The 57,671-nt window shown below is 38.3% G+C and carries 37 protein-coding genes (2 of these 37 only partly in view); 2 read left to right on the top strand and 35 right to left on the bottom strand.

Annotated features, from left to right (window positions below; translation table 11 throughout):
• From FOL89_RS00970 to FOL89_RS00935, 8 genes are all read right to left on the bottom strand, one after another.
• On the bottom strand, positions 1 to 746 hold the 5' portion of the coding sequence (locus FOL89_RS00970; protein ID WP_144280981.1) for a Cof-type HAD-IIB family hydrolase. 52 nt of this gene lie to the left of the window's left edge; only the first 746 of its 798 coding nucleotides appear in the window; the start codon lies at positions 744 to 746; the stop codon falls past the left edge of the window.
• A gap of 73 nt (positions 747 to 819) precedes the next feature.
• Positions 820 to 1,893, bottom strand: a complete 1,074-nt coding sequence (locus FOL89_RS00965) for a UDP-glucose--hexose-1-phosphate uridylyltransferase (protein WP_144280980.1) — start codon at positions 1,891 to 1,893, stop codon at positions 820 to 822.
• Positions 1,853 to 3,040, bottom strand: coding sequence for a galactokinase (galK, locus tag FOL89_RS00960; protein ID WP_144280979.1), 1,188 nt, complete (start codon positions 3,038 to 3,040; stop codon positions 1,853 to 1,855). Before galK ends, FOL89_RS00965 begins: the two co-directional genes overlap by 41 nt.
• 51 nt (positions 3,041 to 3,091) lie before the next feature.
• A complete protein-coding gene (locus FOL89_RS00955; protein WP_144280978.1) occupies positions 3,092 to 4,102 on the bottom strand; it encodes a Gfo/Idh/MocA family protein in 1,011 nt (336 codons plus the stop codon).
• A gap of 198 nt (positions 4,103 to 4,300) precedes the next feature.
• On the bottom strand, positions 4,301 to 5,257 hold the full coding sequence (locus FOL89_RS00950) for a transketolase family protein (RefSeq protein ID WP_144280977.1): 957 nt from the start codon (positions 5,255 to 5,257) through the stop codon (positions 4,301 to 4,303).
• 485 nt (positions 5,258 to 5,742) lie between these two features.
• On the bottom strand, positions 5,743 to 6,591 hold the full coding sequence (locus tag FOL89_RS00945) for a transketolase (RefSeq protein WP_144280976.1): 849 nt from the start codon (positions 6,589 to 6,591) through the stop codon (positions 5,743 to 5,745).
• 3 nt (positions 6,592 to 6,594) lie between these two features.
• Entirely contained in the window at positions 6,595 to 7,248 is a 654-nt protein-coding gene (gene fsa / locus FOL89_RS00940) for a fructose-6-phosphate aldolase (protein WP_144280975.1), read from the bottom strand.
• Between the two features lie 88 nt (positions 7,249 to 7,336).
• Complete coding sequence (locus FOL89_RS00935; protein WP_144280974.1) at positions 7,337 to 8,209, bottom strand: AraC family transcriptional regulator; 873 nt, start codon at positions 8,207 to 8,209, stop codon at positions 7,337 to 7,339.
• A gap of 176 nt (positions 8,210 to 8,385) precedes the next feature.
• Between FOL89_RS00935 and FOL89_RS00930 the strand changes: the two genes are divergently transcribed.
• Positions 8,386 to 8,979 carry a hypothetical protein gene (locus FOL89_RS00930; RefSeq protein WP_144280973.1) on the top strand — a complete coding sequence of 198 codons (594 nt, stop codon included), beginning with the start codon at positions 8,386 to 8,388 and terminating at the stop codon, positions 8,977 to 8,979.
• A gap of 54 nt (positions 8,980 to 9,033) precedes the next feature.
• Here the strand turns inward: FOL89_RS00930 and FOL89_RS00925 are convergent, their stop codons facing one another.
• The 6 genes from FOL89_RS00925 to FOL89_RS00900 form a co-directional block, all read right to left on the bottom strand.
• Positions 9,034 to 11,031 carry an alpha-glucuronidase gene (locus FOL89_RS00925; protein ID WP_394344710.1) on the bottom strand — a complete coding sequence of 666 codons (1,998 nt, stop codon included), beginning with the start codon at positions 11,029 to 11,031 and terminating at the stop codon, positions 9,034 to 9,036.
• 184 nt (positions 11,032 to 11,215) lie between these two features.
• Positions 11,216 to 12,184: a glycoside hydrolase family 43 protein gene (locus FOL89_RS00920; RefSeq protein WP_144280971.1), complete on the bottom strand. Its 969-nt coding sequence runs from the start codon at positions 12,182 to 12,184 to the stop codon at positions 11,216 to 11,218.
• Between the two features lie 95 nt (positions 12,185 to 12,279).
• On the bottom strand, positions 12,280 to 13,401 hold the full coding sequence (locus FOL89_RS00915) for an endo-1,4-beta-xylanase (protein WP_144280970.1): 1,122 nt from the start codon (positions 13,399 to 13,401) through the stop codon (positions 12,280 to 12,282).
• A gap of 278 nt (positions 13,402 to 13,679) precedes the next feature.
• Positions 13,680 to 15,134, bottom strand: a complete 1,455-nt coding sequence (locus tag FOL89_RS00910; RefSeq protein ID WP_144280969.1) for an MFS transporter — start codon at positions 15,132 to 15,134, stop codon at positions 13,680 to 13,682.
• An 82-nt stretch (positions 15,135 to 15,216) separates the two neighbouring features.
• Positions 15,217 to 17,130 (bottom strand): sialate O-acetylesterase, encoded by a 1,914-nt coding sequence (locus tag FOL89_RS00905; RefSeq protein WP_144280968.1) that lies wholly within the window; start codon positions 17,128 to 17,130, stop codon positions 15,217 to 15,219.
• A 26-nt stretch (positions 17,131 to 17,156) separates the two neighbouring features.
• A complete protein-coding gene (locus FOL89_RS00900) occupies positions 17,157 to 19,532 on the bottom strand; it encodes a glycoside hydrolase family 127 protein (protein ID WP_144280967.1) in 2,376 nt (791 codons plus the stop codon).
• Positions 19,533 to 20,073: 541 nt separating this feature from the next.
• Here FOL89_RS00900 and FOL89_RS00895 point away from each other — a divergent pair.
• Complete coding sequence (locus FOL89_RS00895) at positions 20,074 to 20,760, top strand: NUDIX hydrolase (protein ID WP_144280966.1); 687 nt, start codon at positions 20,074 to 20,076, stop codon at positions 20,758 to 20,760.
• Between the two features lie 175 nt (positions 20,761 to 20,935).
• On the opposite strand, the gene FOL89_RS00890 is transcribed toward FOL89_RS00895, so the two are convergent.
• From FOL89_RS00890 to FOL89_RS00790, 21 genes are all read right to left on the bottom strand, one after another.
• A complete protein-coding gene (locus FOL89_RS00890) occupies positions 20,936 to 22,663 on the bottom strand; it encodes a sodium:solute symporter family transporter (RefSeq protein WP_144280965.1) in 1,728 nt (575 codons plus the stop codon).
• A gap of 3 nt (positions 22,664 to 22,666) precedes the next feature.
• Positions 22,667 to 23,824, bottom strand: coding sequence for an aldose epimerase family protein (locus FOL89_RS00885; RefSeq protein ID WP_144280964.1), 1,158 nt, complete (start codon positions 23,822 to 23,824; stop codon positions 22,667 to 22,669).
• A gap of 105 nt (positions 23,825 to 23,929) precedes the next feature.
• The gene (araA, locus tag FOL89_RS00880; protein WP_144280963.1) at positions 23,930 to 25,426 is read right to left on the bottom strand and encodes an L-arabinose isomerase; all 1,497 of its coding nucleotides are present in this window, start codon (positions 25,424 to 25,426) and stop codon (positions 23,930 to 23,932) included.
• 76 nt (positions 25,427 to 25,502) lie between these two features.
• Entirely contained in the window at positions 25,503 to 26,201 is a 699-nt protein-coding gene (locus tag FOL89_RS00875; RefSeq protein WP_144280962.1) for an L-ribulose-5-phosphate 4-epimerase, read from the bottom strand.
• A gap of 324 nt (positions 26,202 to 26,525) precedes the next feature.
• The gene (locus FOL89_RS00870) at positions 26,526 to 28,223 is read right to left on the bottom strand and encodes a ribulokinase (protein ID WP_144280961.1); all 1,698 of its coding nucleotides are present in this window, start codon (positions 28,221 to 28,223) and stop codon (positions 26,526 to 26,528) included.
• 137 nt (positions 28,224 to 28,360) lie between these two features.
• The gene (locus tag FOL89_RS00865; protein ID WP_144280960.1) at positions 28,361 to 30,343 is read right to left on the bottom strand and encodes an alpha-L-arabinofuranosidase C-terminal domain-containing protein; all 1,983 of its coding nucleotides are present in this window, start codon (positions 30,341 to 30,343) and stop codon (positions 28,361 to 28,363) included.
• A gap of 80 nt (positions 30,344 to 30,423) precedes the next feature.
• The gene (locus FOL89_RS00860; protein ID WP_144280959.1) at positions 30,424 to 33,051 is read right to left on the bottom strand and encodes a beta-glucosidase; all 2,628 of its coding nucleotides are present in this window, start codon (positions 33,049 to 33,051) and stop codon (positions 30,424 to 30,426) included.
• 290 nt (positions 33,052 to 33,341) lie between these two features.
• Positions 33,342 to 35,867 carry a glycosyl hydrolase 115 family protein gene (locus FOL89_RS00855; RefSeq protein WP_144280958.1) on the bottom strand — a complete coding sequence of 842 codons (2,526 nt, stop codon included), beginning with the start codon at positions 35,865 to 35,867 and terminating at the stop codon, positions 33,342 to 33,344.
• 240 nt (positions 35,868 to 36,107) lie between these two features.
• Positions 36,108 to 38,051 carry a glycoside hydrolase family 97 protein gene (locus FOL89_RS00850; protein ID WP_228444833.1) on the bottom strand — a complete coding sequence of 648 codons (1,944 nt, stop codon included), beginning with the start codon at positions 38,049 to 38,051 and terminating at the stop codon, positions 36,108 to 36,110.
• Positions 38,052 to 38,053: 2 nt separating this feature from the next.
• Entirely contained in the window at positions 38,054 to 39,430 is a 1,377-nt protein-coding gene (locus FOL89_RS00845) for a glycoside hydrolase family 43 protein (RefSeq protein WP_144280957.1), read from the bottom strand.
• A 112-nt stretch (positions 39,431 to 39,542) separates the two neighbouring features.
• Positions 39,543 to 40,946 (bottom strand): glycoside hydrolase family 43 protein, encoded by a 1,404-nt coding sequence (locus FOL89_RS00840; RefSeq protein WP_144280956.1) that lies wholly within the window; start codon positions 40,944 to 40,946, stop codon positions 39,543 to 39,545.
• Positions 40,947 to 40,982: 36 nt separating this feature from the next.
• Positions 40,983 to 42,941, bottom strand: coding sequence for a glycoside hydrolase family 97 protein (locus tag FOL89_RS00835; RefSeq protein ID WP_144280955.1), 1,959 nt, complete (start codon positions 42,939 to 42,941; stop codon positions 40,983 to 40,985).
• Between the two features lie 27 nt (positions 42,942 to 42,968).
• On the bottom strand, positions 42,969 to 44,993 hold the full coding sequence (locus FOL89_RS00830) for an NPCBM/NEW2 domain-containing protein (protein ID WP_144280954.1): 2,025 nt from the start codon (positions 44,991 to 44,993) through the stop codon (positions 42,969 to 42,971).
• A gap of 16 nt (positions 44,994 to 45,009) precedes the next feature.
• Positions 45,010 to 46,725 carry a family 43 glycosylhydrolase gene (locus FOL89_RS00825; RefSeq protein ID WP_144280953.1) on the bottom strand — a complete coding sequence of 572 codons (1,716 nt, stop codon included), beginning with the start codon at positions 46,723 to 46,725 and terminating at the stop codon, positions 45,010 to 45,012.
• A gap of 18 nt (positions 46,726 to 46,743) precedes the next feature.
• Positions 46,744 to 48,669 (bottom strand): alpha/beta hydrolase-fold protein, encoded by a 1,926-nt coding sequence (locus FOL89_RS00820; protein ID WP_144280952.1) that lies wholly within the window; start codon positions 48,667 to 48,669, stop codon positions 46,744 to 46,746.
• Positions 48,670 to 48,979: 310 nt separating this feature from the next.
• Positions 48,980 to 50,593, bottom strand: a complete 1,614-nt coding sequence (locus FOL89_RS00815) for a glycoside hydrolase family 43 protein (protein ID WP_144280951.1) — start codon at positions 50,591 to 50,593, stop codon at positions 48,980 to 48,982.
• Positions 50,594 to 50,805: 212 nt separating this feature from the next.
• Positions 50,806 to 52,524, bottom strand: a complete 1,719-nt coding sequence (locus FOL89_RS00810; protein ID WP_144280950.1) for a glycoside hydrolase family 43 protein — start codon at positions 52,522 to 52,524, stop codon at positions 50,806 to 50,808.
• Positions 52,525 to 52,703: 179 nt separating this feature from the next.
• On the bottom strand, positions 52,704 to 55,169 hold the full coding sequence (locus FOL89_RS00805) for a glycoside hydrolase family 95 protein (protein ID WP_144280949.1): 2,466 nt from the start codon (positions 55,167 to 55,169) through the stop codon (positions 52,704 to 52,706).
• A gap of 7 nt (positions 55,170 to 55,176) precedes the next feature.
• Entirely contained in the window at positions 55,177 to 56,460 is a 1,284-nt protein-coding gene (locus FOL89_RS00800) for an MFS transporter (protein ID WP_144280948.1), read from the bottom strand.
• 1 nt (position 56,461) lies between these two features.
• Positions 56,462 to 57,100 carry a bifunctional 4-hydroxy-2-oxoglutarate aldolase/2-dehydro-3-deoxy-phosphogluconate aldolase gene (locus tag FOL89_RS00795; RefSeq protein ID WP_144280947.1) on the bottom strand — a complete coding sequence of 213 codons (639 nt, stop codon included), beginning with the start codon at positions 57,098 to 57,100 and terminating at the stop codon, positions 56,462 to 56,464.
• A protein-coding gene (locus FOL89_RS00790) for a PfkB family carbohydrate kinase (protein WP_144280946.1) crosses the window boundary here: on the bottom strand, positions 57,097 to 57,671 show its 3' portion. 433 nt of this gene lie beyond the right edge of the window; 575 of the gene's 1,008 nt are visible here — the last part of the coding sequence; its start codon lies off the right edge, out of view — the gene reads right to left on this strand; the stop codon is at positions 57,097 to 57,099. Before FOL89_RS00790 ends, FOL89_RS00795 begins: the two co-directional genes overlap by 4 nt.

Below are 57,671 nucleotides of genomic sequence, written 5' to 3'. Positions count from 1 at the left end.
GAAAGAGCAGAAAATGAAGCCGCCTCTTTCACAGAAGAATGGGCATTTTCCATAGCATAAGAATACTTTGATTTTTCCAGCATCGTGATATCATTCATGTAGTCTCCAAACGCCATCGTTTCCGAGGGTAAAATATTCAGTTTTTTCTGGAGAATCTCTAATGCTTTTCCTTTGCTGATGTTTCGGTTCATAATATCAACCCAATATTTTCCTGAAACCACGACTTCAAGATTTTTATTTTCAAACTGTTTAAGATAAGGATAAAGATTTTTTTCAGAACCTTCCGGATGATAAACTGCAATTTTAAATGTGTTATCCTCTAATTCGTTTGTCAAGTCATCTACTTTTTGATTTTCCGTATAATATCTGGTAAAATAATTGACAAATTTTTCATCTTCACTTTCATAATAGGCTTTTTTCTGTGCCGATAATACCGCTCTTGCGCCAGGAATTTCGCGAATGGTTTCGATGATTTCTTTTATAAATGAATTTTCTAATCTGTCTGCAAAAAGTTCTTCATTTTTATAAATGACATAACCTCCGTTTTCAGCAATAAAGCCAATTTCGTTTTCTATTTCTTTAAAATATTGCGTAATTCCGGGCATTTGTCTGCCACTCGCAGGAACGAAAAGGATATTTCTTTTTTTGAGTTCTTTATATATTGCAGGAAAATCCGGACTTACTTCATAATTTGAGTTAAGAAAAGTGCCATCCATATCGGTGACAATCAGTTTAATGTCGTTCATAAATTTTATTTTATAGAAAAATCGTCTGATTTTCTATGATTAATAAGAGCTACGCAAAGATAAAACTATCTTTTTACTTACTTTTATAATGAATTGTCGAAAGATTTTTCAAAATTTCAGCACTTTGTTCCGGCGTGATGTCACGCTGTGGTTCTGCCAGCATTTCGTAGCCAACCATAAATTTTTTGACTTCTGCATTTCTCAACAACGGTGGATAAAAATGCATATGGAAATGCCATTCAGAATGCGGTTTTCCATCTGTTGGTGATTGATGAATCCCTGCTGAATATGGAAAAGAAATCTCAAAAAGATTGTCGTATTTTGTAGTTAAATCTTTTATTATTGAAGCTAAAGAAAGCTTTTCTGAATCAGAAAACTGCAAAATATTTTCCGTCTTTCTTTTGCTGATAATCATTGTTTCGTAAGGCCAGACTGCCCAAAATGGAACTAAAGCCACAAAATCTTCATTTTCCAGAATAATTCTTTCTCCGGCTTCCAATTCTTTTTTAACGTAGTCTTCCAGAAGTGATGTTCCGTTTTTCTCGAAATACTTTTTCAAATTTTCCTGCGTTCTCAAAACTGTCGACGGAATCGAAGACTGCGCCCAGATTTGTCCGTGAGGATGAGGGTTGCTGCACCCCATCACGCTTCCCTTGTTCTCAAAAATCTGAATATGGTTGATATAATCTTCATCTCCCAACTCTTTATATTGCTCTTGCCAAACATCTACCACTTTTTTTATATCATCGACTTCCATTTCCGGCAAAGTAAGACTATGATTTTCCGAAAAACAAATCACTCTGTTAATCCCACGTTCCGGCTTTAATGAAAAAAAATCAGATTGTTCTTCAGAAAATTCAACATCATCTTTCATCAAAGAACCAAAGTCATTGTCAAAAACAAAAACACCTTTATAGTAAGGATTTTTATCACCATTCACACGCACATTTCCCGAACATAAGTAACAATTCGGGTCGTGAGCTGGAAGTTTTTCTTCAGCTACTTTTTCGGTTTGTCCCTGCCAAGGTCGATTGGCTCGTTGCGGAGATACCAGAATCCACTCATTCAAAAGCGGATTGTATCTTCTGTGAGGGTGCTGCTTTTGATTAAATGACGACTTCATTTCTTTTGTATTCTCTGATTCCATCTGATATTTTTACACGGTACACTATCATTTCGATGTCAAAATCTGCTTTGTATTTTTCGCTGATGTTTTTAATCACATCATCCACATTTTCATCTTTAATAAGATTGATGCTGCATCCGCCAAAGCCGCCACCCATTATTCTTGCACCCAAAACACCATTTTCCTTTAAAGTTTCTTCCACTATAAAATTGAGTTCTTCACAACTCACTTCAAATTCAGTAGAAAGTCCGGAATGCGTTTCGATTAGAAGCTGTCCTAAATATTTCACATCTCCCTCTGATAAAGCTTTAGCAGCTTTTTCAACCCTTTTGATTTCCTTGAGAAGATACAGACATCTTTTGTATGACGTCTCCCCTATTTCCATTCTTACTTCATCCAGCATTGAAAAGCTGAAATCTCTGAATTTTTCTATTTCAGGAAATTTTTCCCACAAAACTTTCTTTCCGTTGTCAACATCTCTTCGTCTGTCGTTATAGCCGGAAGTCAGATGCGTATGTTTTACGCAACTGTCGAAAAGCACCAGACTGTAACCTTCAATATTAGCTTCAAAATACTGATGCTCGAGAGAATTGCAGTCGAGCATAATTACTTGATGTTTTTTGCCGAAAACGGATGCGAACTGGTCCATAATTCCGCACTTTACCCCAACAAAGGTATGTTCGGATTTCTGACCAATCAGCGCCAAATCTTTTTTAGATAAATTCAAATCAAAAATCTGATTGAGAATATAGGCAAATCCACATTCCAAAGCTGCCGACGAAGATAAGCCCGAACCCATCGGAATCGTACTGCTGAAAGCGATTTGCAACCCCCCAATCTTTTTTCCGATTTCCTGAATGGCATTGAAAACCCCCAGCAAATAATTAACCCAAGTCTGCGAAACCGGAACTTGTTTCTGATGAATATTAAAACTAAAAGATTCATTAAAATCTTTGGCAAAAAAAGTACAGATTTTGGAGTCCTCCATCTTTTTTACGGCAAAACAAATATGTTTGTCAATAGCGGCAGGAAGTACGAAGCCATCGCTGTAATCAACATGTTCGCCGATAATATTAATTCTTCCTGGAGCCAGAAAAAAGCTTTCAGGTTCAGATTGAAAGAAAGTCTGGAATGCTTCTTTTGTGTAATTGATTAAATTCTCCTGCATAAAATCTGCAAATTATATTTTTATAAGGTTTAAAGTTAATAGTGATTAAAGTTACGCTTTTCTGTTTAAGTTACTGTCCTGCTCAGTCGGAAAAACTATTCCGGAAAGACTCCTGATTCTGTCTAAAGTCTGCATCAGCAAAATACTGTCGGAGTGCGGAACAATTTCACTTTCTTTTATTCCATTCATAAGACAATTCGTGGCGTGACGGGCTTCGTATTGATAACCAAGACCTTCTTCTTTTTCAGTTTCGATGAGCGTTTTTTTTCCATCTGTGTAATATTCTAAACAAGAAGTTGAATCGTAAAATGGTGATGTTAATTTTAATCGGCCAAGCGTTCCGCAAATTTCGACTTCAGTTCCTAAATTCGCTGAAATTGAAGAAAAAAGACTTGCCATTGCTCCGTTATTGTATTTAAAAACAACCGCACATTGCTCATCAATTCCCTGTTCTGTGGAATTGACGTTAACATTAATTTCATCTGGTTTTCCTAAAATATCCAGCGTTGTAAAGATATTGTAAATCCCGATATCCATCAACGAACCGCCACCTAATTCCGGATTGAACAGACGTGAATTTGGTTCTGCGTTGGCTTTAAAACCAAAATTTGCCAAAACAACTTTGATGTCTCCTAAACTTCCGCTTTTGACGATTTCTATCATTTTTTGATAATGAGGAAGAAATTTCGTCCACAAAGCATCCATCAGAAATAAATTTTTCTGACGTGCTAACTCTATCATTTCTGAAGCCTGTTTTTCATTCAGCGCAAATGGTTTTTCACAGAGAACGGCTTTAGCATTATTCAGACAGAGTAATGTATTTGGATAATGGAGATTATTGGGTGTTGCAATATAAACGATGTCAACATCAATACATTTTGCAAGTTCTTCATAGCTTCCAAAACTTAATGGAAGGTCAAATTCTTTGGCAAAACTTTTAGCATTTTCCAATGAACGGGAACCGACTGCGACCAGTTCGGCATTTTCCACAAACTTTAGGTCTGCTGCAAACTTATGTGCAATTGTTCCTGTTCCAAGAATTCCCCAACGTATTTTTTTCATATTGATTTTCAGTTAGCTTAAATCCAAATTGTTTTTATCTTTTGTGAGTATCTGATGTCGTTTTAAAACCGTATTAATTTAACCACTAAGAACACAAAGAGATTCACAATGAGCACAAAACTTGTGACCTTCGTGAGAAACCTTGTGTATATTGTGATTTAAAATAACCGCATTTTTAGCAATAGAATATTACAGACTTTATGATTTTCTTTTCATTACTTTTTTTGCGGCTTCAACAATGTCATTGGCGGTCAATCCGTATTTTTCCATCAGTTGGTCAGGTGTTCCGCTTTCTCCAAAACTGTCGTTTACCGCAACATATTCCTGAGGTGCAAGATATTCTGTAATCAGAAGCTGTGCAACGCTGTCGCCCAATCCGCCTAATCGGTTGTGTTCTTCCGCAGTTACCACGCAACCCGTTTTCTTCACTGATTTTAAAATTGCTTCAGCATCCAAAGGTTTAATCGTGTGAATATTGATAATTTCCGCATCAATTCCTTGTTCTTCGAGAATTTCGCCAGCTTTTATCGCTTCCCAAACCAAATGTCCCGTTGCAATGATCGTTACATCTTTTCCTTCATTGACCATCCAGGCTTTTCCGATTTCAAATGTTTGATTTTCATCGGTAAAAACAGGCATAACAGGTCTTCCGAAACGCAGATAGACCGGACCTTCATAATCTGCAATGGCAATCGTTGCTGCTTTGGTCTGATTGTAGTCGCAAGTGTTGATGACTGTCATTCCGGGAAGCATTTTCATTAATCCGATGTCTTCCAGAATCTGGTGTGTTGCACCATCTTCACCTAAAGTCAATCCGGCGTGAGAAGCACAGATTTTTACATTTTTATCAGAATAGGCAACCGACTGACGAATCTGGTCATACACTCTTCCTGTCGAAAAGTTGGCGAAAGTTCCTGTGAAAGGAATTTTTCCTTCGATGGCTAAACCAGCCGCAATTCCTATCATATTGGCTTCTGCAATTCCAATCTGGAAAAAACGTTCCGGTGCTTTTTCGATGAATTTTTCCATTTTCAGGGAACCTATAAGGTCGGCGCAAAGTGCTACGACATCAGGATTTTTGTCTGCCAGTTCTGCAAGACCGGCTCCGAAACCGCTTCGGGTATCTTTTTTTTCTGTGTAGGTATATTTTTTCATTTGATTTAATTTGTTGATGGTTTTACAAAATATTTTTTTTTGAATACTAAAAGCTTTACAGGTCACCTCTACGAGGTTTTGCGATGCCAAATTATTTTGATCTATTATCAGTTCGCTCCTACGGAGCATTTATTATTCTAAAACGTATTTAGATTGAGCCACAGCGTGGCGAACTGTTAATAGCAAAATTAAGTTTAGAGCATCAAGCTCCGTAGGAGCGACCTGTAATTTAACATCACAATAAATTCCATTGTTCTTCCCGAAAACTTTTTCTCTTGAATGTTTTGTTCGTTGATTGATTGGAACGGCGAATCTATCTCCACTTTATTATTTTTATTTTGAATCGATGAATCTCGTTCCTCGATTTCTCGCAGCCCGGCTTGAGTGGAGCTCTTTTTGCAAATTTCGATGCTGGAAAAAGGATTGGCAAATTTGCAAAAAAGCGGGAACGGAAGACGGATAAAGCTGCCCAAATAAATCATAAATTAATAATCGCCCAAAGTTTCTTCCAACTGGTCTAAAGCTTTTGCCAGTTGCTCATCGTTAGGTGCTTTTCCGTGCCACGCGTGACTTCCCATCATATAATCGACACCATGACCCATCCCGGTTTTCAGGAGAATACAAATCGGCTGTCCTTTTCCGGTCAATGATTTTGCTTCGTCCAGAACGTTCAGAATTTCCTGCATATCGTTTCCGTTTTCTACTTCCAGAACTTTCCAGTCGAAGGCTTCGAATTTGGTTTTAAGATTACCCAAAGAAAGGACTTTGGAAGTCGGACCGTCAATCTGCTGACCGTTGTAATCTATGGTTGCAATCAGATTATCAACTTTGTTGTGAGAGGCATACATTATGGCTTCCCAGTTCTGCCCTTCCTGCAATTCGCCATCGCCATGAAGTGTGAAAACGAGATTTTCATCTTTGTCCAGCTTTTTACCGACTGCGTGACCGATTGCCACCGACAAACCTTGTCCTAGAGAACCGGAAGCAATACGAACGCCAGGAAGATGCTCGTGCGTTGTTGGATGTCCCTGTAATCTTGAATTCAGTTTTCTGAAAGTTGCCAATTCGCTTTTATCGAAATAGCCTGCGTGCGCCAAAACACTATAAAAAACAGGCGAAATATGACCGTTGGACAGGTAAAAAACGTCTTCATCTTTACCCTTCATATCAAATCCTTCTTTTCTTTTCATCGCATCAAAATAAAGAGCGACCAGAAAGTCTGTGCAACCCAGCGAACCGCCGGGATGACCGGATTGACAAGCATGAACCATTCTTACAATATCCCTTCTTACCTGCGAAGCAATATTTTTGAGTTTTGAAATATCGTGCTGCATAAATTATTGCATTTTTTGTGAATCTTTTACGAACTGCTCTAAACCTGAATCTGTCAACGGATGTTTCAACAACGAAAGTATTGCCTGAATCGGGCAAGTCACGACATCGGCGCCGATTTTTGCGCAGTTGATGATGTGCATTGAATGACGAACGGAAGCGGCAAGAATCTCCGTTTCGTAACCATAATTATCGAAAATGGTTCTGATTTCCTGAATCAAATTCAAACTGTCTGTCGAAATATCATCCAATCTTCCTAAAAATGGAGAAACATACGTTGCTCCGGCTTTTGCGGCTACAAGTGCCTGTCCAGGAGAGAAAATAAGGGTACAGTTGGTTTTGATTCCTTTGTTAGAAAAATATTTGAGAGCTTTTACACCGTCTTTTATCATCGGAATTTTCACAACGATGTTTGGATGAATTGCGGCAAGAATTTCGCCTTCTGCAATCATTTCTTCATAAGTCGTGGAAAGGACTTCTGCTGAAATATCGCCGTCAACAATTTCGCAAATGTCTTTGTAATGTTGCAAAATAGCTTCTGTTCCGCTGATTCCTTCTTTTGCCATCAAAGATGGATTGGTTGTAACGCCATCCAGAATTCCGAGGTCGTTGGCTTCTTTTATCTGCTCTAAGTTGGCAGTATCAATAAAAAATTTCATAAAATGTAGTTTAATTCTTTTAAGTGTTAAAAATACACTTAACTGATGAAATAAACAATTTTAGTTTAATTTATTTTTAAGAAAAATATCATTCCATCACATAATTAAACTCTTTTCTATACTGAGAAGGACTTTTCTTGATAAATTCCTTAAAGGTTTTGTTGAAATAGCTAAAATTATTAAAACCGCTTTCAAAACAAACATCTGTAATGCTCAAAGGTTTTTCTGCAAGCAATTTCAGTGAATGTGTAATACGATATTCATTGACAAATTGAGTGAAGGTTTTATTGGTGATTTTTTTGAAATACCGGCAGAAAGAAGGCACTTTCATATTCGCCAAATCGGCAATTTCGTCCAACGTAATCTGCTCTTTAAAATGATCTTTTACATAATTGAAGATATGATTGATCCTTTCGTTATCCTCAACCTGAGTCTGCAGGTAATATTTTCCGGCGTTGAGAATTCTGTAATCATCTGTGACAGAAAGTTCGTGAAGAATTTCAAAAAACTTCAACAGTTTTTCTAAGGATTCTGACTGATGCATCTGGGAAATCTTTTTTCTCATTACTTTTTTCACATCGTCGCCAAAGACCATTCCGCTTTTAGATTTTTCCAACATGGCGTGAATTTTTTTCATTTCAGGATTTTCCCAAATCTTTTCACCCAGAAAATCAGGCTTAAACTGAATCACCATTTCATAATCGTTATTGGTATTTTCATTGGTTAAACCACAATGTGGTAAATTACTGCCAATCAACACCAGATCACCTTCCGTAAAGTAAGAAATATTACTTCCTATCTGCCTTTTGCCGGAACCTCCTTTTACAAAAATCAATTCAATCTCAGGATGATAATGCCAAACGTGGGATTTTATATTCTCATTTCTCTGAAACTTAAGACTCGTAAAACTGCTCCCTATATTAGGATTGATGGCTTCAAATGCAGGACTGTGATGTTTCATAATTTAATTATCAATCAAAGTTACAAAATAACATTTACAAAATTAACTGTTCATATTTAATTAACATACAACTAAGGTTAATATAGAACATAAATATGAAAATTGCATTCTAAAATCTAACAGGGAAACGCTATACATTTGCAGTATCAATATTAGTAATCTAAAACACTTTTATTATGAATAATTTATTAAAAATCAGTCTATTTGTTTTGTTTCTTTTAAATTCAGCAGATGTAATGAGTAAAGACAGAGACTTTTCTGTATCATTCGGAAAGGTAAATTCTAAAACCCTTAGTTTTGAAGTAAACAATGCGCAAAATATCTCTCTGTTTGTATACAATGATAATCAAGGAGAAATCTATTCTGAGGAAATAGGAGATCAAAATTTTATTTCGAAATCATATAATCTTGAGACTTTAACAGACGGAACTTATTATCTGGTTGCAGAATCTGATTATAAAATTGAAAAATATAAAATCAGTATCCAAAATAAAGATATGGTGGTCGAAAAAACTCCTGTAAGCGAAATCATCAAACCGGAATTTACGATCAATAACAATATTGTAAAACTGAATATGGAAGATATGGAGGGCTCTGTAAACGTTTCTGTTCAGGATTTTTCTGATAATGTATATTACAATGAAACTAAATTTGCAAAAGATAGCAAGCTTAGTTTAACTTTCAAACTTGATCCTAAAACTTCTCCAAGTTATATCATTGCGGTTGAGAAAAACGGTAATATATTCAGTAAAATTATTGCTCTTAGGTAATTAGATTCATACTGATTAAAAGCGGCTCTTCCTTTTCGAAAGAGCTGCTTTTTTTTAGTTGTGGTGCCCCATATTGAGTTTAATCTTTTTCAAATCTTCCAACTCGTGAACAGGTCTTTCGATATCATAAGGAATCGGCATTTTTGAAAACGTCTGGAAATACAACAGACAAGCATCCTTCCACCAAACAGCATCTTTTGCCTGAATTTTAAATTTAGATTGAACATCTTTAAATCTTTGCTCATCAACATAAGGCTGCATTTTATCCCAAACTTTTTGATAGTCACGGACATTTTTTACGCCTGTATCATATTTATAACACAATTCATCCCACAATGTTTTTCCATCTTTCATCTGATAATCCCAAGGAACGTGATGGAACCATAGAATTAGGTTTTCGGGAGTTGTTTTAATATTTCCGTAGATGTCGTTGAGTGGAGAAAAATATTGTGAAACAGCATTGCTTCCCGTTTTGGTTCTGTCAAAACCGATTCCCTCTGCATTAGCCTGATGATAATACACAGGTGACCAGTCTGGTCTTCCGCCTTTGTAATCTCCCCACGGTTCCGGACCGTAATGATGTCCACCTGCGAAAATATGGTGCAAACCAAGCGGCATCATATAATCTACGGCAGTTTCTCTTGAAGTAAGCATCATTTCTTTTACAGGAGTAAGGAATTTTTCATTGTCAGTGAAGGTCATTTTTATCCATTCGTCGGCAATCTGTTCCGAAGTCAAATTGTGGCTCCAAGCTAAACGTCCGAAAGCATACCAATTGGCTTGTGCAAAATGATGACCCGTCCAGTTTTTATCTTCTCCAATGTTTGCAACAGCAGAAATGGCAGTTAATTTTGCATGTCTTAAAGTTCCGTCCGTAATTTTGGCAATAGTAGAACCTTTTCCTTCAGAATATGTGTCGCTGTCTAAAGTTTCTTTAAACAAAAGTGCGAGAAAAACTAAATGATTTGAGAAACCCAAATATTCCTGAGTAATTTGAAATTCAATCATTTCCGGCGTTTTTTTCAAAGCTCCGAAAAGTGGATTAAACGCTTCACGAGGCTGAAAATCAACAGGTCCGTTTTTAATCTGAATAATGACATTATCCCTGAATTTTCCATCAAGTGGCACAAATTCCAGATAAGCCTGTTTTGCTCGGTCTTCTTTGCTCGGACTGTACACAAACGCTCTCCACATCACGATCCCACCGTAAGGTTTCAAAACGTCAGCCATCATATTAGCGCCATCAGCGTGTGTTCTTCCGTAATCCTGTGGACCAGGTTGTCCTTCGGAATTGGCCTTCACCAAAAAACCTCCAAAGTCAGGAATTAATTTATAAATTTCTGATGCTTTATCTTTCCACCATTTCTGAACCTCTTTATTTAAAGGATCAGAATTTTCTAATCCACCTAAAACTTTGGGTGATGAAAAATTAACAGATAAATAAACTTTGATTCCGTAAGGTCTGAAAATATCTGCAAGTGCTTTTACTTTTTCCAGATAGTCTTTGCGGAGCATATTTGGTGAAGCATTGACGTTGTTGAGAACAGTTGCGTTAATTCCAATCGAAGCATTCGCTCTTGCATATTCTTCGTATCTCGGCGAAATCGTATTTGGTAACTCGTCCCATTTCCAAAGTGAATGTCCGGCATAACCGCGTTCAATCGTGCCATCCAGATTATCCCAATGATTAAGGATTCTGACATCGTAAGAAGGTTTTTCTGTAATGTTGAGATTGGTTGTAGAAGCTTTCGTCTGCTGAAGTCTCAAGATATGGTAAACTCCGTATAACAATCCGATTTCTTTTTCGGCAGAAATGACCAGTTTATGCTGAACTGATTTTATGGTATAACCGCCTTTCAGATTTTTTAATGATTTGTCGGTTCGAAGTTCAATTTCCTGACCTTGCCAATGATTCATTAATTCTTTTTTGGCTATATTCAAAGTCGGATTGTTTCCTTTGGAAATAATTTTATCTGCTGAAATTCCATTTTTAGCCGGAAATCGAAGCCAAAGCTGACTTCCGTCTTCTGCGAAAATTGTTAATGGAATCATTAGAAATAATAGGATATGCAGTCGGAAATAGCGCATTAGATTTTCTTTTAATTTTTATTTAAATAAATTTTGGCTAAAGCCAAATTGTATCTCTTCATCTTTAAACGGGCTAAAGCCCGTTCCTATTGATAATAGGATTTCATCCTATCCTTCGTTAAATCGTCCCTTCGGGACTTTTTATAGATTATTCTTCTAAACCTTCAATGGTTTTAATTTTACCATCGTTGTCATATTCCAATTCGATTACTTTCATACTTCTGAGCCAGGTTTTTCCTTCGCTCGGAACAGAATCGTGGAAGAACAGATACCATTTTCCTTTAAATTCAACAATACTGTGATGGGTTGTCCAACCAACAACAGGCGTCAGAATTTCTCCCTGAAAAGTAAATGGACCATAAGGATTGTCTCCTGTTGCATAACATATTAAATGCGTGTCTCCGGTGGAATATGAGAAATAATATTTGTCGTTGTATTTGTGCATCCACGAAGCTTCAAAAAATCGATGCTTGTCACCGTGAAGCAAAGGATTTCCGCTTTCATCCAGAATCAGAACATCTTTAGGCTCTTCTCCAAACTCCAGCATATCATCGCTCAATAAAACAACTTTTGAAGGAATTGCCTGTTCGTTATCATTTGGAATTACTGCAGATTCTAAGGCTTTGTTGTTTCTGTATCGCTGCAATTGTCCGCCCCAGATTCCGCCAAAATACATATAATGTTTTCCATCCTCTTCAAAAATACAAGGGTCGATGCTGTAACTTCCCATCATCGGATGTTTTTCCGGAATGAACGGACCGTAAGGTTTGTCGCTTACCGCAACACCGATTCTGAAAATATCATTTTTATCTTTTAACGGAAAATACATATAATATTTTCCATTTTTGAATGCCACATCACAATCCCACAATTGCCTTCCCGACCAAGGAATATCTTTTACCGAAAGGACAACACCATGGTCTGTAATTTCGCCATTTTCTACATTATCAAGAGAGAAAACGTGATAATCATTCATATCAAAATGGTCTCCGTTGTCGTTTTCTTCGATGCCGCTTTCACGGTCGTGTGAAGGGTAAATGTACAACTTGCCTTCAAAAACGTGTACAGACGGGTCTGCCATATAATCTTTAGGGAAAAGGTATTTTGCTTTGTTCATTTTATAGTTTAGATTTTTAGATAATAGACTTATAGAGGATAGATTTTTCAAACCTTATAGGTTTTTTAAACCTATAAGGTTGAATTGATATATGATTATTTTTCTTTTGTTAACTGAATGATTTTTTCCACCACAGGTTTTGTCTGATAATTCCGGTCAAAAAGTAACGGATAATCGGTTCTGCCTTTTACCGGGAAATCATTTTTCCAGGATTGGGTATCGGTAGTTCCCCACAGAGTTACTCTTCTGATTTTATCCTGATGTTTGATGAATAATCTGAAAAAATCCAGATAACGGCTTTCCCATTCTGTTTTTACGTTTTCGGGAAGTCCAGCTGTGTAAGGATTCATTTTTGCTTCATATTCTACTTTATCGGAAACGTTTGCGGAAGTTCCCCAAGGTGAAGGCAGAGCGCTGATTTCCATTTCGGTAACATTGATTTTTACTCCGGCTGCTGCATAATCAATAATTGCTTTTTCGTATTCTTCCATTTTCGGAGTGTCCAATCCTACGTGGGTTTGCATTCCTACCCCATCAATTCTGATTCCTCTGGATTTCAAATCTTTTACGATTTTGGTAACGGTTTTTACTTTTTCCGGAAACCATTCGTTGTAATCGTTGTAATAGAGTTCTGCATTCGGGTCAGCTTCCTGCGCATATTGGAAAGCGAGCGGAATAAATTCTTCACCCAGAATTTCGTAAAATTTGCTTTTGCGATATGTTCCGTCTTCCATAATGGCTTCATTCACTACATCCCAACCTTTGACACGACCTTTGTATCTGGTGACAACGGTGGTAATGTGACTTTTCATTCTTTGTTTTAAGACTTCCGGAGAAACGTCTTTTCCGTCTTTGTCTACGAAAAACCATTTTGGTAATTGGGAATGCCAAATCAACGTGTGACCGATGATGAACATTTTATTTTTTTCTCCGAATTCTACGAATTTATCTGCATCATCGAAAAAGAATTTGCCTTCTTCAGGTTGAAGAAACATAGATTTCATACAGTTTTCTGCAACGATGGAACTGAACTGATTTTTAATAATTTCTACAGATTTTACCTCCTTCTCGTAAATCTGTGGAAGACTCATCGCGGTACCGATGTAGAATTTATTTTTGTAGGCGTCTTTCAGGGAATTTTTTGAGGATGCCGAACTTGCTGTTTTGCACGAGACGGTCAAAGTTAAAATTCCTAATAATGCGACTATTTTTTTCATTGTTAATTTTTAAACTTTATTTAACAGGTCGCCTCTACGAGGCTTGATGGCTTGTCTGATATTAGTTATTAACAGTTTGCTCCTACGGAGCTTTTGTTATTTTGTTTTTCTTTTAAAACCCTAAATCTAAAGCATAGCCAATATTATCTTTAAAGGTAAAATTTGTTTTATGCTGAATCTCGCAGCCCGGCTTGAACGGAGCTCTTTTTGTGAAGCGAAGCGGAACAAAAAAGCGGGAGTGGAAGACGGATAAAGCTGCCCAAATTTTTATTATACCCTTAATCTTTCGCTATTCTTCTTTCTTTAAGGTCGTGCTCGATTTCGATTTCTTTTTTCTTATTGATTTCGTAGAACATCAGCAATCCGCACGCTAAAAAGAACGGGATTGACGGAAATACGCTGACCAGCATTTTGGCACCTGTGGAAACGGTTTCCGGCTGTATCACGTTGACTGCACCTTCTGAGGAAATATAACCGTATTTTCCGATAATTAATGCAACTAATGAACTTCCAATGCTTAATCCAACTTTCAAACCGACCATCATTGCCGAGAAAATAATGGCTGTCGCACGTCTGTTGTTTTTCCATTCAGAATAATCGGCAACGTCGGCAATCATCGCCCAAAGTAATGGCGTTCCGATTCCGTAGAAGAAACCGTGTAAAATCTGGGACAAAAACATTAATCCGACTGATTTTGGCGGATAAAATATAAATGCTAAAACAAATAATGTTGAAATAAACAAAGAAGCGATGAACGCATCTTTTTTCCCATATTTGTCTGCAAACTTTTTCGAGAAAGTAATGCCGATAATCATCATAATGATTCCGCCTGCATTGAACAATCCGAAACCTGCTGAACGAGGGTCTTCTCCGAAGAAATTCATTCCGATGGAATTGAAAAATGCAGTAATTGGTGATATAAATTGCTGAAGTGAAGCTTCATCTACATAATTATTAAAATAATACACATATGAACCGCCTTTCATTGCCAAAGTAATGAAAATCAACGCAGTAACCGACAACATAATAATCCACGGCTTGTTTTTCTTTAAATCCTTTAAATCGGCACCTAAAGTAGATTCCTGCTCCGGCTTTGGAATGACTCTTTCTTTAGTCGTGAGAAAAGTGATGAGCAACATTACCGTTCCTATAATTGCAAGCCAGGTCATTACCACCTCGATTCCGGCTGCTTTGTCGCCGTGTCCCGCAGACAAAATAATCGGCAACATAAATACCTGAACAAAAAACTGCGCAAACATTACAGCTACAAAACGGTAAGAAGAAATACTGTTACGTTCGCCCATATCGCCTGTAATCACGCCACTCAAAGCTGCATAAGGTAAATTATTGGCGGCATACAGCAACAGTAAAACAGAGTAAGTAACTGCTGCATAAATCATTTTTCCTTTATAAGAAAAATCGGGTGTGCTGAACGCAAAAAGTGCCGCTGCACCCAACGGAATTGCCGTTAATAAAATCCACGGACGGAATTTCCCCCATTTCGTGCGTGTTCTGTCTGCTAAAGCCCCAATCAAAGGATTAAAAACAAAACCAGCCAATAATCCGACAACAAGTGTAATGATGGAGGCATCTTCCGGTTTTAATCCGTAAATATCGGTGTAAAAATAAGCCAAATAGGTTACCAACGTCTGGAAAACCAGATTGGCGGCTAAATCTCCTAAACTGTAGCCGATTTTCTCAACGACAGATATTTTTTGAGATGAGTTGTTCATATAAATTAGATATTAGATGATAGACAAATAGATCATAGATTAAAATCTCCTGTCTTAACTTTTATTATGTTTAGTTTAATAATTATTCTGTAGTAAATGGTGATGCAGGAAGTCCGGTCTTATTTTTAAGGTTTCCATCAGGGTTATCTGCCCAGTCGTATCTTACTGAAATTGGATTTGAAATGGTGTCGTTCCATACAATGATTTTGTTGCCTTCCATTTTTGCTTTTGCCCATTCATACTTTCCGTCTTTTCCTTTGATGGCAAAGCCTTTCAGTTCTGAAACAGATGCAAAATCATCGGTTCCATTTTTAAAGGAAAGAATGATTTTATTTCCTTCGATTTTCATTGACTGATAAACCGGTCCGTCTGCGATGATATTCTTTTTGCCTGCAGCTTTTAGTGCCTGCAAAGCCAGTCTGTCACCGACTGTTTTCTTGTTTAAAGGATGAATGTCATTCCACTCTCCTATGTCAATGATAACAGCCAATCCAGTGTTCGGAACTTTCAGCGAAACCTGGCGCTGTTGGTCTCTTAATTCTGCCCAATTGCTTTCCACAGGCTGCGCTTTTGGTTCCATAAAATTGGCTAATTGTACGGTGAAGAAAGGCAGATCTTTCTGGTTCCATTTATTTCTCCAATCGGTAATCATTGTGGTCAGCAAATCGCCGTATTCTTTTGGTTTTCCGGTGTTGCTTTCGCCCTGATACCAAATGGCACCTTTGATGCTATAATTGATAAGCGGATTAATCATTGCATTGTACAATCCTGTCGGTTTCCAACGGATGAAGGTTTGACCTGGAGCCATTTTTTCCATTTTTGCACCGATTTTATATTTCCATTCAGATTTTAAATCAATTTTATTTCCGTCAATTTCAAAGTAATAAGGTTTGTCAGCGATGAACTGTCCTTTTCCGCTTCCGTTGGAAATTCTTACCGCAATCACATTTTTTCCTTCCTTTAAAATGCCGGCAGGAATATCATACCAACGAGGTGGATATTCATAGGTTACATTTCCGACTTTTGTTCCGTTAATATAAGTAACATCAGCATCTTTTATTCTTCCTAAATTTAAAAAAGCGGCTTTTCCTGCCTGATTTTTAGTTAAATTAATTTCTTTTCTAAACCAAACCGAACCTTCAAAAGAGCCTTCCTTATCTTCCCAGGAACCTGGAATATTCATTGTTTTCCAATCAGAATCGTTTAGGTCGAAGTTTTCCCAATGTTGATTTAATCCGATATCGCTTTGGTCGAGTTCTGTGTACCAAGCTTTGCTCATTGCCTGTTCGGTAGATTCCGTCGACTTTATCAGCTTATCATTTTGCCATTTTTTCGCTTCATCCAGATATTCAGGGTATTTTTTCAGAGAATTTTCATCCATCCACGCCTGAATCGGTGAACCGCCTAAACTTGCGTGGATAATCCCAACAGCAACTTTATTTTTCTGGCTTAATTCTTTTGCGAAAAAGTAAGCAACTCCTGAAAAATTAAGAATCGTCTGTGGATTTGTCGCTTCCCATTTTCCGCCATCAAGCTCAGTTTGAGGTGACTTAAAATTATATTTTTGAGGAACCGTAAAAAATCTGATGTTCTGGTTATTTGCATTTTTGATTTCATCGGCGTAAAGCGGAGTCAGTCTGCGCATCGGCAGTTCCATATTCGATTGTCCGGAAGCGAGCCAGACGTCACCGATGAGAATATCTTTCAATGTAATTTCATTGATGGTCATCGTGTAAGGACCTCCGGCTTTTTGCTCGGGAAGTTTGATTTTCCAGTTTCCGGTTGGGTCAGCGGTGGTTTTGTAATTTTTGTTGAGAAATTTCACTTCCACTTTTTCTCCGGCGTCAGCTTTTCCCCAGATATTTAATTTCTGGTTGCGCTGTAAAACCATTCCGTCTGAAACCAATGTAGGAAGCGTAATTTTTGCATCAATAAAAGAAATGCATAATGAGCCTACGAATAAAATTAATATTTTAAAAAAGATTCTGTTTTTCATAGCAAATTGAATTCTGCAGTTTATTTTTAGTTTTTATCTGGCATTTGGGTCAGCAATCTTACCTCGATGATTTTCGGAGTAAGCGATTTTTCATTTGTATTAAATTTTACATTAAGAATCTCTTTCCTGCTTTCAGATTCAGGAATCGGGATTAATAATGATTGTGGAGAGCCACCCATTTTTCCATCGAAATTTTTAGAAATTGCTTTTGTTCCATTGATTTCTACATTCAAAGTTCGGTTATTGTTGGCATCAAAATAAATAAGATAAAGGTATTTTGCATTTTTATCTTTATTTCTCATCTGATAGCTGAACCAGCCTTTTGCCTCACGGAAATGACGGTCTTCCATATATCCGGTGTTGGAATCTTTACTTTCGATGAAATGGTCGGATTCCGGTTGCTGTTCACCCAACTGAATTTTATCTGTCGTAATGTTGTCCAGTTTTCTGATTTCCTCTTCTTCTTTGGCTTTCTGTTTCTGAATCATTTCGATTTTATCCTGATTCGCCTGAGGAAAATAAATAATGTAACGTTCTTCCTGAATTTTATAAAACGGAACCAGTTCTAATCCGTCATTGAATTTATTCTGAGGATACAAACCTTTTAATCTGAAAGTCAAATCTTTATCATTCACCGTTTCCAAATGGCTTAAAACCGAATCTGAATTTCCCAAAATGGTAGGGATTTCATTCAAAGGAATTTGTGGACCGTGTGCAATATGTCCGCCTCTGCTGTCATCAGCGAAAAGTCCGTCCTGATTTTCTTTTCCGTATTTGGCAGCTAAAACTATCGGACCATATTTAAACGCAAAATAATCCGAATGGTCAGGAAGCTGCTCTGCAGAAAGGTGCATCGGCATTTTCATTTCGATAATATCTCCTTTTTTCCATTTTCTTTGGATGGTAAAATAACCTTCAGCATCAACCGGAACATTGATATTTTTACCATTGATTGAAATTTTAATTTCAGAGGCATTTGCCCATTGCGGGACTCTTAATTTTAAATTTATATTTGATTTCGGAGCAATATCAAAAACTAATTTTGTCGATGGATTTTCAGGGAAATTATTTTCCTGTCTCAGAACCAATTTCTTTTCTGACCATTTTAAAATGGAAGGAATAAACAAATTTACATACAAATCTTCGTCAGAATACGCATAAATCATTTCACCATATTTGGCGTGATTTTCCATTCCCGAACCTACGCAGCACCAAAAGCTGGTTTCCGGCTGAGAATAAACCCTGTAATGGCCGGGACGCATCGGCGTGAAATAGACAAAACCGCCTTTTTCGGGATTTTGGGTGGAAAGAATATGATTGTATAGCGCTTTTTCGTAATAATCTACATACGACGATTTTGGATTGGTCGCATACAATTCTTTGGAAAGTTTCAGCATATTATACGTATTGCAGGTTTCGGGACCTTCGATACTTTTAATCATACCACTGAAATCATTGACGGAATTAAAATGCTCGCTCACACTATTTCCTCCAATTATCGCTGACCTTTTTTGCGTGACATTGGTCCAGAAAAAATCGGCAGCATTGCTCCAATCTTTGTTATTTTCTAAATCTGCAATTCTTTTAAAACCAATCACTTTCGGAATCTGTGTGTTGGCGTGAATTCCCGTAAGTTTGTCTTCACCATTCAGCAACGGGTTTAAAATGGCAAGATGAGAAAAACGACGGGCAAGTTTTAGATATTTTGGATTTTTTGTAATGTCATAAACATCGGCAAAAACTTCATTCAGACCTCCGTGCTCACTGCGAAGCATATCCTGAATCTGCTCATCGGAAAGTCCGGAAACTTCATCTGCCATCCAATCTGTGAGTTTTATCAGCATTTTTTTTGCTTTTTCGCTGTCTGCATACCAATAAGCATCGCGTAAACCCGAGTAAATTTTGTGAATATTATACAGCGGAACCCATCGGTCATTCAAACCGAAAGTTGCGGCACGAATATTTCCTTCAGCAATTTCTCTCCATATTTTTTTACCGTTTGGAACCCCGGAAAGATACCCATTTCCTGAAAGATTCTGACATCGTTCCAATTCATCAATCATATAATCCAAACGTTGCTTGATTTTTGTATCGCCTGTTGAAGCGTACATCAGTGCTAAAGCCGAAATGTAATGACCGCCAATATGACCATCCAATCCTGTATTTTCCCAGTTTGGATAATTTTCTTTTTTTGGTTTCAATCCTGCTTCTTTCAGATATGGCGCAAGAAGACGATCAGCATCCATCGACAGGATATATTTTTCATCAGTCTGCATCGCTTTGCTGAAAACACTTTCGGACAGATGAACCTTGTTGAGCGGAAAGTAGCTAACATTTTTCTTTACCTGCCCAAAAACAAACGAGGTAAAGCCTAAAAATAATATCAGTGATTTTTTGTTCATTAATAAATGTTTATTCAACATTTCTAAAAATAAAAGAAAGAATCAATATATCAAAGAATTTTATATAATGAGCCGATGAAATCTAAAAAAAACTTATATTAAAGTCTTGAAAAAATAATAAAAAGGAAAGAGGCTTATCATAAAAATTAAGATTATCAAAAATAACGATAATCAGAACCATACGATGAAATTGCTTGTATAAAAATGAATACTGAATATGCAGTCTGAACATTGGCAGATTATATAAATACCTTATCGTATTTTTAAGACTAAGTCTTTATCGTTCTTTTCAGGTAAATTTAAAATGCAAATGATTTTAATTTTAACACATTTTTAACATTGAGTTCATCTGTTTTTAATGTATTTAATGAATAGAATTTAACTTTAAGAGCTATTAATTGCTCCCAAAACATTAAGACAAACGATGAAATTTGGATTTTTTAAAAATAAAAAGCAAAATAAAGTGTATAAATTACATTTATATAAATTCATCCGTAAAATCTATGTCTAAAAGCATTAACTTTGCATAAAAATATAATCGATGACACAAGACTATTCTCATTTTCCACGACATTTGGTAGCTGTAGACTGTATTATTTTCGGATTCGACGGCGAAAATCTTAAAATCCTCCTGGTACAAAGGAATTTTGAGCCTAAAATGGGAGAATGGTCCTTGATGGGCGGTTTTATAGGAAATGAAGAAACCTCTGATGAAGCGGCGCACCGAGTCCTGAATACGCTTACCGGACTGGAAAATATCTATTTAGAACAACTCAATTCCTATACCCAAATCGACCGTGAACCTACTGCCAGAATTATGTCGATCTCATATTATGCACTGATCAATATTGAAAAGAACATTCAGATCAATGAAAAGTACAGCGCAAAATGGTTTGACTTTCAAGATTTTCCGACTTTAATTTTCGACCATAACGAAATGGTGCAAGATGCCGTTCTGAGACTGAGAAGAAGAGCGTCTACAAGACCTATCGGTTTCGAACTTTTACCGGAAAAATTCACGATGAAAGATCTTCAGAGTTTATATGAAGCGATTTTCAATGAGCAGTATGACAAACGGAATTTCATCAGCAAAATCAATGCGCTGGATATTCTTGTGAAAACGGAGGAAAAGGACATGACTTCGTCTAAAAAGGGTTCTTTCTTGTACCGTTTTGATGAAGAAAAATATAAGAAAAAACTGGCGGAAGGGTTTATGTTTAAGATTTAAAATCCACAAAAATTTTATTTTATAAGAAAAGATAAAATCCTATGGAGTTAACTGATGTTTTATGATATCTTTTCTATATGGGAATTTCTCCTACTGTAAATGATTATAAGTTGTATTAGAACAAAAACAGGACACCATTCCGGCATCCTGTATTTATTTTATTACATTTTAAATCTTACCAAAACCTCACATAAAGCGCCGTCAGTAAAAGTAATGTCACCACAATCAAAACCATCGTTCTGTTATCCACTTTGAACATTGTTGAATCAATTGCAAATGCTTTCGGATTCACTTTAGGACCGGCAAGACTGATAATAATCATAGCCAGAATAGTGAAGAAGAACGACCATCCCATATTAATTAAAAATGGAATTTCGGTAATCGTGTGAACTACACCATTCTCTAATTTTTCATACGTGAAAGCGGTGTATAACCAAGTTTCTCTGCCAAAAATATCAACTGCAAAACTGTTGAAGAAAATCGCAAGAACGAATCCTAAAATTACACCCACCAAAGCCGCAGTTCCGGTAGTTCTTTTCCAAAACATTCCCAAAAGAAACATCGCAAAAACGCCCGGACTGATGAATCCTGTATATTTCTGAATAAACGTGAAACCACCTTCTCCTCCGATTCCTAAAACATCCGTCCAAGTAAACGCCAACGCCAAAAACATCGCAATGATAATTGCCCATCTTCCGGTTCTCACCATTTGGATTTCAGTAGCATCTGCTTTCAGATATTTTTTGTAAATATCTAAAGTAAAAATTGTGGAAATACTGTTTACTTTTCCCGCCAATGACGCAACGATTGCCGCTGTCAATGCTGCCACTGCAAGACCTTTCAATCCAGTTGGTAAAAATCCCAAAATAGCTGAATAAGCACCATCTTTTACTCCATTGAAACCAGGCAAATGCCCTTTTGTATATAAAACATACGCTGCAATTCCCGGAAGCATTACGATAATCGGCATAAATAATTTCAGAAATCCTGCGAATAAAATTCCGGTTCTTGCCGTTTTCAAATCAGCACCTAAAGCACGTTGCGTGATGTATTGATTACATCCCCAATAATTCAGGTTGACGATCCATTGTCCTGCAAAATACATTGCCAATCCCGGTAGAACCACATATTTCTGAACATCCAAGTTTTCAGGCATTGCCAAAGTTGTTTTTGTAACTGTCGGCTTATCCAATATCAATTTAAAATGTTGTGGAGCCTCGTTCATCAAAGTCTGGAAACCTGCAAAAGCATTTCCTACAGCTGCACCGTTGATTCTCTGGTCAACAATCTGAAGTGCCATATAAACCGTTGCAAAACCTCCGATAATCAAGACCGCTACCTGAATCACATCGGTGTATCCGATTACTTTCATTCCTCCTAAGCCAATCAGTAAAGCCATAAGAAGTAATCCGACCATTATAATATGAAGATTATCTCCACCCAATAATGTATCAATTGCCAAAGCTCCAAGATAAAGAATTGAAGTAAGGTTTACAATTACATACAGAAACAGCCAGAAAACTGCCATAATAAGAGAAACCGATTTGTTGTAACGGGTTTCCAGAAATTGCGGCATCGTATAAATCTTATTTTTAAGATAAATCGGAATGAACCAAACCGCAATGATAATCAATGCTATCGCTGCAATCCATTCGTAAGCTGCAACAGCAATTCCCACGAAAAATCCTTCCCCACTCATCCCGATAAACTGCTCCGCCGAAATGTTGGAAGCAATCAAACTGGCTCCAATCGCCCACCAGGTAAGTGAACCTTCTGCAAGGAAGTAATCTTTACTGCCTGTAGCTGCAGATTTTTTTCTGTTGTAAATCCAGATTCCGTAACCTGCTACCACCACAAAATAAATAAGAAATATGATGATATCAATCGTTGCTAAATTTCCCATAATCTATTTTTTAACAGAGAATTTATAAATCGTTTTAGTCTGGTATTTCTGACCAGGTTTCAATTCCGTCGAAGGGAAAGATGCCTGATTGGGTGAATCCGGGAAATGTTGAGTTTCCAAACAGAAACCTGTTCTGAATTCATTTTTTCCGCCAGTTTTGGTGTCAAATTTTCCGTCAAGAAAGTTTCCGGAATAGAACTGAACACCCGGTTCATCAGTCAAAACTTCCATTACTCTACCCGATTCCGGATGATACACTTTCGCAATACTTCTCATTCCGCTTCCGTTCAGAATCCAGTTGTGATCGTAGCCTTTTCCTTTTTTCAATTGGTCATTATCAGCGTTGATATCTTTTCCAATCGGTTTTGAAGTAGTAAAATCAAAAGGACTTCCTTTTACCGCTTTTTCCTCTCCAGTCGGAATCAATGTTTCATTTACAGGTAAGAATTTATCTGCATTGATTTGCAATTCGTGGTCGGTAATCGTTTTTGAGAAATTCCCTGAAAGGTTGAAATACGAATGCTGGGTAAGATTCACAACCGTTGCCTTATCCGTTGTTGCTTGGTAAGAAATCTCCAAGGCATCGTCGTCTGTCAAAGTATATAAAACAGTGGTCGTCAGTTTTCCGGGATAACCTTCTTCACCGTCTGCACTTGTGTAAGTCAATTTCAAAGTTGGAAATTTGGCATCTTTTACAGGTTCAATATTCCAGAATTTGGTATGGAAACCTTCTTTTCCACCGTGAAGACTGTTGGGTCCATCATTTTTGTCGATGTCGTAGGTTTTGCCTTCCAACGTGAATTTTGCATTGGCAATCCTGTTTCCGTAACGCCCAATCAATGCTCCAAAATAATATGGATTTCCATTGAAGTAATCTTCAGGTTTTGTGAAGCCTAAAACGACATCTTCATATTTTCCGTTTTTATCGGGAGCTGTGAGCGAAGTGATAATTCCACCAAAATTGATGACTTCCACCTTCATCCCATTTTTATTCGTTAAGGTATATTTTTTAATGGAATCGCCTTTCGCTGTCACTCCGTAATCTGAAACCTGTATGTTTTCCATATTTTCTTTTTGAGGCTGGTTATTATTTTCTTTTTTATTGCACCCGAAAATACATAAAAGCGCAATAATAATCAGGTTATAAGTTATTTTTTTCATATGTAGATTTTATTGTTTTTAAAGGCCATATGCAATCGCTCAGTTTTCCTCGGTGCTTATATTTACAAATGACCGCGATTTCATAGTCTGAATGATTTTGCAAGATTAACGATAATAAATTTCATTCCAGCGAAGGGTATTCTTAAAATCACGGATTTTTGTGTCTTCATCGATAACAAGAGATTCAATTCCTGCAATTTCCGCAAAATCTTCCAGCTGCTCTGCACTGATGTTTTCACTGTAACACGTGTGATGCGCTCCACCAGCCAAAATCCAGGCTTCTGCAGCCGTGTACAAATCAGGAAGCGGCTTCCAAAGAACTCTTGCCACAGGAAGTTTTGGTAATTCTTCAGTGATTTCCAACGCTTTTGTTTTGTTAATTAACAGCCTGAAATGATTTCCGAAATCCATAAGAGCAGCATTGAGAGAATCAAGATTTCCTCTTGAATTGAAAACCAAACGAACCGGGTCAGCTTTTCCACCAATTCCCAACGGATGAATTTCACAAGACGGTTTGTCAACCGCCAAAACAGGGTCAACTTCCAGCATATGAGAGCCTAAAACCGAAGGATTTGAAGGATTCAAATGATAGGTATAATCTTCCATAAAGGCATTTCCTCCTTCAAGACCTTGTCCCATCGTTTTCATCGTACGAACTAAAGCGGCAGTTTTCCAGTCACCTTCTCCTGCGAAACCATAACCTTTTTCCATTAACCTCTGAACGGCAATTCCCGGAAGTTGCTCCAAACCGTGAAGGTCTTCAAAAGTATCTGAGAAACCTTTGAAATTTCCGTCTTTCAGGAATTTTTCTAAACCTAATTCTATTCTTGCAGCTACTTCAAGAGATTTTCTGTTGCTTCCGCCTGAAAGAAGAGATTCTGCCATTTTGTATGAGGCTTCATATTCTTCCATCAAAGTTTTGATTTCGCCATCGCCAATGGAATTGATAACACTTACCAAATCTCCGATTCCCCAAGTGTTTACCGAAAATCCGAATTTGGTTTCCGCTTCTACTTTATCACCATCGGTTACGGCAACATATCTCATATTATCTCCAAAACGAGCGAATTTTGCACCTTGCCAATCGTCCCAACCTGCCGCAACACGGCTCCAGTCTCCGATTTGTTTTTGAACTCTTTCGTCAGCCCAATGTCCGACAACCACTTTTCGGTTTTTGCGAAGACGGCTTACCATAAATCCAAATTCACGGTCACCGTGTGCCGCCTGATTCAGGTTCATAAAATCCATATCCATCGCAGACCACGGAATATCCTGATTGAACTGCGTATGTAAATGCAGCAATGGTTTTTGCAAAGCGGTCAAACCACGAATCCACATTTTGGCAGGTGAAAACGTGTGCATCCAGGTGACTATACCAATACAGTCTTTTGCAAAATTGGCGGCTGTAAGGGTTTCGAAAATTTCTTCCGTAGTTTTTACCGTTGGCTTTAAAACTACTTTTACAGGAATGGATGATGAAGCATTCAGCGCTTCAACAATTTTCTGTGAATGTTCTGCAACTTGAGCCAATGTTTCAGGTCCGTATAAATGCTGGCTTCCAGTGATGAACCAGATTTCTTTTTTATTGAGAGGTGTTAACATATTTTATAAATGATAAATGATAATTAATGATTGATTTTTTTAAGCCAATTGCTAATCGCCAAAAGCTAACAGCTATTTACTGTCCGTAATAGGCATTTTTGCCATGTTTTCGTTCGTAATGTTTTTTAATGAGTGAATCTTTCAGGCGTGGCGCATCCGGGTTGATTTGTCTTGTGCGATACGCCATTTCTGCAATGGTTTCGAGAACTTTGCTGTTGTAAACGGCTTTGTCTGCATTTTTACCCCAGGTAAACGGTCCGTGATTTCCGATGAGAACCATTTCTACTTCTTCGTAAGACAGTTTTTTTTCTTTGAAGCAGTCCAAAATCTGGATTCCGGTGTTGTATTCGTAATTTCCTTCGATTAAATCATCCCGCATTGGTGGTGCGCACGGAATATCTGTTGTCAGATGGTCTGCGTGAGTCGTTCCAAAAATAGGAATGTCCATTTGAGCCTGCGCCCAAGCTACCGAATAAATAGCGTGGGTATGAGAAATTCCGCCAATGTTTTCCCAGTTTTTATAAAGGTAAGCGTGGGTTTTGGTGTCGGAAGATGGTTTTAAATTTCCTTCAACCACATTGGCATCGTAATCTAAAATCACAATATCTTCCGGCTTCAATAATTCGTAAGGAACGCCGCTCGGTTTGATGGCAAAGATTCCCTTGTCACGGTCGACGGCACTTACGTTTCCGAATGTGTAGACGACCAGCTTCAAGGCATCCAACTGCATATTGGCTTCGTAACATTCTCTCTGGAGTTCTTTATAGATGCTCATTTTATTTTTATTAAATGATTAAAAGATTAAATAATTTAAAGATTACAGGTTACCTATTTCGGACTGCAGACCTTATTGATTTAGTTTCAGCATTGAATCTCACGCAGCCCGACCTGAGTGGAGCTCTTTTTGTGTAGCAAAGCGGAACAAAAAAGCGGGAACGGAGGGCGGATAAAGCTGCCATAAAATTTTGGTTGTTAGTTTTAGTTTTATATTCAATTAACAGGTCGCCTCTACGAGGCTTGATGTGTATCGTCTGAATCGTTGGCTATTAACAGGACGCTCCTACGGAGCTGTCGAAGGTGGATTGAAAATTTATATCAATTACAAACTATCAACTTTCAACTTCTTTTTCAATTTGATATTATCTTCTGTGAAGTCTGCGAGAATTTGATATTGACTCATTAATTCTGCATACTTTTCTACGTGTTCTGCCTGCGGGAAATATTCGGCTTCGAAATCGGAACCCATTTTTTGACTTGCGTCTCGGACATTCGGATAAATTCCTGCTGCAACGGCTGCGTAAATCGCTGCTCCCAATGCCGGAGCCTGGTCGGATGCAGCTACGACAATAGGCATATTCAGGACATTTGCCAAGGTCTGCATAATGAAAGGCGATTTTCTTGCAACACCACCAATTCCGATAACTTTTTCGATTTTTACGCCTTCTTCTTCGAAGCGGTCAACGATTTTTTTGGAACCGAAACAAATGGCATTCACCAACGCTTTGAAAATATGCGGTGCTTTTGTTCCGAGTGAAAGATTGCTGATAGCCGCTTTCAGTTCTTGATTGGCATCGGGCGTTCGTCTGCCGTTCACCCAATCCAATGCAATAGGAACGGCTTCGGAAAGAGGAATTTTTTCTGCCTCCAAAGTCAGATTTCGGATGAGATTATTTTCTATTTCCTCTTTTAAAAGTTGTTTTTGATTGTCATCGATGATAGTAGAATTCATCAGAATATTTTGAGTTGGCCACATCAGAATGTCTTTGTACCAAGCCAGCAAATCTCCGAACGCAGACTGACCAGCCTCAAGACCCATCAATCCCGGAATCACAGAACCATCTACCTGTCCGCAGATTCCTTTGACCGTTTTGTCTCCGATAATTTCGTTAGGTGCAACCATAATATCGCAGGTGGAAGTTCCCATAATTCGGATAAGCGTGTTCTCCTCTACTTTTGCGCCGACTGCTCCGGAATGGGCGTCGAAAGTTCCTACGGCAATCACGGTGTTGGTTGTCAAGCCTAGTTTTGCTGCCCATTCTTGATTTAAATTTCCTGCAACCTTATCGGAAGTGTAAGTTTTACCGTACAATCTGTCCCGAAGTTTGGCTAAAGACGGGTCTAACTGACCAAGGAAATCCTCAGACGGAAGTCCATTCCACGATTCGTGCCACATTGCTTTGTGACCGGCCGCACAACGGCTTCTTTTGAAAGTTGATAAATCCTGATGGTCGGAAAGGAGAAACGTGATATAATCGCAATGCTCCATCCAGCTGTAAGCCGAATTTTTAACATTGTCATCAACTCTGTTGATGTGGAGAATTTTCGCCCAAAACCATTCGGAGGAATAGATTCCGCCTTCAAATCTGGTATAATCTTCGCCGCCCCAATTTCTCGCCAAATGGTTGATTTCCTCGGCTTCTGAAATTGAAGTATGGTCTTTCCACAATACCATCATTGCATTTGGATTTTGTTCGAATCCGGGAGTCAGAGCCAATGCAATTCCTTCTTTGTTTACCGGAAGCGGTGATGAACCAGTGGTATCAATACAAATGCTGACAATACTTTCGGGGGCTACTCCACTTTCTTTGACAACATCGGAAATGGTCTTTTCCAAGCCTTCAATATGGTCAAGCGGATGTTGACGGAATTGATTTTGTTCCGGTTGGCAGAATTTTCCTTCTTTCCATCTTTGGTAGTAGCTTACGGATGTTGCGAGTTCGGCTCCGTTTTCTGTATCAATCAGGACTGCACGCACCGAATCCGTACCATAATCTAACCCGATAACATATTTCTTCATTGTTGCGATGAATTAAATTTTAATAAATGTTGACATTTCTCTTATTGAGAGAATAAAACAAATATAAATTTTTATTTTAAATAAATGTAAATATTACACTTAATTTTAATTTTTCTTTTATTGATGGTAATTAACAGCTATTTTATCTTTAAAACAACGAAAGAATTGGCTGGGATTTGAACAGAAAGTTTCCCCTTTTTAATCACAGAATTCTCTTCAAGAGGTTTTATGTTTTCTGTTTGAAAATTATTTTCATCAGAAAGTTGTGATGCTGTTAAGGTTGTTTTAGTCAGTTTGCTTCCTAATTTGATATTTTTCGGATTGATTTCAATTGATTTTTCGTGAGAATCTGTATTGACAATTTTAATGATTACTTCATTCTTTTTACCGTCTTTCACTGCGGATGCGAAAAGTTCATTTTGTCCTTTTACAGCATTTCCGTTTTCAGAAATTTTAATTAAATCGGTTCCTTTGTTGTTTGAAAACAATTTTTGAACGTAATAATTGGGCGTTGCGTAAGAATGTAAATTATTAAACCAAATTAAATCCGGTGTCCATTGCCAACCATCTGCGTGAGCCAAAAGCGGCGCATAAGAAGTCATCGTGACAACATCGGCATTTCTCTCAAGCCCGGTCATAAAAGCGGCTTCTGATAATGCGGTCTGCCAGTTATTTTTATTGTCAGGTTTTACTACTCCGACCGATTGGGCAGCGTATTCTCCTGCGAAAACTTTTGGTCCGGAACGGTCATATTCATCATATCTTCCGGCATTTTTTGTAAACCACTCCGGTGAATTGTAATAATGCTCATCGACAATTTGTGCATTGAGTTTTTTGAGTTCTTTCCAACCGTATTCAAAAAATTCTCCGTCGGGCGAAGGTCCGCTTCCTGAAATGATTTTAATATCAGGATATTTGGAATGAATGGCTTTTTCAAAAATCTTGTAACGTTCGATGTAATCTTCTCCCCACTGTTCATTCCCTACACCGATATATTTCATATTGAATGGTTTCGGATGTCCCATTTCAGCACGGATTTTTCCCCATTTTGTACTAGAATCGCCATTTGCAAATTCAATCAAATCTAAAGCATCCTGAACGTAAGGGTCTAAATCTTCCATTTTTACAAGCTCTGCGGTGTTGAACTGACAAGCCATTTCGCAACTTAAAATCGGAAGTGGTTCTGCGCCTAAATCTTCCGCCAGCTGGAAGTATTCAAAAAAACCAAGCCCAAAAGACTGCCAATAATCCGGTGTGAGACGATGTGAAAATCCGTTGTTCCATTTATTGATAAGATTTTCACGGTCTTCCACTTTACCAATTGTTTTTTTCCATTGATATCGTTCTGCCAACGTTCTACCTTCAACAATACAGCCACCCGGAAAACGTAAAAATCCCGGTTGTAAATCATATAATTTCTGAACCAAGTCTTTTCTTAAACCTCCTTTTCTGTCTTTCCAGGTGTCTTGCGGAAACAATGAAATCATATCCATATTCACAATCCCTTTTCCTGTAAAAGTGATTTGAACTTTAGCTTTTTCAACTGTTTTGGAAGGTGTGAAAACAGCATTATATTTTTGCCAGCCTCCGCCTTTTATGATTGTAGAAACTGAAGAAATCACTGTTCCGTTTTCATCAATCAGACTTGTGTTGATGGTAGAAATATTTCCCGAAATGTTTTCTAAATTAAAACTGAAATCATATTTTTCACCTTGATGAAAACCAATTCCTCTGAATCCTTCGTTTTCCAACACATAATTTTTGTCGTTCCAGACCGTGATTCTTGCATAGTTTTTATTCGTTTTTGATTTATCGGTTATAATCGTCAGAAAACCGGAATCCAGATTGGGAGAAAGTGTTTTTGTGTTTTGCTGTTTCCAGCCCGTCAACGGTTCATCAAGTTCAAAACTTCGGTTCTTGATTAATTCAGCATAAATTCCACCATCGGCTGCAAAATTGATGTCTTCAAAGAAAATCCCATACATCGTTGGCTGGATTTTGATGTTGGTAGAAGTTCCGTCTAAATCTAGGAAATGCTTTTTTACATTCCCATTTTGAGCAGAAAAAAATGCAACACTTAGTGAAATGGCGGCTGTAAATATTTTGGTTTTTGTTTTCATTTCTGAGTTGAAAAGTTGGTTTTTTATTGATAACCTTATACATTTTAAAAACCTGTAAGGTTTCACAGTCTGATGGTTGATTAATTGACTTTCATTTGAATACTTTTTAATCCGGATTCATCGGAAGTTCCGCCGTAGAAAATGGTGTAATCTCCTGCTTTTGGAGTCAAATCATCCACTTTTTCATCATAAAATGTAAATGAATCTTTAGAAATTGTTAACTGAATATTTTTTGTTTCCTTAGATTTAATCAAAACTCTTTCAAAAGCTCTCAAAGTCTTTACTGGTGCCGAAGAATCATTATTTCTTTTCACATAGACCTGAACCACTTCCTCTCCGTCTCTTTCCGAGGTATTGGTAACAGGAATTGTGATTGTAATATTTTCATTGGAATGGATGGTATTTTTGTTCAGTTTAGCATTTCCATAAATAAATTTTGAATAACTTAACCCATGTCCGAAAGCGTACAACGGTTTTTCAGTCATATAACGGTAGGTTCTTCCCTCCATATCGTAATTTTCAAAACCTTGATGCTTGCTGGTTTTTGAAAGATTATTATCAAGCTGTTCCAGATTCTTGTAGAACGTAATTGGCAATCTTCCGGACGGATTGTAATCGCCTGCCAAAACATCTGCAACGGCAGTTCCGCCGGATTGTCCACCGTACCAAGCATTCAGCAAAGCATCGTAATTTTTTTCATCCTGTGCTAAACCAAGTGAACTTCCTGTACAAAGCACAAAAACCACAGGTTTTCCTGTTTTTCTTAATTCCGCTAACAATTCTCGCTGAACCTTAGGAAGGTCGATGGAAGTTTTATCGCCGCCTTTGAAACCTTCTGCATTCACCATCATTTCTTCGCCTTCCAGAATTGGAGAAAGTCCGCCTGCAAAAATAATCACATCCGCATCTTTCACTTTTTCCCTTACAGCAGCGAAATTCACAGGGTCTTTTCTGTACACGTCAAAAGTGATGCTTACATATTTTCCCTTTTGGGTGTGGCGCAACTCAATCTGATATTCTTTACCTTTTTCCATTTTTACAGGAAATTCTGAAGGATGCCTTGCGTCGGGGCCTTTTCTGGTGGCAATTTCTTTTCCGTCAACAAAAAGTGTATAAACATCTGATGTTGAAGGTGAAAGAATCACATCGCCTGTGTAAGGACTTTTGAATACGCCTGAAATAATCGACGACGTATTTTCTCTTCCTACATTTGGAGCAAGCTGAGTTCCGCCAAAGCTGTTGTAGTTGATTCCTGTTTTATTGACAGAAATATTGGCAGATTTCCCTTTGAATTCATTGTTGTTGAAAAACTCAACCTTCATTCCTTTTTCGCCGTTTTTCTGGCTTAAAAACTTTTGATAAAGCGAAGTTCTGGAAGATGGGTCGGCGATTTCGCTTCCTTTTTCATAAATGATTTCCGCGTTTGGAAATTTGGCTTTGATTCCATCCAAAATGGTAACGATTGACGAAGGTGTTCCGTTATAATTTCCCAACTGCATCAGTCCGTCATCGGCGTTTGGACCGACAACAGCGATTTTTTTGATGTTTTTATTTAAAGGCAAAACATTATTCTCATTTTTCATCAGAACAATAGATTTCTGAGCCATTTTTAAAGCCTGTTTTTTGTGCTCATCAGAATCAACAACAGAATATGGAATTGAGTTCCAGTGAACTGAAGATTTTGGGTCGAGCATTCCCAACTCAAACCAACCTTTCAGAATTCTTCGCATCGAAACATCAAGGTCTTTTTCAGTGATTAATCCGCTTGCGAGAGATTTGTTTAAATTATTATATGTATCGCCACATTCCAGATCTGTAGAATGTTTCAAAGCATCTGCGGCGGTAGTTTTTTCGTCGGGATGTGTTCCATGATATTGTTTCTGATAGAAATCTGCCAATGCCCAGCAATCGGAAACGACCATTCCATCGTAGTTCCATTTTCCACGGAGAATTTCTGTCAGCAAAGTATTGTTGGCGCAGCACGGCTGTCCATCGAATGCGTTGTAAGCACACATCACTTCCCTTACATTTCCTTCCAAAACCAGTGCTTTAAAAGCCGGAAGATACGTTTCATACAAATCTCGTTTGGAAACTTCGGCGTTGTAAGAGTGGCGGTTCCATTCCGGACCGCTGTGAACAGCAAAATGTTTTGCGCAGGCGTGCGTTTTAAAATATTTTGGGTCATTTCCCTGCAAGCCTTTGACTGCAGCAACGCCCAAAACGGAGGTCAGATACGGATCTTCACCATAGGTTTCCTGACCTCTTCCCCATCTCGGGTCGCGGAAAATATTGATGTTTGGCGTCCAGAAAGTGAGACCTTCGTAACGACCTGTTTTCTGGGATTCGTCAAACGATTTGTTGTATTTTGCTCTGGCTTCGTCGGAAATCATTTCAAAAGTTTTGAGATGTTCCGGAACATCCCAGGTTGCTGCCATTCCAATGGCTTGAGGAAAAACCGTTGCTGTTCCTGCTCTTGCCACGCCGTGAAGTGCTTCGTTCCACCAGCCGTAACCCGGAATTTCCAGTCTCGGAACCGCTTTGGAATTGTCCATCATCATCCCGATTTTCTCATCCACCGTTAATAATCCAAGAAGGTTTTCGATTCTTTGTTCAACTGGGAGATTGGGGTTTTGGAAGGGATATTTGAAATTCTGTGCGGGAGAGAAAGCGCAGATGAAGATCGATAAGGAAAATAAGATTCTTTTCATTATAATTGATTTAAAACATCATTGAAATATCAAATTGATTTCAAAAAAAGAATATTGATATTCGGTTGATAACAAAGATAAGATTCTATTTTTAATAAATGTATTATTAACACTTAATTTATTTGAAATTTTGTCTTTAATTATTTCGGCATGTTGAGATTTTTGCGGAAATCGTAGAGTCCCAGTAGTGAGTGAGAAACTACCGGTGAAAAACTAATTATTTGATAACATAATATGAATATTTTAAAAAAAATAGAAAACCACCAGAAAAATCTGATGGTTTAAAAAAATTAATTGGTTAAATATTCACTTTCAGGAGCTCCGAGATAACTTGATTTCAGTCCGCCTGTGTTGATTAATATTTTTTCTAAGACAATTCCCGGCTCCAGAACACGTAATCGCAGCGTATGTTTTCCAGGTTGAGAAATCTGGTGTTTCGTTGTAGACTTAATGATATGTTCGGATTGCCATCTACCCAATTCCCCTTTGTAATGACCGTTGAAATTAACAATCTGCGGCGTTCCGCCATCAAAGGAAATCTCATATCGCAAACCTTTATTATGATTGAAATTCAAAGTTGGGGCTAATAACAATTGAACTTCAAACTCACCTTTGGATTCAAAATTAATATCGTATTCCAGATAAATATTTTCATCAGCTTTCGGATAAGCATTTTGAGGGAAAGTCGTCACACCGGATTTTGTCTTTCCGAAATCAGGAATCACTTCCCAATGGATCCGCTCTGAATTGTTCTTTCGTGCAAAATTTTCAGCTTCAATCGAAACATAACCGTTTTTCTCCTGAAATACTTTTTCTTTCGGAACATCTGCGTCAGAAACACGGGTAACTTCAGGCATTACATTTTCTTTTCCGTCAAACCAGGCTTTGTAACCTATCTTCATCTGGTCCATCATATGTTGCCATTTGCCGCCGGCAATTACATTATTATACTGATTGTCGAGATAAGCATTTCTATCAAAACATTCTTTGACTTTATCGGCATAGACATTAGCTTCAACATTTTTTTTAGCAGCCAATTCCTTGTTTTTGGCGACAGCATAATACATTTCATACAGATTGCTGCATGCATCAATCGGATATAAAATCAACTGAAAATAGGCATCCTGATATTCTGCCGGAATATGCTCTTTCAGACGTAATGCTTCCAAAGCCAATGCTCGATAATCATTCAACACTGTTTCAAATTCATTGTAATTTTCAAGACTGTAAGTTTTCCAGTCCAATGTTTCAGGCGTTACACGACGGTTATATTTTGAATAAAGATTAATCATTCCTGCAATTTCTTTGGCGTGCTTTTCTCCAAATTGCTGTGCAGCCCATTTTTCGGTATATTCTAAAAGATTTTTTGAATTGAATTGTTTTGGATTCCACGCCATTTCCAGGAAAAAGCTGATAGGAAATTCCATCGGCTTCAAATCTCCGACATTTACAATCCATATTTTATCTACTTTATGCTCATAAGAAAGATTCATCTGCTCCCAAACTCTCTGAATTGGACTGATATTAATCCATTTGGAGTTTCTCGGTCCGCCCACATAATCGAAGTGGTAATACATTCCGTAACCGCCTTTGTGAAGAGGTTTTGAAAGATCCGGAAGTTTTCTCACATTGCCCCAATTATCATCACAAAACAGCAAAATCACATCATTCGGAACGCGCATTCCTTTGTCATAATAATCCTGAACTTCTTTATATAAAGCCCAGACCTGCGGCATTTTTTCTGCCTTTTCCCCGGTAACACGAGCAATTGTTTTGCGCTGATTTTTTACAATTTCTTCTAGAAGTGCAATATTGGTTCCTTCTCCCATCGCTTCATCACCGTCGCCACGCATTCCTATTGTTACCAATTTTTCCCAGTTTTTGGAACGTTCTATTCCTTTTTTCCAGAATTCGTCCAGCACTTTTTTATTTTTGGAATAATCCCAGACATTCGGCATGTTATTCTTTTGGATGTACCTTTTCCAGTCCGTCTGAGCCTGAGCCATTGGCTCGTGATGAGAGGTTCCCATAATAATTCCCATCTCATTCGCTAAAGGTCCACTCAAAGCATCATCGTCATAAAAAGCTTTTCCCCACATTGCAGGCCAGATGTAGTTGCCTTTCATCCTTAAAATCAGTTCAAAAACTTTCTCATAAAATTTGGAATTGATTCCTCCAAAAGTAGCTCTTGCCCATCCTCCGAGCGAAGGTTCTTCATCATTCAGGAAAATCCCGCGATATTCTACTGCAGGTTCTCCGTCTGTGTAAATCCCTTTTTTAAAGTATAAATTCTCTTTCACCTCAACCGGAACATCTGCCCAATAATACCAGGGTGAAACTCCGATTTGCTGTGACATTTCGTAGATTCCATAAATCGTTCCACGTTTGTCGCTTCCTGCAATTACAATCGCTTCGGAAACGCCAGGAAATGGATTGTTTACATTCTGAATGACATATTTTTCTTTTTTTCCGGTTAAAAATTTTCCGTCGATTTTCTTTTGTTTGATTAAATCATCAATCACCGATTTTGTTCCTACGGTTCCGATAATAATAAAGGGTGAATTCATTCCTGACGTCTGATTTAAAATTGCCGGTTGAACTCCTGTGACTTTTTGAAAATCCGACTGCAAGTTTTTCACCGCTCTCAGAATTCCATTATCGATTCCGGAATTGGTGAAAATGGAAAGACTGAGCGATTTTTCTTTCAGAACAATACTTTCTGCTTTATTTTCTGTGCTAATGAACGGTTCTGTTGCATTGATTTGCAAAAAACATCCAAAAAATATGACGAGAAGAAATATTTTTAGTTGATTCATAATCTTTTATTTTTATTAATAATGAAATTCTGCTTATGAATTGAACCCCTTCAAGGTTCGGATTTTATTTATATTTCGTTTTCCATAGGTTGCACCCGTGGTTATTGATATTGAATCCTGCGGATTTCTTAATGCCGCGAATCTCTCGCAGCCCGGCTTGAACGGAGCTCTTTTTACCGTAGCAAAGCGAAGATAAAAAAGCGGGAGTGGAAGACGGATTAAGCTGCCCAAACTACAAAGTCAATTTCTCAAAACAAACCCTCCGTTTGGTTGAACTTCTACATTAAAATCGCCTTTTGCATTAACTCTCACTTTTTTTTCTGCTGAATTTCCCTGAGCATCATCATTGATGAATTTCAGCGTTTTTCCAGCTAACATGGGAAGGTTAATTTTCAGTTTTTTCACCGTTTTTTCCGCATTGATTCCCGCCACATACCACTGATTCTGATGTCTTCTGGCAATCACGGAATATTTCCCGGGATATCCGTCGATGAAAATCGTTTCATCCCAAAGCGTCGGAACTTCTTTCATAAAATCGAGCTGGAATTTTGGAGCATCGGTAAGGTTATTCGGCATTACACCAAACATCTGAACAGGGTTCTGAAATAAAACCGCCGTTGCCAACTGGAAACCATCTGTGGTGTATCTTTTGTTTTTATCCTTATTGGATTTTGTTAAATATTTATTCAGAAAAGTTCCGCCAAATTCCATACTTCCGACCGTATTTCTGATGAACGGATGCAAAGTCGCAAAAAAAGCTTCCTGTTTGCGGACATCTTCTGAAAAATACAGCATTTCTGAAGCTAAAACAGCCTCGCTTCCTGCATAATTCGGGTACATTACTTCCCAACCTCTCGGCAAAGTTGCGCCGTGGAAAATAATTGTTAAGCCAAAATCATTGGCATCGGAAAGAATATCTTCATAAAGGCGCATTGTTTCCTGCTTGTCGCCTCCGAAAAAGTCGACTTTCAGGCCTTTTACACCGACATCTTTCAGCCATTTCATTTCTTTTTTTCGTTCAATCGCTGAACTCATTTTATTTCTCGGTCCCATCGGTGCATCATTCGCAGCACCGTTGGAATTGTACCAAAGCAATACCTCAACATTTTTGGATTTTGCATACTGAATGAGGTCTTTCATTCTTTCTTTTCCTATATTTTTGTCCCAAAGCGCATCAATTAAAATATATTCATAACCAAGTTTTGATGCCAAATCAATAAAATGACTCTGGTCTTCGTAATTCATACTGTTGTCCTGCCAAAGAATCCAGCTCCAGGTAGATTTTCCGAAAGTGTATTTATGTGAAGGTTCATACATCGGTTCGACAACATCAAAAGGAATCGTCGTTTCAACAATCGGCTTCAAAGAATCTCCGACCGTAATAGTTCTCCAAGGTGTTTTTCCGGGAAGTGAAATGGCAGCTCCGGTGCTTCCGAATCCATTGTTTTCTGCCATATTCGGATAAGTCACCTGATAAAGATTTTTTTCTGAAGTCGTATCCAAATGAGACGCGCAGTATAGACTGTTTACTCCTGTTTCAGACAATAAAATCCAGCCGTCATTTCCAACATGGAACAATCCAGGAAAGACATAACCGTAATCTGCTTTTGTTCCTAATTCCGCATCAGCTTTGTAACCACTTTCGTAGCTTGGAGCGGTTCTGGCAAAACCTGTCATCGGCTTCATCATCGGAGAAAGGAAAGTTGTGGTTTGAGATGGAAATCTGTATCCTGTAATTTCTGACTGTACAATTGTACTCAAACGGTCTTTCATCGGCTGAATCTCATATCTGAAAGTAACATTATTATCGCTCACCTGAAATTCAATTCCGATATTGAAGTTATCTGCATTGGTAAAATTGACTGTCAGAGTATTAGCCGTATAACTAACCTGTGATTTTTTGATTTTTTCGTTTGTGTAATTTTTGGAAACCTTATCTTTTTTGCTGTCAATGAATTTTAAATTTGTAGAGAAATCAGATTCATTGGTGATTAAACCCAATGGAGATTTATCAAGCATTGTTTTTCCTTGAAAAGTAACATTATAAAGTGCTTTTCCCTTTTCTGAAAAGACATTCAGTTTCAATTTTCCGTCAGGGCTGGAGATTTCTGAGACCTGTGCAAAAACAGTATTCATCATGAGAATACTAAAGGCGAGTGATAGTTTTAAAAAAAGTTTAATCATAATTAATTATTTTCAAGAAAAGTCCAATAATCGAAAAACATAATATCTTTTGCTGCTTTTCCATTAAATACAAAATACACATCGTGAACACCGGAAATTTTTTCCTTCACTTCGGCTTTCACCGTTTCCCAACGGTCGTCTCCACCAGTCAACGGAACTTTTACCGTGGCGACAACCGGTCCGCTTACACTGTCCAGATGAACGTCCATCGTCACATCGCTGTTGTGTGTTGTTCCAACTCTGGCTGAAAATGCTGATGCTCCTTTTTTACCGAAATCCACATTTTTCACACTGGTGTAAGCGCCGCTTTTTTTAGCTTTGATGAAAACGCCTGCTTCTTTGTTCTGATAAGATTTCACATTTTCAGACCACGCAATCATTTCTGCCTGATTAAAAGCATAAGGATTAACGGTTGCAATGGCTTTGGTAATTCCATTGGTCATCTTGATTGGTGAAATGGAACCGTCTTTGTTAAAATTGAGTTCTTCCACACTCACCGACCTTGTGAAACCGCTTCCTCCCGGCAAAGCGCCGTTATGATAAAAGAAATAGGTTTTCCCTCTGAAATCGACAATTCCGGGATGATTAGTGAAAGATTTTCCTTCGGTTGGCATTACAATTCCGCCGTATTTCCACGGTCCCTGTGCACTTTTGCTGGTTGAATATCCAATGAATTCAGGAAGCGGACCGCCCGGCCAAAACAGATAATACAGATTTTTTCTTTTGTACAGCCAAGGTCCTTCCTCGTATTTTGTGGGTCTTTCAGGGTTTTCTTTTCCATCCCTTTTTCCGAAAGATTCTGCAGTCATTGGCACTTCCACAATATCGCCGGAATAGGAAATCATATCCTGATTGAGCTTAACCATTTTAAGTTTGGGATTCCCCCAATACATATAGGCTTGGCCGTCATCATCAATAAAAACCGTCGGGTCAATATCCCCCCATTCGCTCTGTACCAAAGGTTTTCCAAGCGGGTCGTGGAATGGCCCAAACGGACTGTCACCCACCGCAACGCCAATCGCTCCTTTGTTGTTGGTTTTAGACCACATCGGAACATACATAAAAAATTTGCCGTTTCTTTCCACGCATTGCGCTGCCCAGGCATCACGTTTTGCCCAGTCAAAATCTTTATAGCTCAGAATACTTCCGTGGTCGGTCCAGTTCACCATATCGTTGGTGGAATAGACCTTCCAGTCGTTCATCACAAACCAGGTGGAATCATCTTCATCGTGTGTGGTGTAGACATAAAGCCTGTCATTATACACCATCGGCGCAGGGTCTGCCGTATAATTGGTCTGAATAATGGGATTCTGAGAAAATAATATTCCCGAATATGCTATTAAACAGAGATTGAGTATTGTTTTGATTGTTTTTTTCATATCTAACTTTTTTTGAACACTAAGGTCACAAAGTTTTTTATTTTTTTAGTTTTACAAAGCCGCTAACGCTTATAAAAGTCTTACGCTATTAATTCTAACAAAAGAATTTAATTTATTTTTTCTGAAAACTCCAGTGGTCGAAATTGAAAAGCACTCTTCCGGCTGTAATGTTTTTCCCTTTAAAGACAAAATATACATCGTGAACGCCGGAAACCGATTCTGAAATTTTTGATGTTAAGGTTTTAAATTCTTCCCAACCTCCGGTTCTCGGAACTTCAATCTCGGCAATTTTATTTCCGTCCAATTTATCTAATCTGACTTCTAAAATTCCACCGTCAACACCTGCAGCAATTGACGCTGAAAATTCAGAGGCGCCTTTTTCAAAATCTACCGAACGAACTTTGATATAACCTCCTACTCTGGTATCGGAAACATAAACACCTGTCTTTTTGTTTTCGGAAGTGCTGCATTTCTCTGACCACGCCATCGTTTCCGCTTCGTTTCTTTTGTAGGGATTGAGTGTTGCAACGGGATTTACGCCTTCTTTGGTCATAGAAATTTTTGGAATGCTTCCATCCGGATTGTATTTGAATTCTTCAATAGACGTTGACCTTCCGTAACTTCCTGCGCCTGGCAATAATCCTGTGTGATAGAACAGGTAGGATTTGCCTTTAAAATCGATAATTCCGCCGTGGTTGGTAAAACTGTTGGTAGGTTGGCCGGTCATTATTTTTCCCTGATATTTCCACGGTCCGGTCGGTGAATCGCTTATCGAATAAGACAGACATTCGGTTCGGTCCGTCATTCCGGCGTACATCATATAATATTGCTTGTTGCGTTTGTAGAACCAAGGTCCCTCCACAAAAACATCTTTAAACTGTTCCTGTTTCTGCAAAACCTCATCACTTCTTCCGGGACGTCTCAATCCTCCAAAAGCTTCTACCGACTGTGGAATTTCGGTGATTTTCCCTTCATACGAAACCATATCTTTGTTGAGTTTTACATAAAATAATTTGCTGTTTCCCCAATAAAGATAAGCTTGTCCGTCATCATCAATAAAAACCGTCGGGTCGATATTATCCCAAGTTCCCGTTGTCACCAATGGTTTTCCGAGTGCATCTTTAAAAGGACCTGTCGGACCGTCTGATACCGCAACACCAATTGCCATATTGTTATCAACGGTCTGAACGCAGATATACCAATAAAATTTGCCGTTACGTTCAATACATTGTGCCGCCCAGGCTCTGTCACGGGCCCAACTGAAAGACTCCAGTGAAAGCGGAGAACCGTGGTCGGTCCAGTTGACCATATCATCCGACGAGTACACTCTCCATTTCGTCATATAATAAAAATCATAGCCAGGAATATCGTCTCCGGTGTAGACATACATCTTGTTTTTGTACACCATCGGTGCTGGGTCCGGGGTAAAATGAGTCTGGATTACGGGATTTTGGGCGGAAATACCTGAACTCAAACCGCAAAAAAGAAGACCTATAAATATTTTTATATTTTTCATTTTTTAATTTTAAAATTTAATTTGATTTTCATTAATTTATAATGGAGAGATTACTGCCGCAAAACCGCCTCTTCTTAAAATTTTCACGTCAACAGAATCTGTACTTTCTATCACAGAATTATCTGTTACAAGCTGTTTATCGTGTTTTCCGTCTTTGATTAATCTCAATTTGTACTTGTTATGTTTATCTAAAAAATCAAATCTAAGATTGATGTTTTTTTCAATATTTTCCCCGTTGATTCCTCCCACATACCATACATTGTTCTTTCTTCTTGCCATCACAACATCTTTTCCCGGAAACCCTTGTAGCAACTGCGTTTCATCCCAACTGGTAGGAACTTCTCTTAAAAATTTCTTGGATTCATCCGGCAATTCGTAATAGCCTTCCGGTCGGTCGGCAAAATGTTGCAATGCAGATTCAAAGACTACACTCAAAGCCAATTCGTGACCATAAGAAGTCAAATGCGGAAACTGTGAATTAGTAAAAGTGACCGGCGTGTAATCCATAGAACCGACTGCATTTCTGGTAAAAGGGAGAATCGTATTATGAACAGGCGCAGTTGCAATAAATTCAGGGCCGTTGTTGTACCATTCTGCACCACGAACGGCTTCGTAGGTCATCAGATTAGGATAAGTTCTAGCCCAACCTCTCGGAACCAGACAGCCGTGGAAATAAACCATCATTTCAAATTGGGCAGCATCTTCCAGAATGTCCATATAATATTGAATCATACTTTGCTTCTCGCTTTCAAAAAAATCTACTTTTACTCCTGCAACGCCTAATTTTTTAAGCTTAGTAAACTCTTCCACACGGTTTTCGTGCGTTAACATTCTGTCTTTCGGTGTAGAAGCAACCCACGTATGGTCGCCACCTGAATTGTACCACATCAACGGTTTTATTCCTTTGGAATGAATGTATTTTAAAGCATCTTCCAGATTTCCGCCATTTCCCATCGAGTCCCATTCCCAATCCAGCAACGTATAAGGCCAATCCATCGCAACCGCCAAATCTGCAAATTCGCAAACCGTTTTAAAGTCTTTGGTTCCGTGATTACTCGACCAATAATTCCAGGAAACTGCGCCTGGTTTTATCCAATCCGTATTTTTTATCACGGAAGGCGGCGCAACATCATCAACTAATGTAGAAGCTACAATATCATTGAGATTTCCAATGATAATCACTCTCCAAGGCGATTTCCATGGCAATGAAATTTTGGGCAATGATTCTCCTTTTCCTCGTCCGTCTTTTGGGTCGGGGAAGGTGATTTTATATTTATTTTTATCCTCTTTATTACTCAGTTTAGACCCGCAGTAACTGCCATCAACAGCCGATTCGTGAAGCAAAAACCAGCAATTATTATCTTTTGTCTGAAACAAGGCAGGATAACACCACTCTTCCTGCTGAATTTTTTCGCCAACCATTGAAGAATAAAGCCCTTCGTTCGCAGGATTCCATTTTTCTGTCCAGCGTGTGGTTTCTGTGTCAATGGCATAAGATGTTAATTCATCTTGCACCACGTAATTTCCCTTTCCAATAATTGAATATCTAAAAGCAATCCCATCATTATAAACACGGATAATCACGTCCAGTTTTTTCTTTTCTTTGTTTTCGAATGTAAAAACAACTTCATTTCCCGTATTATGTCTTCGGGAAGATTTCCCGTGAGGCATTGTGTAATTTTCTTTTATTAATAACGGTTTTGAAGATTTCAGAAATTTCATATCGGTAAAAGAAATACCATCAGAAAGAATGAATCCCAAATCTATTGACGAGATGGCTTCTGTCATTTTACCATCATTAAAATAATTTACCTTCAAAAACCATTTCCCATTTTCAGTATTATTTTCATTAAAAACTTGGACTGAAATCTTTCCGTTAGGTGATTCAACCGTTAAATTCCGGGCTGAAACGGCCATAAAAGAATACAGCAAAATCATCATCAAAATTGCTTTTGAAAATATATTGATGCTGATATGATTTTTGATGGTATTCATTTTTTATTTTCCTGAATTAATCTTGTTTTATTTGCCCGGACTTAACTTATAATAAGCCACACCGTGCGCCGGAATATCCAGTGATAATGCCTGATTCGTTGTATTGATTTTTGCAATATCCTTCTGTCTCCAGATATCTCTTACGGTTTGACGACCGGAAATCCCAAGCTTCTTGAAATCTTTGTAAGACATATTCACTTTTTCCCTTCCGAAATTGGCAAAAGCCACTGCTTTTCTGCCGTCTTCAAGGTCTTTTACGTAAATTTTCAATTCGCCAATGGTCTGCAGACAAACGCCCTGTTTTCCTAAAGCATCCTGATTTACGGCAATCACTTCATCATTCGTTAAAAGATTTAAAGTAAAATCATCCAGTTTCTCGAGGTCGCAACCAATCAGTAATGGCGCAGAAAAAATGCTCCAAAGACTGATATGTAAATATTGTTCGTCCGGTTTCAATCGGCTCTGGTGCGGATTTCCCCAACCTACGACGCCTACCACCAACATATCGGGGTCGTTCCAGTTGCCGGGTTTTGCGTAGGGTGCGGCTTTGTCTTGAGCCAGTGCTATATTTTTGACACTCGCCCAAGTATCAGTAATGTCGTTGGTTGTTCGCCAGGATTGTGCATCCGCATCATTTCCCCATTTCCAGACATCGCCCATCCCGTATTGACAAAGATTATACACAATATCACGAGGCTGATTTTTTAATAAATCTCCCATTAATTTAAATGGCTTTACGCCTTTATCCAAATCTCCACCACCCTGAAAATTGAGTGAAGAAACTTTATTTGGGTCGTTATCAGGCAAGCCGTCAATCACGCCGCCGTAACTGCACCAATCGTATTTCAGATAATCAATTCCCCATTTTGCGTAGCTTTCGGCGTCCTGTTTTTCGTAGCCGTAGCTTCCTGCACAACCACCGCAAGTCCAGGGTCCGGGAGAGGAATAAATTCCTGCTTTAAGACCTTTTGAATGGAAATAATCGGTTAATTCCTTCATATCCGGAAATTTGGAATTCGTTAAAATATAGCCATTTTCATCACGCATTTTCCCTTTGAAAGACGGGTCTTTTCCATCTCGGTTAAACTGCCACGAATCATCGATATTGATATAATTCCAGCCGTGGTTTACTAATCCTGATTTAACCAAAGCATCGGCAGCGCGTTTTACTTTATCGGCAGAAACTTCGTGTCCGAAACAGTTCCAGCTATTCCATCCCATCGTTGGTGTCAAAGCTATTTTGTCACCGCTTTTGATTCTTAATTTCTTTGAAACTGAGCCTTTAGCATTTTTAGCGGATAAAAGGACTTCATAGGTTCCTTTTGAATCTATTTTTCCGGTAATGATTCCGGTCTGTGAATCTATTGTTAAACCTTTCGGAAGATTTTTCGCCGCAAAAGTCAACGGTCTGTCACCCGTTGCCGCAACCCTGAACAAAAAAGGTGAGCCGGGACGAACACCATAAACACCTGCTGAATTAATTTTTGGAGTTGCCGCAGGTTTTGGTGTCAAAATATAAGGTACTGATGAAATCGGATTAAATGTTATCAGTTTTGCACCATCTGCTATTTCAAATTTGGCATCTGCCCAATTAGCGTGGTCGTAATAAGGACCATTTCCTCCGTCTGTTACGACTAATTCTAACTGTTTTACACCTTCCAGCGAAACGGAAACAGGCTTTGCTTTATCGCCTAATTTCATTATTCCGCTTGACCAAAGCTTTTTATTATCGCCGTAAATTTCAAATTCGACAGCGGGATTTTGACCTTTCATTTCATCATCCATTCCCACCATTGTGGAAAAGCTTTTTGCTTTGCCATTTAATTTAATCAACAAAGAACTTTCAGCGTGCGTACCAAAACCTCTTTTGAAAACTTCGCCGGCAATCGTCAAAGGTTTTCCGTCCACCGAAGTATTGATTCCGGGTTTTCCGTGCCCTTGTGTTGCCACACTCAAATCCAACTGGTCTAGCCAAACAGTTGACTGCGCTTTGGAAATATTTCCCGACAGCAAAAATGTTACAGCAATTAAAAGTATTTTCGTCTTCAACATGATTTAAAATTTGGATTTAATTAAATTTCCACCAATCAAAATAGAAAAGGTCTTTTTCCCCCTTAAAAACAAAATATAAATTGTGGATTCCTTTAACACTTTTCAGAGGTGTATTAATTGTTTTATATAGGTCTCCCTCACCTTTTCCTGTAACGTTAACAATTCCCAGCAATGGCCCATTAAGAGCATCTGAACGCACTTCTATTTTTCCTCCATAAAGAGAAGCAACGTTTACATCCAAAGATTTTACGCCTTTGGAAAAATCTACCCCTTGGATTTTAATATAATCACTATTGTTAATTGAGCTAATAATAACACGGTCTGTGATTTTTTTACCTCTGTTATAGGGTTGATTGCGTTCCCATTCTGTGACCATTTCTGTTTTCAGACCTTCGCTGTAAGCCATCGTTTCTGCTTCAACTCTTTTATAAGGGTTCAGAGTACCCATTCTTTTTGCACCATCCGTAGTCCAGAAAGGAAGTTTCTGAATGGTTCCATCTGGATTGTAGGTAATTTCTGTAACACTAACAGACCGGCGTTCGTAATGCTTGCTCATGGTCTGCATTCTAAGCATATGGTTGAATCCGAAAACATAAGATCTGTCTTTGAAATATATGATACCGGGATGATTTCCGCTGGATCTCTGGTCGCCATCCATTATCACGCCTCCATAATTCCAAGGGCCGGTAGGTGATTTTGCCATTGCATAGCCAATCCCTTCCGGACAACATTTAGAAGCATAAGCCATATAGTAAATTCCGTTTCTTTTCCACGCCCAAGGTCCCTCCTGATATTTGAAAGGATCTGGCTGGTCTTTCACCTTCGCAAAAGAAGGGTCTTTGGTAATTGGGCCAGCAAGAGATATCATATCTTCGTTGAGTTTAGCATACCAAAGATTCGGATTTCCCCAGTACAGATAAGCCTGCCCGTCGTCATCAATTAAAACTGTGGGATCGATGTCATCCAGAGAATTTTTGATCAAAGGCTTGCCAATAGGATCGGTGAAAGGTCCATATGGACTGTCCGCCACCAAAACGCCAATACCCATATTGTTGGGCATTGGACAATACATATAGAATTTTTCTTTTCTTTCAACAACCTGTGGCGCCCAGGCACCGTTGTCGGTATTTACCCATTTAAAATCTTTGAGCGAAGCCACCACGCCGTGGTCTGTCCAATTGACCATATCTGTGGAAGTGTATAGTAACCAGTCTTTCATTTTGAATCCGAAAGCATCGTCCTCATCGTGGCTTGTGTAAAGATAAACCGTGTCTTTGTAAACCATCGGCGCAGGATCGGCAGTGAATTTGGTCTGTATGATTGGGTTTTGGGCGAAGGAAATTTGAAAAAATCCTAAAATCCCTATTAAACTTAAAAGCTTCATAATTAATACTTTAAGGTTATTTAAAAGTGATATTTTTTTTTCGGAATAGTTTACCATTTTCTGCTGTCCATCCGGAAGCATTAGATTGAAACTCCTTGTCTCAATCATTCCTTTGTATTTACCTTTCCGGTCACCTATTGTGAGTGTTTTTGATTTTTCGTTCCAATGCAAAGGGATTTCAGTGTAATCACCTTTTTCATAATTGTAATTATCGAATTCATCTTTATATAAGACAAAATTTGAATCTGCTCCCGGATAGATTTTCACTGTAAGATTATCCCATTTTTTCTCAGTAGCATATTGTACATCTGGATCGAAAGTAATGATGCTTCCCGCTTTCACAAACATTCTAATAGCTTTGAAATATTATTTAAAAAGTTCCTTCGCAAACTGATGCAGACTGTCTCTCCAAACCGACCAGCTGTGACCTCCCGGATAATCTGTGTAAGAATATTTAATTCCAATTTTATCCAGTTCTTTCAACATTTTCTGACCGTTTTCATAAGCGATATCATCTTTTCCACCCATTGAAATCCAGAAATTTTTAACATTGGATGAAAAGGCAGATTTATTTTCATTTAAAAATTTGTACTGTTTATCGGCAACGTCCTGAAGCATCGGCAACATATATCCTGAACTGAAAACACCCAGACCAGAGAACATATCAGAATTCTGGATTCCTGCATATAATGTATAAATTCCACCCATAGAAAGCCCTGCCAACGCACGGTTTTCTTTGCCTTTTTTTATTCTGTAATTGGATTCGGCAAACGGAATGATGGATTCTTTCAGTTCTTTTTCAAACATCTGAAGATTACGCTCGCCAAAGTTTCGGATTCCGCCCTGACCAATATTTGCATCCGGCATAATGATGACCATCTTTTTTGCATTTCCTTCGGCTATCAGATTATCTAATATCAGATTGGTTTTGCCTTGCTTTGCCCAACCGCTTTCATCTTCACCACCACCGTGTAAAATATACAATGCAGGATAAGATTCTGAAGGATTCTGGTCGTAACCCGGCGGTGTATAAATGAAAACTCTTCTCCAGGAGTTGGTGATTTTGGAATAGAAATTTTTGATACGGATATCACCGTGCGGAACGTCTTTTAATGCATAAAAATCATCTCCTTCAAAAGGAATATCGATTCCGCTGGCATATCTTCCCATTCCGTAGAATGTTTCACTGGACGGGTCTGCAACCGCAACACCGTCAATCAGCAAAGAATAATAATGGAAACTTCCGCTTTGAGCATCAGTTGTACCCGTCCAAAAGCCATCGGCATCTTTTTTAAGGTCATATTTTTTTCCTAAATCTATCTGAACTTTTTGCGCATCCGGTGCTTTTACTTTGAAAATAACTCTCCCGTCTGGAAGAATCTGAGGATACTGAGCATTTCTGATATTGGTTGCTGCGGGAATTCCCAAAACGGTAAATCCATCAAATTTAGTTTTATCAACAGGCTTGAATAGAAGCTGTGAAAAGATGTATAAATCATTCTTCCAAACTTTGAAATCGTGACCGCCCGGTTCTATATAAAAAATATGCGGAACTTTATTCTTTTTCAGATAATCGCTGGTTCTTTTACTGAAAGGCATCAGTCCATCTGCATCGCCGCAGGAAATAAAAATAAGCTTCAGCTTTAGTGCATCTTGTGGATTGGGTAAAAGCTGATTCGGTTCTTTCGTTTTGGGTGCTGAAGAAAATGCGCCCAGCCACGCAAATTTATTGATGTTGCCGAAAGCAAAATTCTGTGTCTGTCCACCTCCCATTGACAAACCTGCTAAAGCCCGGTTTTCACGGTCTTTTTTGACAGGATATTTTTTTTCTACAAACGGAATCAGGTCATTCAGCAAATCTTTTTCAAAGGTTGCGAAGGCTTCGACTTTATCGGGAGCCATTATATTTCCTTTTGCTCTGTCATCTTTCATTGCACGGCCGTTCGGCAAAACAACAATCATCGGTGTGAGTTTTCCCTGTGCGTAGAGATTGTCCAGGATAACATTCGGTTTTCCTTGGTTGAACCATTCTTTTTCATCGCCGCCAATGCCGTGAAGAAGATAAAGAACAGGATATTTTTCCCCTTTTTTGAATCCCGGCGGTGTGTAAACCAATGCTTTTCTTGTGGTTCCGACTGTTTTTGAAGCATATTGAATCGTATCGATTTTTCCGTGGGAAATGGTTGGGTTTTCAATATCAAAACCTTGTGAAGCCTGTTTATCAAGAGTTTGTGCCGAAACAAACATTCCGGATAACATAAAACTTACTGCTAATATGATAGATTTGTTCATAATTTTTATTTGTATTTTTTACACTTATTAATTTAGGTAAAAAAATAAGACCGACAAGGGTTTATCTTTTTTACATTTTTAATGTTAATTATCATTGCTGTAATTAACAGGTCGCCTCTACGAGGCTTTGATTATGATGGTACAATGTTTTGCTACTAACAGTTTGCTTCTACGAAGCAATAATTTTCATTTTTTTCAGACAGTGAATCTCTCGCAGCCCGACCTGAGTGGAGCTCTTTTTGTGGAGCGAAGCGGAACAAAAAAGCGGGAACGGAGGGCGGATAAAGCTGCCCAAATTATTCAAATTTAATTATTCCGAACTTGTATTCACTCTGAAAAAATCAACATCTACAAAACCTCCCAGATTCTTAGTTGCGTAATTGAAAATCGCAAACTTTGAACCCATAAAAAATCTTCGGTAATCGAAAATCATTTTGTAATCTTTTGCCATTTTTGTCCAGTTCATTTGGTCGGTGCTGTAATAAAAATCGGCCAAATCTCTTCCAAGGTTAAAATCGGCATCAATTTTAAAATAAACTTTGTCCGAGTTTAATGGGATTGTCTTTTTTTCTTCTTTTTTAACACCTGTAACCGCCTTAGTTTTATTATCTAAACTGACTTCATTCGTTGAAAAAACAATAAACTTTTTACCCCCTTCCATCACCACGGATAAAATCCCTGAATCACCGTTGAAAGCACTGAAACCTGCAACATCACCGTCTTTCATTCCTTTTGCATCCAGGGCAACAATAGCTGTTGATTTTGGACCTTCCATTCTTTGCGTTAGTGTATTTGGAGCGAGGTAGAGATTATCTACTATTCTACTGGTTTTCAATCTTAAAAAACCTTTTTTGTCGGACAATGACCAAGCTGAATTGATAGGATTATGATTCCACTGCCATTGGATTTTCATTTTTTTGTCAGAAAATTCGTCACTTTCTACCAAATGATTTTTCGGTTTAAATGGTGAAAGCGGAACTTCACCCCTTAGAGGAACTTTTCCGTTGTCACCTAAAATTGGCCAGTCGTTTTCCCATTTCACAGGAAGCAAAATAGGTACCCTTCCTACTCCATTTCTGTCCTGGAAAATCAGTGAATACCAATTTCCGTTTTTATCGTCAATCAAAGCACCCTGTCCGGCATAGGAAAATCCAAGAAAATTGTCTTCAAGAATGACTTTTTTCTCATAAGGTCCGGTTACTTTATCAGCTCTGTACACTTCCTGACGGCGTTTCCCTCCTCTCGGCCAGGAAATCATCATCATATAATATTTTCCTTCATTTTTAATGATTTGATTACCTTCCAAAAGTCCGGTTTCCGATTCATCTTTCTGGAAAACTTCCGTTCCGTCCTGATTTCCGATAATGTTTTTAAAATCCGGGTTCAGCTCAAAAACTTTGTTGGAAGTGAAGACATAAACCCGGTCATCATCATCGAAAAGCAAAGATGCATCGTGAAAATGTCTGGTTCTTGTGATCAGTTTCCAATTGCCTTTTTCAGGATTATCGGAAACATAAAAATAGGATTTGAAAGGCTCATCATTCGGGGAAAACAGAACGTAATATTTTCCTTTGTGATAACGGATTGAAGAAGCCCATTGTCCACGTCCGTAAACGCTTCCGCCTATCAAATCGTATTTAGAATTATCATTTAGCGTATCAAAAACATAACTTGACATTTCCCAATGTACCAAATCTCTGGAATGCATTACCGGAGCGCCCGGCATCAGGTGCATTGTAGTACTTATCAGGTAAAAATCGTCGCCGTTTCTGGTGATTGACAAATCCGGTGCATCCGCCCATATAATCGGATTTCTGAATGCTGTTGTCTCTTGTTTTTTTACAGGATTTACCTGGGCTGAAAGAAGATTCAGCCCGATACATCCCAAAAAAGAAACTATATAAAATGGTTGATTAATTTTCACGTTTGATATTTTGGTTTGGTTGATTTAATCAATCTTAAAAAAACACTTCGACAAGCTCAGTGTGACATTGCTAATACTAACTGTTTATTTCAAATTGGCTTATCGTATCAAAGCCTATATTATCTTAAGTTTTGGCTAAAGCCGATTGATTGTTTTTCTTTGAAAACGGGCTAAAGCCCGTCCCTATTGATATCGTGCGATTATTTTCAATATTAATTAGGCACAATATCGTTTGAAGAAGTACTATACAATCCTATCAAACTTCCAGTGAAACCGCCTGCAACATCGGTAGAAAGGATATCTCCTGAAACCGGACCGCCCAGATTTTTAAAATTCTTGCCATCTGTTGCGTAATTAAAGCTGATATTGTCTTTCTCTCCTGTAACCTGAAATTTAATGGTTTTACCTAAAGAAATTTTCTCGCTGGCTACTAATGTTGACGCCCCCTTTTCGGTTCTCTCTAAAACGATATAGAAATCTTTGTCTTTTTTGGTAATTCCAAAAACGTAATTGAATGTTTCGCTTTGATACAGAGTAATTCCAGCCAATTCTTTTTCAGATTTTGGTTTATAATCCAACATTACGGAAGTTTCGAAGTCTTCGTGCTGTAATCTGTGGAATAATGACGAAACCGGAGCCAATGCTTTGATATTCGTTTCCATAGGATTCACTTTTACACCGGTTTTCGTAGTCGTAATGAAGTTTTCACGAGGTCCACGCATTGCAATCCAACGGAAATCCAGGTTCTTATCGGTTAATTTATCATTATACGTGAAATTTCCGTTCGGGAAAAATCCATTTTGTCCGGTTTTGTTCTGAACACCTTGTGGCATTTTCAATTTCGGCTTCATCGGAACCAAGCCATTTTGGAACACAGGATACGTTCCGCTCCAATCCACCGGAAGAATGAAGGTTTCTCTACCGTGATTTACACGATTATTGACATTCGGACGAATGGCCAAAAACACGCCGTACCATTGCCCGTTCGGACCTTCAACCAAATCTGCGTGACCTGCCCAATCTACTTTTTCTTTTCTGTCTCTCGGAAAATATCTTTGCGTCAGAATCGGATTATTTTTAGCCGGAACAAACGGTCCTTTAGGAGAATCTGCCATAAAAATAACTTCGCTATGATTGCCTCCGGTTCCACCCTCAGCACACATCAGATAATATTTTCCTTTGTATTTGTACAAATGAGGCCCTTCAATCCAAATTGGTTTTTGAGAAAGGTCAACACCACCGTTTACGATTATTTTGTCCGAACCTGCAACAACCTGGTCTTTCTCCAAATCGTAATCCCACATTTTGATGACGCGGTGACCTTGATACTGCTCAGTTCCTTTTGGTGGGGCGTCGTTATGGACAATGTAGGCTTTCCCATCATCATCGAAGAAAATGGCAGGGTCGATTCCATCGAAATTCAGTTTCTGGACTTCGCTCCAGCCTTTTGCAGGGTCTTTGGTTTTTACGACCATATTTCCGACTCCGCCCGCAATCTGCGTGGTAATCATATAAAATGTATCGTTGAATTTGTTGTATTTGATATCCGGTGCATAAATTCCCTGAGAAACGCCACCTTTTTCAACTTTAAGTTGTGAAGGTCTGTCCAGAACGTGGCCAACCTGTTTCCAATTTACCAAATCTTTGGAAGTGAAAATCGGAACGCCCGGAAACATCGAAAACGAAGAATTCACCAAGTAATAATCGTCGCCTTTTTTGGTGATACTCGGGTCGGGATAACAGCCCTGAAGAATTGGTGAATAAAATTCGTCTGATTTCAGAGGGTTGTCATTATATAATTTGTCGTTTCCTCTGTATTGAAAATCGGTAAAAATCTGTGCTTGCAAACTGGTTACAGAAAGTAGAGCCAGAGTAGCAAAAATGCTGGTTTTGTTTCTTAGGAAATTTGGATTCATTGTTATCTTTTTCATATATAATTTTTAATTTTTTTTAATCGTTGAACACTTCGGGTTCGTTTTATTTATATTGATAGGATTTTATCCTATTCTCGTTTAAATCGTCCCTTCGGGACTTTGATTATCATTTAAATTTTGGCTAAAGCCAATTGTTTGATCCATTTATTAAACGGGCTAAAGCCCGTTCCTATTAATCAATTTTTTATTTTCAGTTTGTATGTTTTTCCTGATTCTGTTGGGAAATCATACATCACAGATTCTTTTATTTCGACAAGGTTTAATTTGGCTTCACTGGAAATTATTGTTTTTTTAATCTCAGGTGTTTCGAAAAAGTGATTTGGGTTTTTGCCTTCCGCTTTTTTGAGTTTTGTTTTTCCTGATAATTCCATTTTGTTGGGAATTCTGACTCTGCAGTTTCCGCCTAAATTGGATTTTATGGTGATTTCCTTCGCTTTATTATTTTCCCAGACAATGCTGATTTCAAAATCGCCGTAGGTTTTCAGCCCGGAAATCTTTCCATTTTTCCATTCATCCGGAAGTGCGGGAAGAATGTCGATAAACCCGTTCTGAGTTTGCAAAAGCATCTCGGTAATTCCCGAGGTACAGCCAAAATTTCCGTCAATTTGGAACGGCGGATGCGCATCAAAAAGATTGGGATACGTTCCGCCTTTTTTGCCCCGACCGTCTTTTTCTACCAAAGTTAATTGGTCTTTGATTAATTTGTTGGCGTGATTTCCGTCTAATAATTTCGCCCAAAGATTCACTTTCCAACCCATACTCCAGCCCGTTGAAACGTCTCCACGGTGCAGTAAAACGGTTTTGGAAGCGTCCAATAATTCAGGCGTGGTGAAAGGATTGATTTGGTTGGACGGAAACAATCCGTAGAGATGTGAAACGTGCCTGTGATTGTCTTTTGGGTTGTCTAAATCTTCTGCCCATTCCTGCAACTGTCCGTATTTCCCGATTTTCATCGGTGGTAATTTGGAGATAATATTCTCCCAAACTTTTATTTTATCTGAATCAACATTAAGAATTTCTGCAACTTTTTTTGTTTTAGTAAATAAGTCAAACATCAACTGATTATCTATCGTATTTCCAACTGCCAAAGCACTTCCCTGATGTCCGTTTGGAATATTTTCGGGAGACATTGACGGACTTACGACCAGCCATTTGTGCGTTGGTTCTTCAACCAAAAAATCTTCATAAAACTGAGTGGCAGATTTTAGAATTGGATAAACGGATTTCAAATAGTTTTTATCTCCGTTGTACAAATATTTTTCCCAAAGATGCTGAGAAAGCCAAGCGCCACCCATTGGCCACATTCCAGCGTTGGCAAAATCTATAACGCCAGTGATTCTCCAAATATCCGTATTGTGATGAGCGACCCAGCCACGACTGTTGTACATTGTTTTTGCTGTTTCTTTTCCGGATTCGCTTAAGTCTTTTATCATCTGAATCAGCGGTTCGTGCATCTCGGAAAGATTGGTCTTTTCCGCCGGCCAGTAATTCATTTCCGTGTTGATGTTGATGGTATATTTGCTGTCCCACGCAGGTTTGTTGGAATTATTCCAGATTCCCTGCAGATTCGCCGGCTGACCACCAGGTTGTGAAGAGGAAATCAAAAGATAACGACCAAACTGGTAATATAACGAAATCAATTCCGGGTCGTAATGGGTTGCGAAATTTTTAATACGAATGTCAGTTGGTTGTTTTACTGCTTCGGAAGTTCCTAAGTCGAAATCGACTCTTTTGAAATATGTCTGATAAGCATTCAGATGATTTTGGAATAAGGTTTTGAAATTTTTCTGTTCTGCTTCGGAAATGTATTTTTTACTTTTTGAAACTTCATCTGAGTTTAAAGTTTTGTAATCTGTGAAATTGGTCGCTATGGAAATTAGAATCATTACTTCATCAGCATTTCTTACCGAAATTCCATTACTCAAAATTGCTGTTTTTCCACCTTTGTTGAGGATTTTTGCGAGTGCATTGAATTTAACCTGACCCTGAACGCCGTCTAAAGTTGAAGACAATCCGTCCATCTGCAGGGTTTTAGAATCAATGGCTTTGCTGTTTTTCCTAAGTTCGCTAGTGAAATTGGTTGTGAAATTCAGTGCATTTTTTTTGTCCGAACTTAATTTAATGACAATAACATTATCAGGAATTGAAGCGAACACTTCCCTTTTGAAATTAATTCCGTTGGAAATAAAAGTCGTAGTTGTGATTGCTTTTTCGATGTCTAATTCCCTGTAATAATTTTTGACATTATTAACATTATTAAAATCAAGCGTAAAATCACCAATATTCTGATAGGCCGAACCGTGAAGGCTTTTCGCTTTCAATCCTTTATCCGCAAGAATCTGAGCTCTTTTGTAATTCCCGTTAAATAAATAATATCGGATAGAATCCAACACTTTCGGTCCATCAGGATTATCATTCCGGGAAGGTCCACCAGACCAGAAAGTGCCTTCGTTCAGCTGAAGTTTTTCCTGGGAAGGGTCGCCAAAAACCATTGCAGCCAATCTTCCGTTTCCAACAGGTAATGCTTCCACCCACTGTTTGGCAGGTTTGTCATACCAAAGCTTATTTTTCCCTCCTTTTTGAGCCAGGGAAAATCCACTTAGGAAAATACAGATGATTACTATGTAATGTTTTTGGTTCATTTATTTTTTAACTGATTTTTACAGCCGGTTTTCTGTTAATTAATTTAATTACCAGCCAGGCTGCAACATAAGACATTCCGGCAATGAAGAAAATAATGCTATAACCTCCATTAATATTTCCTGATTTTTTGAATGCATCCAAAACAATTCCGATGAACAGCGGGAAAATAATTCCTGCCACAGACCCCATCATTCCGCCAAAACCAATGACTGAACTCACGTAATTGTTCGGTAATTTGTCTCCGACCGCTGTCATCAGATTGGCTCCCCAACCTTGATGTGCAGCTGTTGCAAAGGCAATGACAACTGTTATCATCCACATATTATCCAGATATTTTGAAAACATCACCGGAACTACCAGCAATGCAAACAATAACATTGTAAAATTCCGGGCTCTGCTGATTTCCCAACCTTTCTTGATTAAAGCAGAAGACAAATAACCACCACCAATACTGCCTATTGTTGTTCCTCCGTAGATTAAAATCAATGGTAATGAAGGTTTCGTCAAATCCATTTTGAAAACATCTGCAAAATAAGCCGGTAACCAAAACATAAAAAAATACCAGATCGGGTCGGTCATCATTTTTCCGATGGCAAAAGACCAGGTTGCTTTCAGTTTAAGAATATCTTTAAGAGGTGCGCTTGGAAGGTTGTTTTGATTCTCCTCCTGGTCACTTTTGATGTAAGCCAGTTCTTCTACAGAGAGTTTTTTATTGTTTTCGGGTTTGTTGTAAAAACGCCACCAAAGCACCAACCATAAAAGCCCGGCCGCTCCAATCCAGACAAAAGTCTCCTGCCAACCGTAATGTCCTAAAATAAACGGAACCAGAACAGGCGCTAAAATAGCTCCGACTGTTGCTCCCGAATTGAAAATCCCTGTCGCCAAAGCTCTTTCCTTTTTGGGAAACCATTCTGCTACAGATTTTATCGCTGCCGGAAAATTACCCGCTTCTGAAAGTCCCAATGCTGTTCTAGCAAACAAAAATCCAACGGTACTTTTAACAAACCCGTGACCAATAGAAGCCAAGCTCCAAACCACGAGAGACACAGCATATCCGATTTTGGAACCTACTTTATCTACAAATCTTCCCATCAAAAGATTTCCCAAAGCATATGACGCCGTGAAAGCCATCACAATGTAGCTGTAATCTTTTTCCGTCCAGCTAAACTCAGCTTCTAAAGTGGGCTTCAGAAGACCCATCACTTGACGGTCGAGATAATTGATTGTCGTTGCCAGAAAAACCAAAAACAACATAAACCATCTCAGATTCTTTTTTTGCGGTGCCTGCATCTTATTTTTGATTTAATTGAAATAATAATTGTTCAACTTTTTCTTTTAGTTGTTCATCGGAAAATTCTTTTTTGGCCAAAGCACTTCCAAGTCCGACTGCAACTGCACCGCCATTCATCCATTCGGAAATATCCTGAGCGTCTGCATGGATTCCGCCTGTCAGCATAAATTCCATTTCCGGGAAAACCGAAGAAATCGATTTTATGTAATTTTTTCCGGCCAAATCCGCAGGAAAAACCTTTACCATTCGAAGCCCGTTTTGATAAGCGATATTAATCTCAGACGGCGTGAAACATCCTGGAATCAACAGAATATTTTTGTCAACGGAATGTTTTACCAATTCTTCATTAATGATTGGCGTAATGATAAAATCAGCTTTTGCATCAATGAAAGCATCCATTTCTGAAATATTTTTCACTGTTCCGATTCCTAAAGAGAGTTCCGGAAATTCTGTTATTGCTAATTCTTTCAGTTTTCTGAAATTTTCTAAAGCTAATTCCCCACGATTGGTATATTCTACCACACGGATTCCGGCTTCATAAAGCGATTTCACAATTGATTTTGAAACTTCGAGAGAATCATTGTAAAACAATGGAACTATCTTCTGGTCTTTTATTTTTTGTATGATTTTTAAACTCATAAATTTTCGATATTAATCGTTTTGTTGATGGTATCGCCTTGCACAAAAAGTTTTTTGAAAGCCACTTTTACAGCATCATCCAGGATTTTTTGGATTGAATTTCCTTTTATGCTTCCGTGAATCAAAGCCGCCATAAAAGAATCGCCGCTGCCGACTCTTTCCAAAATCTTATCCGAATAATATTGTTCTGAAATGAATAATTTGCCCCCAGAATATAAGACCGCAAAATAATTGACCTCGTCACCTTTTGTAAATCTGAAAGTGTTGGCAATCAATTCTACATTCGGATATTGTTTCTGAATTTCTGAAGCTGATTTTCCAGCTTGTTTTAGAAGGTTCTCATCATTAAAATTTCCATTTAATTCGTATTCAATTGGGATATTTAAGAATTCCTGAATCGACCAGATATTTCCCATTAAAACATTAACAAATGGCATTAATTGAGAGATTTTATCGTAAGGATTCTGATGCTGCCAAAGTGATGCACGGTAATTCAAATCCAGAGAAACTTTGATATTTCGGGCATTGGCTTTCTTCATCAAATCAAGACATTTCCCGAAAGCATTTTCGC

This window comes from Chryseobacterium echinoideorum (genome assembly GCF_007474535.1).
In the GTDB taxonomy this organism is placed as follows: domain Bacteria; phylum Bacteroidota; class Bacteroidia; order Flavobacteriales; family Weeksellaceae; genus Chryseobacterium; species Chryseobacterium echinoideorum.
This window is presented reverse-complemented; position numbering and strand designations above follow the sequence as displayed.

Bases quoted from the DNA above. Each gene is read 5' to 3' on its own strand.
- FOL89_RS00965 (WP_144280980.1), bottom strand. From the start codon at position 1,893: ATGGAATCAGAGAATACAAAAGAAATGAAGTCGTCATTTAATCAAAAG.
- galK (WP_144280979.1), bottom strand. From the start codon at position 3,040: ATGCAGGAGAATTTAATCAATTACACAAAAGAAGCATTCCAGACTTTC.
- FOL89_RS00955 (WP_144280978.1), bottom strand. From the start codon at position 4,102: ATGAAAAAAATACGTTGGGGAATTCTTGGAACAGGAACAATTGCACAT.
- FOL89_RS00950 (WP_144280977.1), bottom strand. From the start codon at position 5,257: ATGAAAAAATATACCTACACAGAAAAAAAAGATACCCGAAGCGGTTTC.
- FOL89_RS00945 (WP_144280976.1), bottom strand. From the start codon at position 6,591: ATGCAGCACGATATTTCAAAACTCAAAAATATTGCTTCGCAGGTAAGA.
- fsa (WP_144280975.1), bottom strand. From the start codon at position 7,248: ATGAAATTTTTTATTGATACTGCCAACTTAGAGCAGATAAAAGAAGCC.
- FOL89_RS00935 (WP_144280974.1), bottom strand. From the start codon at position 8,209: ATGAAACATCACAGTCCTGCATTTGAAGCCATCAATCCTAATATAGGG.
- FOL89_RS00930 (WP_144280973.1), top strand. From the start codon at position 8,386: ATGAATAATTTATTAAAAATCAGTCTATTTGTTTTGTTTCTTTTAAAT.
- FOL89_RS00925 (WP_394344710.1), bottom strand. From the start codon at position 11,031: ATGATTCCATTAACAATTTTCGCAGAAGACGGAAGTCAGCTTTGGCTT.
- FOL89_RS00920 (WP_144280971.1), bottom strand. From the start codon at position 12,184: ATGAACAAAGCAAAATACCTTTTCCCTAAAGATTATATGGCAGACCCG.
- FOL89_RS00915 (WP_144280970.1), bottom strand. From the start codon at position 13,401: ATGAAAAAAATAGTCGCATTATTAGGAATTTTAACTTTGACCGTCTCG.
- FOL89_RS00910 (WP_144280969.1), bottom strand. From the start codon at position 15,134: ATGAACAACTCATCTCAAAAAATATCTGTCGTTGAGAAAATCGGCTAC.
- FOL89_RS00905 (WP_144280968.1), bottom strand. From the start codon at position 17,130: ATGAAAAACAGAATCTTTTTTAAAATATTAATTTTATTCGTAGGCTCA.
- FOL89_RS00900 (WP_144280967.1), bottom strand. From the start codon at position 19,532: ATGAACAAAAAATCACTGATATTATTTTTAGGCTTTACCTCGTTTGTT.
- FOL89_RS00895 (WP_144280966.1), top strand. From the start codon at position 20,074: ATGACACAAGACTATTCTCATTTTCCACGACATTTGGTAGCTGTAGAC.
- FOL89_RS00890 (WP_144280965.1), bottom strand. From the start codon at position 22,663: ATGGGAAATTTAGCAACGATTGATATCATCATATTTCTTATTTATTTT.
- FOL89_RS00885 (WP_144280964.1), bottom strand. From the start codon at position 23,824: ATGAAAAAAATAACTTATAACCTGATTATTATTGCGCTTTTATGTATT.
- araA (WP_144280963.1), bottom strand. From the start codon at position 25,426: ATGTTAACACCTCTCAATAAAAAAGAAATCTGGTTCATCACTGGAAGC.
- FOL89_RS00875 (WP_144280962.1), bottom strand. From the start codon at position 26,201: ATGAGCATCTATAAAGAACTCCAGAGAGAATGTTACGAAGCCAATATG.
- FOL89_RS00870 (WP_144280961.1), bottom strand. From the start codon at position 28,223: ATGAAGAAATATGTTATCGGGTTAGATTATGGTACGGATTCGGTGCGT.
- FOL89_RS00865 (WP_144280960.1), bottom strand. From the start codon at position 30,343: ATGAAAACAAAAACCAAAATATTTACAGCCGCCATTTCACTAAGTGTT.
- FOL89_RS00860 (WP_144280959.1), bottom strand. From the start codon at position 33,051: ATGAAAAGAATCTTATTTTCCTTATCGATCTTCATCTGCGCTTTCTCT.
- FOL89_RS00855 (WP_144280958.1), bottom strand. From the start codon at position 35,867: ATGAATCAACTAAAAATATTTCTTCTCGTCATATTTTTTGGATGTTTT.
- FOL89_RS00850 (WP_228444833.1), bottom strand. From the start codon at position 38,051: ATGATTAAACTTTTTTTAAAACTATCACTCGCCTTTAGTATTCTCATG.
- FOL89_RS00845 (WP_144280957.1), bottom strand. From the start codon at position 39,430: ATGAAAAAAACAATCAAAACAATACTCAATCTCTGTTTAATAGCATAT.
- FOL89_RS00840 (WP_144280956.1), bottom strand. From the start codon at position 40,946: ATGAAAAATATAAAAATATTTATAGGTCTTCTTTTTTGCGGTTTGAGT.
- FOL89_RS00835 (WP_144280955.1), bottom strand. From the start codon at position 42,941: ATGAATACCATCAAAAATCATATCAGCATCAATATATTTTCAAAAGCA.
- FOL89_RS00830 (WP_144280954.1), bottom strand. From the start codon at position 44,993: ATGTTGAAGACGAAAATACTTTTAATTGCTGTAACATTTTTGCTGTCG.
- FOL89_RS00825 (WP_144280953.1), bottom strand. From the start codon at position 46,725: ATGTTTGTGAAAGCGGGAAGCATCATTACTTTCGATCCAGATGTACAA.
- FOL89_RS00820 (WP_144280952.1), bottom strand. From the start codon at position 48,669: ATGAACAAATCTATCATATTAGCAGTAAGTTTTATGTTATCCGGAATG.
- FOL89_RS00810 (WP_144280950.1), bottom strand. From the start codon at position 52,524: ATGAAAAAGATAACAATGAATCCAAATTTCCTAAGAAACAAAACCAGC.
- FOL89_RS00805 (WP_144280949.1), bottom strand. From the start codon at position 55,169: ATGAACCAAAAACATTACATAGTAATCATCTGTATTTTCCTAAGTGGA.
- FOL89_RS00800 (WP_144280948.1), bottom strand. From the start codon at position 56,460: ATGCAGGCACCGCAAAAAAAGAATCTGAGATGGTTTATGTTGTTTTTG.
- FOL89_RS00795 (WP_144280947.1), bottom strand. From the start codon at position 57,100: ATGAGTTTAAAAATCATACAAAAAATAAAAGACCAGAAGATAGTTCCA.